This window comes from Streptomyces sp. NPDC057099 (assembly GCF_042671245.1).
Lineage (GTDB): Bacteria > Actinomycetota > Actinomycetes > Streptomycetales > Streptomycetaceae > Streptomyces > Streptomyces purpurascens.
Map to the genome: position 1 here is coordinate 1 of NZ_JBHUTX010000022.1, position 57,671 is coordinate 57,671.

General features: G+C 69.4%; 39 protein-coding genes and 2 pseudogenes (1 of these 41 running past the window's edge). 17 read left to right on the forward strand and 24 right to left on the reverse strand.

Annotated elements, in window-relative coordinates; translation table 11 throughout:
* Positions 1-30 precede the first annotated feature (30 nt).
* Both ACFT4A_RS24870 and ACFT4A_RS24875 read right to left on the reverse strand, forming a co-directional pair.
* On the reverse strand, positions 31-1,305 hold the full coding sequence (locus tag ACFT4A_RS24870; RefSeq protein ID WP_382833534.1) for a helix-turn-helix domain-containing protein: 1,275 nt from the start codon (positions 1,303-1,305) through the stop codon (positions 31-33).
* A gap of 377 nt (positions 1,306-1,682) precedes the next feature.
* Complete coding sequence (locus ACFT4A_RS24875) at positions 1,683-2,015, reverse strand: hypothetical protein (protein ID WP_382833537.1); 333 nt, start codon at positions 2,013-2,015, stop codon at positions 1,683-1,685.
* Positions 2,016-2,320: 305 nt separating this feature from the next.
* Between ACFT4A_RS24875 and ACFT4A_RS24880 the strand changes: the two genes are divergently transcribed.
* Together ACFT4A_RS24880 and ACFT4A_RS24885 are read left to right on the forward strand one after the other, a co-directional pair.
* Entirely contained in the window at positions 2,321-2,848 is a 528-nt protein-coding gene (locus tag ACFT4A_RS24880) for a universal stress protein (RefSeq protein ID WP_382833540.1), read from the forward strand.
* A gap of 126 nt (positions 2,849-2,974) precedes the next feature.
* Positions 2,975-3,538 carry a GPR1/FUN34/YaaH family transporter gene (locus tag ACFT4A_RS24885; protein WP_382833543.1) on the forward strand — a complete coding sequence of 188 codons (564 nt, stop codon included), beginning with the start codon at positions 2,975-2,977 and terminating at the stop codon, positions 3,536-3,538.
* A 156-nt stretch (positions 3,539-3,694) separates the two neighbouring features.
* On the opposite strand, the gene glmS is transcribed toward ACFT4A_RS24885, so the two are convergent.
* Both glmS and ACFT4A_RS24895 read right to left on the reverse strand, forming a co-directional pair.
* Positions 3,695-5,512 carry a glutamine--fructose-6-phosphate transaminase (isomerizing) gene (glmS, locus tag ACFT4A_RS24890; RefSeq protein WP_215121199.1) on the reverse strand — a complete coding sequence of 606 codons (1,818 nt, stop codon included), beginning with the start codon at positions 5,510-5,512 and terminating at the stop codon, positions 3,695-3,697.
* 12 nt (positions 5,513-5,524) lie between these two features.
* Entirely contained in the window at positions 5,525-5,782 is a 258-nt protein-coding gene (locus tag ACFT4A_RS24895) for a hypothetical protein (protein ID WP_184592987.1), read from the reverse strand.
* 165 nt (positions 5,783-5,947) lie between these two features.
* On the opposite strand from ACFT4A_RS24895, the gene ACFT4A_RS24900 reads away from it, so the two are divergent.
* Entirely contained in the window at positions 5,948-7,513 is a 1,566-nt protein-coding gene (locus tag ACFT4A_RS24900) for a fibronectin type III domain-containing protein (RefSeq protein ID WP_382833546.1), read from the forward strand.
* A 21-nt stretch (positions 7,514-7,534) separates the two neighbouring features.
* On the opposite strand, the gene ACFT4A_RS24905 is transcribed toward ACFT4A_RS24900, so the two are convergent.
* Positions 7,535-8,416 carry a DUF4429 domain-containing protein gene (locus tag ACFT4A_RS24905; RefSeq protein WP_382833549.1) on the reverse strand — a complete coding sequence of 294 codons (882 nt, stop codon included), beginning with the start codon at positions 8,414-8,416 and terminating at the stop codon, positions 7,535-7,537.
* Between the two features lie 95 nt (positions 8,417-8,511).
* Here ACFT4A_RS24905 and ACFT4A_RS24910 point away from each other — a divergent pair, with 95 nt between their 5' ends.
* Positions 8,512-10,101, forward strand: coding sequence for a beta-N-acetylhexosaminidase (locus tag ACFT4A_RS24910; RefSeq protein ID WP_382833552.1), 1,590 nt, complete (start codon positions 8,512-8,514; stop codon positions 10,099-10,101).
* A 132-nt stretch (positions 10,102-10,233) separates the two neighbouring features.
* On the opposite strand, the gene ACFT4A_RS24915 is transcribed toward ACFT4A_RS24910, so the two are convergent.
* From ACFT4A_RS24915 to ACFT4A_RS24945, 7 genes are all read right to left on the reverse strand, one after another.
* Complete coding sequence (locus tag ACFT4A_RS24915; RefSeq protein ID WP_382833555.1) at positions 10,234-12,003, reverse strand: IucA/IucC family protein; 1,770 nt, start codon at positions 12,001-12,003, stop codon at positions 10,234-10,236.
* Entirely contained in the window at positions 12,000-12,551 is a 552-nt protein-coding gene (locus ACFT4A_RS24920) for a GNAT family N-acetyltransferase (protein ID WP_382833558.1), read from the reverse strand. Before ACFT4A_RS24920 ends, ACFT4A_RS24915 begins: the two co-directional genes overlap by 4 nt.
* Complete coding sequence (locus tag ACFT4A_RS24925; RefSeq protein WP_382833561.1) at positions 12,548-13,834, reverse strand: lysine N(6)-hydroxylase/L-ornithine N(5)-oxygenase family protein; 1,287 nt, start codon at positions 13,832-13,834, stop codon at positions 12,548-12,550. Before ACFT4A_RS24925 ends, ACFT4A_RS24920 begins: the two co-directional genes overlap by 4 nt.
* Positions 13,818-15,260 carry a lysine decarboxylase DesA gene (gene desA / locus ACFT4A_RS24930; protein ID WP_382833564.1) on the reverse strand — a complete coding sequence of 481 codons (1,443 nt, stop codon included), beginning with the start codon at positions 15,258-15,260 and terminating at the stop codon, positions 13,818-13,820. Before desA ends, ACFT4A_RS24925 begins: the two co-directional genes overlap by 17 nt.
* Before the next feature lie 149 nt (positions 15,261-15,409).
* Complete coding sequence (locus tag ACFT4A_RS24935; protein WP_382833565.1) at positions 15,410-16,288, reverse strand: siderophore-interacting protein; 879 nt, start codon at positions 16,286-16,288, stop codon at positions 15,410-15,412.
* Between the two features lie 155 nt (positions 16,289-16,443).
* Positions 16,444-17,487 carry an ABC transporter substrate-binding protein gene (locus tag ACFT4A_RS24940; protein ID WP_382833567.1) on the reverse strand — a complete coding sequence of 348 codons (1,044 nt, stop codon included), beginning with the start codon at positions 17,485-17,487 and terminating at the stop codon, positions 16,444-16,446.
* Positions 17,488-17,689: 202 nt separating this feature from the next.
* A complete protein-coding gene (locus tag ACFT4A_RS24945; protein ID WP_382833570.1) occupies positions 17,690-19,798 on the reverse strand; it encodes a glycosyltransferase family 2 protein in 2,109 nt (702 codons plus the stop codon).
* A gap of 235 nt (positions 19,799-20,033) precedes the next feature.
* On the opposite strand from ACFT4A_RS24945, the gene ACFT4A_RS24950 reads away from it, so the two are divergent.
* The 3 genes from ACFT4A_RS24950 (at position 20,034) to ACFT4A_RS24960 (ending at position 32,162) form a co-directional block, all read left to right on the forward strand.
* A complete protein-coding gene (locus tag ACFT4A_RS24950; protein ID WP_382833572.1) occupies positions 20,034-21,572 on the forward strand; it encodes an integrin alpha in 1,539 nt (512 codons plus the stop codon).
* 32 nt (positions 21,573-21,604) lie between these two features.
* Positions 21,605-25,210 (forward strand): LamG-like jellyroll fold domain-containing protein, encoded by a 3,606-nt coding sequence (locus tag ACFT4A_RS24955; protein ID WP_382833575.1) that lies wholly within the window; start codon positions 21,605-21,607, stop codon positions 25,208-25,210.
* Positions 25,211-25,310: 100 nt separating this feature from the next.
* Complete coding sequence (locus ACFT4A_RS24960; RefSeq protein ID WP_382833578.1) at positions 25,311-32,162, forward strand: RHS repeat-associated core domain-containing protein; 6,852 nt, start codon at positions 25,311-25,313, stop codon at positions 32,160-32,162.
* A gap of 592 nt (positions 32,163-32,754) precedes the next feature.
* Here ACFT4A_RS24960 and ACFT4A_RS24965 read toward each other — a convergent pair.
* The 4 genes from ACFT4A_RS24965 to ACFT4A_RS24980 are packed head-to-tail and all read right to left on the reverse strand — an operon-like array spanning position 32,755 to position 38,424.
* Positions 32,755-33,915: an acyl-CoA dehydrogenase family protein gene (locus ACFT4A_RS24965; protein WP_382833581.1), complete on the reverse strand. Its 1,161-nt coding sequence runs from the start codon at positions 33,913-33,915 to the stop codon at positions 32,755-32,757.
* Positions 33,916-33,920: 5 nt separating this feature from the next.
* On the reverse strand, positions 33,921-34,880 hold the full coding sequence (locus ACFT4A_RS24970) for a hydroxymethylglutaryl-CoA lyase (protein WP_382833583.1): 960 nt from the start codon (positions 34,878-34,880) through the stop codon (positions 33,921-33,923).
* Positions 34,880-36,793: a biotin carboxylase N-terminal domain-containing protein gene (locus ACFT4A_RS24975; RefSeq protein WP_382833586.1), complete on the reverse strand. Its 1,914-nt coding sequence runs from the start codon at positions 36,791-36,793 to the stop codon at positions 34,880-34,882. The genes ACFT4A_RS24970 and ACFT4A_RS24975 overlap by 1 nt, the downstream gene beginning before the upstream one ends.
* Before the next feature lie 14 nt (positions 36,794-36,807).
* Positions 36,808-38,424: a carboxyl transferase domain-containing protein gene (locus tag ACFT4A_RS24980; protein ID WP_382833589.1), complete on the reverse strand. Its 1,617-nt coding sequence runs from the start codon at positions 38,422-38,424 to the stop codon at positions 36,808-36,810.
* A gap of 87 nt (positions 38,425-38,511) precedes the next feature.
* Between ACFT4A_RS24980 and ACFT4A_RS24985 the strand changes: the two genes are divergently transcribed.
* The 3 genes from ACFT4A_RS24985 to ACFT4A_RS24995 all read left to right on the forward strand — a co-directional run bounded on the left by ACFT4A_RS24985 (position 38,512) and on the right by ACFT4A_RS24995 (position 41,344).
* The gene (locus ACFT4A_RS24985) at positions 38,512-39,114 is read left to right on the forward strand and encodes a TetR/AcrR family transcriptional regulator (protein ID WP_376388238.1); all 603 of its coding nucleotides are present in this window, start codon (positions 38,512-38,514) and stop codon (positions 39,112-39,114) included.
* Positions 39,115-39,260: 146 nt separating this feature from the next.
* Positions 39,261-40,418 carry an acyl-CoA dehydrogenase family protein gene (locus tag ACFT4A_RS24990; protein ID WP_382833592.1) on the forward strand — a complete coding sequence of 386 codons (1,158 nt, stop codon included), beginning with the start codon at positions 39,261-39,263 and terminating at the stop codon, positions 40,416-40,418.
* A 35-nt stretch (positions 40,419-40,453) separates the two neighbouring features.
* The gene (locus ACFT4A_RS24995) at positions 40,454-41,344 is read left to right on the forward strand and encodes an acyl-CoA thioesterase (protein ID WP_382833595.1); all 891 of its coding nucleotides are present in this window, start codon (positions 40,454-40,456) and stop codon (positions 41,342-41,344) included.
* Here ACFT4A_RS24995 and ACFT4A_RS25000 read toward each other — a convergent pair.
* Positions 41,337-42,125, reverse strand: coding sequence for a phosphatase (locus tag ACFT4A_RS25000; RefSeq protein WP_193478221.1), 789 nt, complete (start codon positions 42,123-42,125; stop codon positions 41,337-41,339). The two genes, ACFT4A_RS24995 and ACFT4A_RS25000, sit on opposite strands and share 8 nt — an antisense overlap.
* 93 nt (positions 42,126-42,218) lie before the next feature.
* Positions 42,219-43,844, reverse strand: a complete 1,626-nt coding sequence (locus ACFT4A_RS25005) for a PucR family transcriptional regulator ligand-binding domain-containing protein (protein WP_382833599.1) — start codon at positions 43,842-43,844, stop codon at positions 42,219-42,221.
* 144 nt (positions 43,845-43,988) lie between these two features.
* Between ACFT4A_RS25005 and ACFT4A_RS25010 the strand changes: the two genes are divergently transcribed.
* From ACFT4A_RS25010 to ACFT4A_RS25020, 3 genes are read left to right on the forward strand one after another with little or no spacing between them, the layout of a single operon-like run.
* Positions 43,989-45,473 (forward strand): sodium:solute symporter, encoded by a 1,485-nt coding sequence (locus tag ACFT4A_RS25010; protein ID WP_382833602.1) that lies wholly within the window; start codon positions 43,989-43,991, stop codon positions 45,471-45,473.
* A 56-nt stretch (positions 45,474-45,529) separates the two neighbouring features.
* Entirely contained in the window at positions 45,530-46,513 is a 984-nt protein-coding gene (gene speB / locus ACFT4A_RS25015) for an agmatinase (RefSeq protein ID WP_215121222.1), read from the forward strand.
* Positions 46,510-48,195 carry a thiamine pyrophosphate-binding protein gene (locus ACFT4A_RS25020; RefSeq protein ID WP_382833605.1) on the forward strand — a complete coding sequence of 562 codons (1,686 nt, stop codon included), beginning with the start codon at positions 46,510-46,512 and terminating at the stop codon, positions 48,193-48,195. The genes speB and ACFT4A_RS25020 overlap by 4 nt, the downstream gene beginning before the upstream one ends.
* 24 nt (positions 48,196-48,219) lie before the next feature.
* Here the strand turns inward: ACFT4A_RS25020 and ACFT4A_RS25025 are convergent, their stop codons facing one another.
* From ACFT4A_RS25025 to ACFT4A_RS25050, 6 genes and pseudogenes are all read right to left on the reverse strand, one after another.
* Positions 48,220-48,837, reverse strand: a complete 618-nt coding sequence (locus ACFT4A_RS25025; RefSeq protein WP_382833608.1) for a hypothetical protein — start codon at positions 48,835-48,837, stop codon at positions 48,220-48,222.
* Between the two features lie 193 nt (positions 48,838-49,030).
* The gene (locus tag ACFT4A_RS25030) at positions 49,031-49,633 is read right to left on the reverse strand and encodes a hypothetical protein (protein WP_382833611.1); all 603 of its coding nucleotides are present in this window, start codon (positions 49,631-49,633) and stop codon (positions 49,031-49,033) included.
* A 127-nt stretch (positions 49,634-49,760) separates the two neighbouring features.
* Complete coding sequence (locus tag ACFT4A_RS25035; RefSeq protein WP_382833614.1) at positions 49,761-51,968, reverse strand: ArnT family glycosyltransferase; 2,208 nt, start codon at positions 51,966-51,968, stop codon at positions 49,761-49,763.
* A gap of 81 nt (positions 51,969-52,049) precedes the next feature.
* The gene (locus ACFT4A_RS25040) at positions 52,050-52,658 is read right to left on the reverse strand and encodes a hypothetical protein (protein WP_382833617.1); all 609 of its coding nucleotides are present in this window, start codon (positions 52,656-52,658) and stop codon (positions 52,050-52,052) included.
* 100 nt (positions 52,659-52,758) lie between these two features.
* Positions 52,759-52,947 (reverse strand): annotated as a pseudogene (locus ACFT4A_RS25045) (DUF397 domain-containing protein); the annotation flags it as partial.
* A 7-nt stretch (positions 52,948-52,954) separates the two neighbouring features.
* Positions 52,955-53,121, reverse strand: a pseudogene (locus ACFT4A_RS25050) (Scr1 family TA system antitoxin-like transcriptional regulator); the annotation flags it as partial.
* Between the two features lie 277 nt (positions 53,122-53,398).
* Between ACFT4A_RS25050 and ACFT4A_RS25055 the strand changes: the two are divergent.
* The 4 genes from ACFT4A_RS25055 to ACFT4A_RS25070 form a co-directional block, all read left to right on the forward strand.
* Entirely contained in the window at positions 53,399-53,569 is a 171-nt protein-coding gene (locus ACFT4A_RS25055) for a hypothetical protein (protein WP_382833619.1), read from the forward strand.
* A 115-nt stretch (positions 53,570-53,684) separates the two neighbouring features.
* A complete protein-coding gene (locus tag ACFT4A_RS25060) occupies positions 53,685-54,536 on the forward strand; it encodes a serine hydrolase (protein ID WP_382833621.1) in 852 nt (283 codons plus the stop codon).
* Positions 54,537-54,589: 53 nt separating this feature from the next.
* Positions 54,590-55,597, forward strand: coding sequence for an esterase-like activity of phytase family protein (locus ACFT4A_RS25065; RefSeq protein WP_382833624.1), 1,008 nt, complete (start codon positions 54,590-54,592; stop codon positions 55,595-55,597).
* A 60-nt stretch (positions 55,598-55,657) separates the two neighbouring features.
* Positions 55,658-57,671, forward strand: the 5' portion of a protein-coding gene (locus ACFT4A_RS25070; RefSeq protein ID WP_382833627.1) for an ABC transporter ATP-binding protein. It continues 1,706 nt past the right edge of the window; the window shows 2,014 of its 3,720 coding nt (coding positions 1-2,014); its start codon is at positions 55,658-55,660; its stop codon lies off the right edge, out of view.

Genomic DNA, 57,671 nt, shown 5'->3' on the forward strand with positions numbered 1-57,671 from the left:
GGCTTCCTCCCCGCGGGCCCGGTCACCGGCTCACGTCGCGCTGCGCTGTCCCGGCAGACTCGCCCGGGCCGATATGTAGGCTTCCCGCCCGTTGTCGGACGCGGCCGACGCCGACAGGGCCGGGGACGATCCGACCGCGCTCGCGGCCGCCGTACGGCGGGACTGGAGCGGGACCGGGTGCTCCGGGTGGAGCGGGGCGGGCGACTGGCCGGGATGCCCCGTGTGGCCGGGCATGCCGCCTCCGGGACCGCCCGGTCCGCCGTCGATGTCCTGGGGCCGCTCGGCCTGCGGACGCCGGGCGCGGTACGCCGCCCGGTAGGCGGCCGGGGACGAGCCCAGCTGGCGGCGGAAGTGCCCGCGCAGGGCGACCGGCGACCGGAAGCCGCAGCGTCCCGCCACCTCGTCCACCGAGTAGTCCGACGTCTCCAGCAGGCGCTGCGCCTGGAGGACCCGCTGCGTGATCAGCCACTGCAGCGGGGCACTCCCGGTCAGCGAGCGGAAGCGGCGGTCGAACGTACGACGGCTCATGTACGCGCGTGCCGCCAGCGTCTCCACGTCGAACTGTTCGTGGAGGTGCTCCAGCGCCCAGGCGACGACCTCCGCGAGCGGGTCGGCGCCGATCTCCTCTGGTAAAGACCTGTCGAGGTAGCGCTCCTGGCCGCCCGACCGGCGCGGCGGGACCACCAGGCGGCGGGCCAGCGCGCCGGCCGCCTCGTTGCCGTGGTCCGTCCGCACGATGTGGAGACAGAGATCGATTCCGGCCGCGGTGCCCGCCGACGTCAGCACGTCCCCGTCGTCGACGAACAGCTCGCGCGGATCGACGTGCACCGACGGATAGCGCTTCGCCAGTGTCGGCGCGTACATCCAGTGTGTCGTCGCGGGACGGCCGTCCAGCAGGCCCGCCGCCGCGAGGACGAAGGCGCCGGTGCACAGTCCGACGATGCGGGCACCCTCCTCGTGGGCGCGGCGCAGCGCGTCGAGCGCCTCGTCCGGTGGCGGAGAAGTGATCGAACGCCAGGCCGGTACGACGACCGTGCCCGCCCGTGAGATCGCTTCCAGGCCATGTGGTGCGCTGAGTTCGAGGCCCCCTGTGGTCCGCAGCGGGCCGTCCTCACCCCCGCACACCAGCAGTCGGTAGCGCGGCACGCCGGCGTCCTGGCGGTCGATCCCGAACACCGACAGTGGTATGGAACTCTCGAAGATGGGGCCGCCGCTGAACAGCAGCACCGCGACGATCTCCTTGCGGCGTCGCCCGGAAAGCTTCCGGACGCCGGCTTCCGGCGCGGCAGTGGAGTCGTGGCTCATACTGCTAAGCCCCCCTCGGTGGTCGCGGCTCCTCGGTTGTGTCGCTCCTGCACGTTTCCCCTCGGTCCTGCACGAGTCCCCCGCCGTAGACAGTCAAGATCGAATCTACTGTGTCCCGTCGCGCCGAGGTGGCCGGTTCGGCACTCGGCACATTGTCGACTTGGCAACTTGGCGTGAAGCATTCGATCACGAAGCGTTGCACTCGTGGGGCGTGCAGGGAAGTGCGCCTTGTCGCAGTGGCCAATCCGCGTAGGGTGCGCAGGTCCCCTGAGGCCCTTTCCGCGCAGGTCGAACGGGGGTTGGGGGGTGCTTCGGCAGGGTGATGCACGGGTGTGGGAAGTTGGCTGAAAACCATCGTGCACGTGCACTGAAACCGGTCAGCCGACCGGTGTATCTCCTCCGGTGTGCCGTCCGCCCCGGTGCGACCCCGTTCCGGTGCGGTGGTGCCGGCCCCGGTGGGGTGCCCGGTCCTCGGCCGCCAGCCGGGCCGCGCCGCGCTCCGACTGGCGCAGCAGCACCCGGCAGGCGCCCGTGACGGCGGCGAGCCCGAGGGCGGTGCCGGCGGCACCGGCCAGGGAGCTGCCGTAGCCGAGGAGCACGACCGGGACGAGCAGGCAGCTGAAGGCCGCCCAGCGAACCACATCCGTCGCGGTGTCCCGCGACGGCGGGGCCGCGCGGTCCGCCTCGGAGGCGATGCTGGGTCCGGACATGGGTGCTCCCTGTGGGGTGACTCACGGGGTTCAACGCGCGGCGGCGGCGTCGGTCACTGGGTGATCGGTTCACCCCCACGGGTAAGTGAATCCTGTGCAAACCGCCTGTACAACGCAGCAACCATTGCGTTACGGGCGTCGCCTCGTGCATGCTCCCTGGAACCCGCACGCTCCGTGAGCGGGATCTGGGCTAAGGAGGCGTGCCGCCGTACCCTTGGGGGTATGGGGTTGGGAAGACCATTCCCGGACACAGCTCCGCCGCACACTGTTGTCCCCCATATAAGGATCACAACGCCGAGACAGCCATGGCCGGTCACGAATTCTTCGAACCAGCGGACCGCAAGCGGCCCGTCGCCGATCCCACGGCGGCCGAGCCCCTGGCGGCACAAGAGCCACGCCATTCCTGCGATCCCGCCTTCAAGCACGGCGTCGTCGTCGGATTCGACGGCTCCACGTCCAGTGAGCGCGCCCTGGCCTACGCGATCGGCATGGCCCATCGCTCCGGGTCGGGCCTGATCATCGTCCATGTGGCCAACCGGCTGCCGACCACGGTGTGGGCCGGCTGCGAGCCGCCCGTCTTCGTGGACGTGCCGGACCACCGGACCGAGGTGCTCGGGCTGGAGCTGGCGTGCGCGGAGTATCTCTCCGAGGTGCCCTGGATCCTCGTCGAGCGGGGCGGGGACATCTGCCACGAACTCGAAGAGGTCGGCCGGGAGTACGAGGCCGACGCGATCGTCGTCGGGTCGAGTCACGGCATCGTGGGGCGCATCTTCGGCTCGGTCGCGGGACGGCTCGCCAAGCGGGCGCAGCGGCCGGTCATCGTCATTCCCTGACGCTTCCCCGAGCGGCAACTCCCCTTGTGCAGCGCGTAAAACTACTTGCGCGTAGAGGTGTTTGTGCCCTTGTGAAGGGCATATACGGTGCACCGCACAACTGCACATGCACGAAGGGAGCCCGCCGTGGACAAAGACGTCTCCGCGGGAAGCGGAATCACGACCGTGGTCGGTCGACTCGCCCTCGGAATCACCCTGTTGGCCTTCGGGTTGGGACACACGGCCGTCATCGACGGCGTGTCAGCCGCTGACGCCGCGTCAATCGCCCGGTATGTGGGCGGCATCGCCCTCTTCGTCGCCGGGCTGATGGCCCTCCGGGAGGGGGACTCCGCCGGGGGTACGGCGTTCTCGGTGCTCGGGGCGCTGTGGTTCACGTGGGCGGTGTCGGACGGCGCCGCCGGCAACGAGGCCGGGCTGTTCCTGCTGTTGTTCGCCCTCGTGGCGTTGTCTCTGACGCTCGCGGGTGGGGATCAGCTGGGGCAGGGGATGTACTGGCTGTTCTTCGTCGCCCTGTTGCTCATGGCGATCGCCGAGTTCGCCGGTAACGGCGGGCTCGTGAAGGTGGGTGGGTGGTTCGCCGTCGCCGCGGGGGCGGTGGCCTGGTATGCGGCGACCGCGGCGTTGGCGCACTGGCCTACGGCGGTTCCGCGACGGCGTGCTGCTGGTCGGGGCGTGACGGCCACCGGTTAGCTGCGCAGGCCGGGGGGTTGGGCGGCTTCCCGGCGATGAAAACGGACCCCCTGTGCGCTGGTGGCAGCACCTGGGGGTCCGTCCTCTTTGTTTGGCCTCTGCGGGTGCGTGGGGGCTTGTCGCGCAGTTCCCCGCGCCCCCAAGAAAAAGGGCCAACTACTCCACTGTCACCGACTTGGCGAGGTTCCTCGGCTTGTCGATGTCCCGGCCCAGGGCCAGAGCCGTGTGGTACGCCAGGAGTTGGAGGGGGATGCCCATCAGGATCGGGTCGAGTTCGTCCTCGTTCTTCGGGACGACGATGGTCTCGTCGGCCTTCTCCTGGTGCTGGTGGGCGACCGCGAGGATCTTGCCGCTGCGGGCCTTGATCTCCTCCAGGGCGGCGCGGTTCTTCTCCAGCAGGTCGTCGTCGGGGACGATCGCGACCGTGGGGAGGGCCGGCTCGATCAGGGCCAGCGGGCCGTGCTTGAGCTCGGAGGCGGGGTAGGCCTCGGCGTGGATGTAGGAGACCTCCTTGAGCTTCAGGGAGGCCTCGCGGGCCACCGGGTAGCCCCGGACGCGGCCGATGAAGAGCATCGAGCGGGCCTCGGCGAACTGCAGGGCCAGCTTCTTGACGTCCTCCTCGTGCTCCATGATCTCGGCGATCTGGGCGGGCAGCTTGCGCAGGCCCGCGATGATCCGCTTGCCGTCGCGGACCGAGAGGTCGCGGGTGCGGCCCAGGTGGAGGGCGAGCAGGGCGAAGGCGACCGTGGTGTTGGTGAAGCACTTGGTGGAGACCACGCAGACCTCCGGCCCGGCGTGCACGTAGATGCCGCCGTCGGCCTCGCGGGCGATCGCCGAGCCGACCACGTTCACCACGCCCAGGACGCGTGCGCCCTTGCGCTTGAGCTCCTGCACGGCGGCGAGGACGTCGTAGGTCTCGCCGGACTGGGAGACCGCGACGTAGAGGGTGTCGGGGTCGACGACCGCGTTGCGGTAGCGGAACTCGGAGGCGGGCTCGGCGTCGGCGGGGATGCGGGCCAGTTCCTCGATCATCTGGGCGCCGATCTGGCCCGCGTGGTACGAGGTGCCGCAGCCGAGGATCTTCACGCGGCGGATCCGCCGGGCCTCGCGGGCGTCCAGGTTGAGGCCGCCCAGGTGCACGGTGGAGAAGCGGTCGTCGATGCGGCCGCGCAGCACGCGGTCCACGGCGTCGGCCTGCTCGTGGATCTCCTTGTGCATGTAGGTGTCGTGGCCGCCCATGTCGTAGGAGGCGGCCTCCCACTCCACGGTGGTGGGCTCGGCCGTGGTGCGGGTGCCCTCGGTGGTGTAGGTGCGGAAGTCGTCGGCCTTGAGGGTGGCCATCTCGCCGTCGTCCAGGGTGACGATCTGGCGGGTGTGGGCGACCAGCGCGGCGATGTCCGAGGCGACGAACATCTCCTTCTCGCCGATGCCGAGGACGACCGGGGAGCCGTTGCGGGCGACGACGATCCGGTCGGGGAAGTCGGCGTGCATGACGGCGATGCCGTACGTGCCCTCGATGAGCCGGAGGGTCTCGCGGACCTTGTCCTCCAGCTTGGTGGCCTGCGAGCGGGCGATGAGGTGGGTCAGGACCTCGGTGTCGGTCTCGGAGAGGAACTCGACGCCGTCCGCCTCCAGCTTGCGGCGCAGGTCGGAGGCGTTGTCGATGATGCCGTTGTGGACGACGGCGACCTTGCCCTCGGCGTCCAGGTGCGGGTGGGCGTTGACGTCGGAGGGGGCACCGTGGGTGGCCCAGCGGGTGTGGGCGATGCCGGTCGTGCCCTTGAAGCGGGCCGGGACCTTGGCCTCCAGGTCGCGCACACGGCCCTTGGCCTTGACCATCTTCAGGCCGGAGGTCTTCGGGGACGTGACGACGATGCCCGCGGAGTCGTAGCCGCGGTACTCCAGGCGCTGCAGACCCTCCAACAGGAGGGGAGCGACGTCACGCTTGCCGATGTAACCGACGATTCCGCACATGTATACGTATTCCTAGCCGTAGACGATGCGTCGCAGCTGCCGGAGCGAGAGTTCCGGCGGTGCCACCGCGCGATATTTCAGGTCCGCCTCGATCCGTTCGAAGATCGCCGTGTTCACCAGGCCCTGGGCCTGGAGCTCACGGTGGCGGCGACGGACGTACTCCTCGGTCGTCTCGTCGAAGTACGCGAGCACGTCCTGGATCACCCGCAGTGCCTCGCCCCGGCTGAGGGGACTGGACCGCGTCAGATGATCAACGAGTTCGTCGTGCACTCGCTAGATCCTGAGGCACCGGCGACGCTTGCGCAAGAAATCTGCCCGGTTTCGGGCAGATGAGTGTTGGAACACTTATGGGACGCCCATGGGGGTCTGATGGGTGATTGTTCCCCGGGCGGATGTGTCGGGCGAGCAATTTGTGGCGCCATGGACATTCCTCGTATGGGCGTACCCGAGCGGCTCGCCGAGCGCATGAGCATGGCCGAGCAGCACGAGTACCTGCGCGCCAGGTTCTCCCGGCGCACGATGATCAGAGGCGGGGCCGTCACACTCGGCGCCGTCGCGGGTGGCGCCTTCGTTCCGGGTGCCACCGCCCAGGCGGCCGTACCGACCGCCCGCACCGCTCCCGCGGCCGAGACCGTCGACGGTGCCTTCGTCGCCCCCTTCGGCCGCCACCTCGCCTACGGCGCCGACCCGCGCACGGAGATGACCGTCTCCTGGCAGGTCCCGGTCGCCGTCAAGAAGCCGTTCATCCGGATCGGCGCCCACCCCACGGACCTCTCCCGGAAGATCGACGCCGAGGTCCGCACCCTCTTCACGCCCGCCGGGGTCGGCGCGAGCGGGGACCACACCCAGTACTACGTGCACGCCGAGCTGACGCGTCTGCGCCCGGGCCGGACCTACTACTACGGCGTCGGCCACCAGGGCTTCGACCCGGCCGCACCGCACCTGCTGGGCACCCTCGGCACCTTCACCACCGCCCCCGCGCACAAGGCGCCGTTCACCTTCACGGCCTTCGGCGACGAGGGCGTCAGCTACCACGGCCTCGCCAACAACAGCCTGCTGCTCGGCCAGAACCCGGCCTTCCATCTGCACGCCGGCGACATCGCCTACGCCGACCCGTCCGGCTCGGGCCAGACCTCCGACACCGGCTTCGACTCGCGGATCTGGGACCAGTTCCTCGCCCAGACCGAGTCCGTCGCCAAGTCCGTCCCGTGGATGCCCGCCTACGGCAACCACGACATGGAGGCCTGGTACTCGCCAGGCGGCTACGGCGGCGAGGAGGCCCGCTGGAACCTCCCGGGCAACGGCCCCGACAAGAAGAACCTGCCGGGCGTCTACACCTTCGTCTACGGCAACACGGCGGTCATCTCGCTCGACGCCAACGACATCTCCTTCGAGATCCCGGCCAACCTCGGCATCTCCGGCGGCACCCAGACCAAGTGGCTGGAAGCCCAGCTGAAGAAGTACCGGGCGTCGAAGGACGTCGACTTCATCGTGATCTTCTTCCACCACTGCGCCTACTGCACCTCCACCTCGCACGCCTCGGAGGGGGGCGTGCGCCAGGAGTGGGTGCCGCTGTTCGAGAAGTACACCGTGGACCTGGTCATCAACGGCCACAACCACCAGTACGAGCGCACGGACGTCATCAAGGGGAACAAGGTCGCCAAGAAGCTGCCGATCGGCGGCACGGCCTACCCCGAGACCGACGGCGTCGTGTACGTGACGGCCGGTGCGGCGGGCCGCAGCCTCTACGCGTTCAGCGCCCCGCTGTCCTACGAGGGCAACGAGCAGGACGTGGACTCCGTGGCCTCGTTCGTCAACGTCAAGGGCGGCAAGCAGAACGAGACGGTCGCCTGGTCCCGGGTGCGCTACCTCGACTACTCCTTCCTGCGCGTGGACGTCACCCCGGCACCGAAGGGGCGGACGGCCACGCTGCAGGTGCGCGGTATCGCCGAGAGCGGGGAGCGGGTGGACCACTTCACCATCGCGCGCCGCGCGAAGTAGCGCCCCGGGGTGCCCGGGGCGTTACATCCGCTTGAGGACGGCCTGCTTGGCGAGCGCGAACTCGTCGTCCGTCAGGACGCCCGTGCGGTGCAGTTCGCCGAGTTCGCGCAGGCGGCGCAGCAGGGCGTCGTGGTCGTCCTCCGCGGGCGCGACCGGAAGAGAGGGCATTTCCGGTCGCGCGGCAGGAACGTCGGGGGCGGTCCCGGCCGGGTGCGGAAGCCTGGCCTGGACCGCCGCCGCGACCAGGGCCATCAGCGGGTCCTTCTTGAAGCCCCACAGCTCCACGGCGTTGGGGTCGTACTTGGGCGGGGCCTTGGTGGGCGCGTTGCGCACGGTGAAGCGGACGTAGCCGTTCTCCAGGCCGGCCGCCGGCTGCCACTCCACGCCCGTGATGTCGCCGAGCGCGAGCGTGCGGGCGCCGGCGGCGGCCTTGGCGTCCTCCGTCTTCCAGTTCCACTCCAGGCGTATGCGCTCGCCGTCGAAGCTGGCCGTGCCGTCTCCGGCGGAGACCGACAGGGGGACGGAGGGACCCGGCAGCAGATACGCGGTCACCGGGTCGCTCGGCACCTGGTCAAGGAGCAGCGCGCTCCGCACCTCGTCCGTGACGTACTCGGCGACCCCGTAGCGGTCGGACTCGACGAGCAGTTGGTACGGGTCATGGGGCTCGGTGAGGCGCCCGCCGGTCGCGTGCAGCAGCGGATCGGCACCGTCGCGCAGGCGCAGCCGCAGCCGCCCGCTCTTCTTGCCCTGCTCGAACGATATTCCAGCCAACGCCCCCAGCGGGACGGTCAGTTCACCCAGTTCCCTGCGCAGCAGACTCACGTTCTTGTCCCGCCCGGGGGTCAGCCGCAGGGCGTCGCCGTCGAAGGTCCAGGAGCCGTCTCTCTGGATGATTTCCGCCATGGGGTGGATTGTTCCACCAGTGTCCCGCGATAGTGGTCCAGACCTCTTGGAGCTAGACGGCTCATGGAAGGGACACGCTTGTGAGAGACGGCCGTGTGAGACAGCACCACAGAACGCTCCGCCTTCTCGGTTCCCTGCTGCTGGTCGCGATGGGTGTCTCCGTGACCGGAGCCGCCCCCGCGCCGGCGGCCTCGCCCACCCCGCTCGACCGTGTGATCCCCGCACCCGCCTCGGTCGCCCCGAGCGGGTCCCCCTACCGGATCACCCGCGGCACGCACATCCGCGTCGACGGCTCCGGCGAGGCCCGTCGCGTCGGCGAGTACCTCGCGAGGATCCTCCGGCCCTCCACCGGGTACCGGCTCCCGGTCACCACGCAAGGATCCGGAGGCATCCGACTGCGGCTCGCCCAAGGCCCGTTCGGAGCCGAGGGCTACCGCCTCGACAGCGGCCGCAAGGGCGTCACCATCACCGCGGCCAAGCCCGCCGGGCTCTTCCACGGCGTACAGACCCTGCGCCAGCTGCTCCCTGCGGCCGTCGAGAAGGACTCCGTCCAGCCCGGCCCCTGGCTGGTCGCGGGCGGCACCGTCACGGACACCCCGCGCTACGGCTGGCGCGGCGCCATGCTCGACGTCTCCCGGCACTTCTTCACCGTCGACCAGGTCAAGCGCTACATCGACCAGTTGGCCCTCTACAAGATCAACAAGCTGCATCTGCACCTCAGCGACGACCAGGGCTGGCGCATCGCCATCGACTCCTGGCCTCGACTGGCCGCCTACGGCGGTTCGACGCAGGTCGGCGGCGGACCCGGCGGCTTCTACACCAAGGCCGACTACAAGGAGATCGTGCGGTACGCGTCCTCCCGCTATCTGGAGGTCGTTCCCGAGATAGACCTGCCCGGCCACACCAACGCGGCGCTCGCCTCCTACGCCGAGCTGAACTGCGACGGTGTCGCTCCGCCGCTGTACACCGGAACCGAGGTGGGGTTCAGCTCGCTGTGTGTCGGCAAGGAGATCACGTACGACTTCGTGGACGACGTCGTTCGGGAGCTCGCCGCGCTGACTCCGGGCAGGTACCTGCACATCGGGGGTGACGAGGCGCACTCCACGAGCCATGAGGACTATGTCGCGTTCATGGACCGGGTGCAGCCGGTCGTCGCGAAGTACGGGAAGACGGTCGTCGGGTGGCATCAGCTGACCGGGGCCACGCCGGCGAAGGGGGCTCTTGCGCAGTACTGGGGGCTCGACAGTACGAGTGCGGAGGAGAAGGCGCGGGTGGTGAAGGCCGCGCAGAGTGGGACGGGGCTGATTCTGTCGCCTGCCGACCGGGTGTATCTCGACATGAAGTACACGAAGGAGACGCCGTTGGGGCTGTCGTGGGCGGGGTATGTCGAGGTGCGGCGGTCTTATGACTGGGATCCCGGGGCGTATTTGCCGGGGGTGCCGGGTGGTGCGGTGAAGGGGGTTGAGGCGCCGATGTGGTCGGAGACGCTGTCGAATTCCGAGCACATCGAGTTCATGGCGTTTCCGAGGTTGCCGGGGGTTGCCGAGTTGGGGTGGTCTTCGGCGGCGTCGCATGACTGGTCGCGGTACAAGGTGCGGCTTGCTGCGCAGGCTGAGCGGTGGGATGCGCTGGGGATGGAGTGGTATCGGTCGCCGCAGGTGCCGTGGGGTGATGGCGGGCGGTGATGCGTCTGCGGGTGCGTGGGGGCTGGTCGCGCAGTTCCCCGCGCCCCTGAAAGATGCGCAGTTCCCCGCGCCCCTAAACGATGACGGGCACCCCGGAGGACCGTACTCCGGGGTGCCCGTCTGCTTTGGGGGTCAGAAATCCGTGATGGGGTTCTTGAGGGTGCCGATCAGTTGGAGGGCGCCGGACGGGTCCGAGAGGTCGACCATCTGTTCGTTGTTGCGGAGTTGGAGGCGGTTGAGGCAGGAGAGGGAGAACTCGGGGGCGAACATGTCGTACTGCTTGAACTTGTCGGCGAGTTCGGGCATCGACTCCTGGTAGGCGCGGGTGACCTCGGCGACCGTGCGCCAGAAGTCGTCCTCCTCCAGGATTCCCTCGGTGGCGAGGTTCGCCGCGAGGAAGCGGAAGAAGCAGTCGAAGACGTCCGTGAAGATCGACAGGATCTTCTTGTCCTCCGGGACCTCGACGCGCAGCCGCTCGACCGTCGGCGGCAGTACCGCGTCCGGGTCCATGACGGCGATCTCCTCGGCGATGTCCTTGTAGATCGCGCGCTGCACGACCCCGTCCTCCAGCACGAGGATGACGTTCTCGCCGTGCGGCATGAACACCAGGTCGTAGGCGTAGAAGCTGTGGAGGAGGGGCGTGAAGTAGGCCGTGAGGTAGCGGCGCAGCCACTCCGTGGGGGCGAGGCCCGACTGCTCGATGAGCGCGGCCGCGACCGAGGCACCCTCGTGGTCGACGTGGACCAGGGACGCCATCGTGGCCAGGGACTCCCCCTCCTGGAGCGAGGGCACCGGGCTCTCCCGCCACAGCGCGGCGAGCATCTTGCGGTACGGCGAGTAGCGGTCGGTCGCCTGCTCGTACTCCAGGTGCCGGTAGCCGACCGCCGCGCGCTCCTTGATGATCGACAGGCCCGTGGACTTCAGCACCGGGTCGCCCTCGATGAGCTGGGCCAGCCAGTCGTTGATCGCCGGCGTGGCCTCCATGTAGGCGGCCGACAGACCGCGCATGAAGCCCATGTTGATGACCGACAGCGCGGTTTTGACGTAGTGCTTCTCCGGGCTCGTCTTGTTGAAGAAGGTCCGGATGGACTGCTGGGCCAGGTACTCGTCGCCGCCCTCGCCCAGGCACACCAGGTGCCCGCGGGCGACCTCGGCGGCGAAGGTGACGGCGAGCTTGTTCCACCACTGCCAGGGGTGGACCGGGATGAAGAGGAACTCCTCGGGGTCCTTGCCCTGGTCGCGCAGGACGCCGCGGAAGCGCTCGACGGTCTCCTCGCCCAGCTCCTCGCGCAGGAACGACTCGTACTCGATGCCGACACCGGCCGTGAACGCCGCCCGCGAGCGGTGGGCCGCGAGCCAGACGAGCCGGACCGGGCTCGCCGTCTCCGGCGCGTACGACAGGTACTCGTGGATGCCGAAGCCCAGCCGCCCGTTGTTGGCCACGAAGCAGGGGTGGCCCTCGGTCATGCCGGTCTCGATGGCCTGGAAGTCGCCGCGCGCCAGCTCGGCGGCCGTGATGTTCGGCTTGGTGAGCTTGTAGCAGGTGCCGGAGAGGGTGGAGGAGATCTCCTCCAGGTAGACCGGCAGGATCTGCTCGCTGAGGCCCAGGGTGTCCTTCAGTTCGATGAAGAAGTCCAGGGCCGCGAGCGGAAGCTCGGCGCCGTCCCGGTGCCGGGTGATCGAGCCGGCGTCCACCTGCCAGTGGTCCAGGGCCCGGTGGGCGGCGGAGAAGGCGTACCGGGTGAGGCCGTCGTCGCTGCGGACGACGTAGCGCTCCCCGTCCTCCTCGGGTGCGAGCAGCCGCTCGTGCGTGAACTCGGCGAGCGCTTTGCGGATCAGCAGGCGGTTGGCCTGGTCCCAGCGCTCGGGGGACAGGTGTGCCACGGCGTCGGTCAGGGTCATATCGCCACTCCTCGGGCCGCCAGGTACTGGTCACGCGTGCAGAAGCTCAGCAGCGCGCGCTTCTCCGGCTTGTCGATCTCGCGCTCGGGCACGAAGCCGACGGCCTCGTTGAGCGCGTGTACTGCCTTGTTGCTGACATCGGGCTCCACCACGACCCGGCGGGTGCGCGGGTCGGCGAACAGCTCGTCCATCACGGCGGTGATGACGGCCTTGGTGAAGCCGTGGATCGGCCGGTCGGTCGGCGCGACCAGGAAGTGCATGCCGACATCGCCGGGCTCGGGGTCGTAGAGGCCTTCCAGCTCGACGTACCGGGGGTCGTAGGACTCCATCAGGAACGCCGGGCGGCCCTCGTGCAGGCCGAGGTACGCGTGGTGGTACTCGTGCGCCGCGATGCCGCTGTACTCGCGCTCGACGTCCTGGAGTTTCGCGTCCTGCATCATCCAGTAGGACGCCTTGGGGTGCGTGACCCAGGAGTGCAGCAGCTCGGCGTCCTTCAGGGGGTCGAGCGCGCGGACGGTCAGGGTGCCTATGCCGGTCGGGGCGCTCATACCGCGAACTCCTGGAAGGCGATGGTCTTCTCGACCGGGTAGTACTCGCTGCCCAGCAGCTCCCGGATGATGTACGCGTTCCGGTACGGGCCCATGCCCAGGTCGGGGCTGGTGATGCTGTGGGTGTGGACGCCGGCGTTCTGCAGGAAGACGCCCCGGCCGGTGACGTCGACGGCGTAGTTGCGGGCGACGTCGAAGTTGCCCTGGGAGTCGTAGACCAGGCGGTCCTTGACGGGCGCGAGGAACTCCGGCTCGGCGTACTTGTAGCCGGTGGCCAGCACCAGGCCCTCGGAGTCCAGCGCGAAGTCCTTGCCCTGTTCCTCCTGGCGGAAGCCCAGCGTGTACGTGCCGTTCTCGTACGTCGCGCTGTTCAGCGAGGCGTTGGTGAGCAGCCGCGTGGGCACCGGACCGCCGAGGTTCTTCCGGTAGAGCAGGTCGAAGATCTCGTTGATCAGGTCGCCGTCGATGCCCTTGAACAGGCCCTTCTGCTCGGCCGTGAGGCGGTAGCGGGTGGCCTCGGGCAGCTCGCGGAAGTAGTCGACGTACTCCGGGGACGTCATCTCCAGCGTGAGCTTGGTGTACTCCAGCGGGAAGAAGCGCGGGGAGCGGGTGACCCAGTTCAGCCGGTAGCCGTGGACGTCGATCTCGCTGAGCAGGTCGTAGTAGATCTCGGCGGCCGACTGGCCCGAGCCGACCAGCGTGATCGAGTCCTTCTTCTGCAGCTCCGCCTTGTGGCTCAGATAGCGGGAGTTGTGCAGGAAGTCGCCGCCCAGGTCCTGGCAGGCCTCGGGGATGAAGGGCGGGGTGCCCGTGCCGAGGACGAGCCGGCGGGCGCGGTAGACATCTCCGGCCTCGGTGTGCACGACGTAGACGTCGTCCTCGTAGCGGACCTCGGTCACCGTGGTGTCGAACCGGATGCTGCTCAGCTTGTTCGCGGCCCAGCGGCAGTAGTCGTCGTACTCGACGCGCAGCGGGTAGAAGTTCTCCCGGATGTAGAACGAGTACAGCCGGCCCTTCTCCTTCAGGTAGTTCAGGAAGGAGTACGGGGACGTCGGGTCGGCGAGGGTGACCAGGTCCGACATGAACGGGGTCTGGAGGTGGGCGCCGTCGAGGAACATGCCCGCGTGCCACTCGAAGTCGGGCTTCGACTCCAGGAAGACGCCGTCGAGCGCGTCGATGGGTTCGGTCAGGCAGGCCAGGCCGAGGTTGAAGGGGCCGAGCCCGATGCCCACGAAATCATGAGTCGCAGGAGAAGGGGCCGGGTTTTCAGGACGCGCGGTCAAGGGACTCTCCCAGGTACTGCTCGGCATGGCCGGCGATCAGATCGAGGACGGCGGCGATGTCGGACGCCTGCGTCTCGGGGTTGAGCAGGGTGAACTTCAGGTAGTGGCGGCCGCCGACCTTGGTGCCCGCGACGATGGCGTCACCGGAGGCGAACAGGGCCTTGCGGGCGTAGAGGTTGGCGCGGTCGATCTCGGCCGGGTCGGTCACGGCCGCCGGGATGTAGCGGAAGACCAGGGTGGACAGGCTCGGCTCCACGACCACGTCGTAGCGCGGGTCGGCGGCGAGCAGCTTCCAGCCCTCCCGGGCAAGTTCGCACACCTCGTCGAAGAGCTGCCCGATGCCGTCGGCGCCCATGGTCCGCAGGGTCATCCACAGCTTGAGGGCGTCGAAGCGGCGGGTGGTCTGCAGGGACTTGTCCACCTGGTTGGGGATACGTTCCTGCACCATCCGGCGCGGGTTCAGGTACTCCGCGTGGTAGGTGGCGTGCCGGAGGGTGGCCGCGTCCCGCACGAGCACGGCCGAGGAACTCACCGGCTGGAAGAAGGACTTGTGGTAGTCGACGGTGACGGAGTCGGCGCGCTCGATGCCGTCGATGCGGTCCCGGTGCTTCACGGAGGCGAGCAGACCGCAGCCGTAGGCGGCGTCGACGTGCATCCAGGTGCCGAACTGCCCGCACAGCTCGGCGATCTCGGGCAGCGGGTCGATGGAGCCGAAGTCGGTGGTGCCGGCGGTGGCGACGACGGCCATGGGGACGAGGCCGGCCTCCTTGCAGCGCTCCAGCTCGCGGGCGAGGGCGACGGTCTGCATGCGCTTGTCGTGGTCGACGGGGATGGAGACCACGGCGTCCTGGCCGAGGCCGAGCAGCTTCGCGGACTTCTTCACGCTGAAGTGGCTGACCTCGGAGGCGAAGATGCGCAGTTTGGCGAGGGAGTCGGTCTTCGACTCCTCGCGGGCGAGCAGCAGCGCCTGCAGGTTGGACTGCGAGCCGCCGGAGGTGAACACGCCGTCGGCGGCGGGGCCGAGGCCGATGCGCTCGTTCGTCCAGTCGATCAGTTTCCGCTCGATGAGCGTGCCGCCGGCCGACTGGTCCCAGGTGTCGAGGGAGGAGTTGACGGCGGAGAGGACCGCCTCGCCGAGCACGGCCGGGATGACGACCGGGCAGTTGAGGTGGGCGAGGTAGCGGGGGTGGTGGAAGTAGATCGCGTCCCGGAGGTAGACGTCCTCCAGTTCGTCGAGCACCGCGGTCGTGTCGTGCAGCGGCTGGTCGAGGTCGATCTCGTCGATGCGGGGGGAGAGGGCGTCGACGCTGACGCCGGTGAAGGGCCGGTCGGTGGCGGCGAGTTTGGCGGCCACCCGCTCGACTCCGTCGGTCACGGAGCGGCGGTACTGCTCCGCGGTGGTGTCGTTGAGCAGGTGCGAGCGCATGTGGGGGTCCTCCGGTGGGGACTGTCCGGTCGGGACGTGGGTGGGCTGAGCCGCGGGGTTGAACTTAGGTAAGGCTAACCTAAGTTGCATGGGGGGAGGCCTGGCTCTGCCGTGACTGTGGTCACGCGTGGGTCATCGCTGAACGGCGGTCATCCTTCTGCGCGTAGCTGCTCCTCGCTCACGCCGCGGCGCCAGTAGCCGACGAACGTCACTCGGCGGCGGTCGATCCCGCGCTCCCGTACGAAGTGCCGGCGCAGCTGCTTCACACAGCCGGACTCACCGGCGATCCAGACGTACGGCCGCTCGGCGGGCGGGAGCTGGGCGTTGCGGAGGGTGTCGAGGACCATGGGGGAGCCCTCGACGGTCTCGGGGGTCCGGGGTGTCCGGGGGGTCTGGTTCTTGACGAGCCAGGTGATCTCGACGTCGGCCTCGGTCACCAGGTCCTGGATGTCCTCGGCGTGCGGGACCTCCAGCCAGACCCGGGCGCGGGTGCCGGCCGGCAGTGCCTCGACGATGGCCGAGGCGGCGGGTACGGCGGTCTCGTCGCCCCAGACGACCACGAGGTCGGTGTCCTCGGGCGGCCGGAAGCGGATCGCCCGGTTGTCGGCGATGGCCGGCCCGAGCAGCAGGACCCGGTCCCCGGCGGCGGCCCGGTCGGCCCAGCGGGAGGCGGGACCGGCCTGGACGGAGGCGCCCGGCCCGATGCCGTGCAGGGCGAAGTCGATGTCGATCTCGTCCGGGTCGCGGCGCAGCGCGCGCAGGGTGTACGACCGCATCACGGCGCGTACGTCGTCCGGGAGTTCGCGCCAGCCCTGCCACCAGCCGTCCCCGAGCTCGAGCGGCACGACCGGCTCGGGCTGCCCGGGATGCGGCAGGAACAGCGACAGCGACTGGTCACGCCCGTCGGAATGGAAGGCGTGCAGATCGGGCCCACCGAAGGTGACCCGGACCAGAGACGGACCGAGCCGCCTCGTCCGCACGACCTGGAGGGAAAAGAAACGGAACGGGGCGGCCACGGCGGTGGTCATGGGGGGCTCCTGAGTTGGAGTCAGGGACAAGAGGGGGTGGGTGGCCAACCAAGGGGCGCGGGCCTGCTTCGATATGCGGCTCCGCCGCGTGGGCGCGATCAGCCACGCACGGCCCGCAGCCGCCACTGTTGCTCAAGCACCCCCTTCAGGGGGCGTCAGGCGACCTTCTTCGCCGTCTCGATGGCCTTCGCCAGGTTCTCCACCAACGGCACGCACTTGTCGTACGACAGAATCGGCTCGGCCGACCGCGAGATGACCTGCTTCGCCTTCACCGCCGGCAACTTCTTCCATGTCGCCTCGGTGATGTCCGCCGGCTGGATCGCCGAGGAGCGGTCGTCCATCATGATGATGTCCGCCCCGTACTTGTCGACGTTCTCCCAGCTCAGGGACTCGAACCAGCCGCCGCCCTGCGCCTTGGCCTTCTCCGGCGGCTCGACGAACTTCACGCCGAGGGCCTTGAAGTACTCCAGGTCGACGGAGAGGTTGGTGCCGGAGACGTAGAACAGCTCCTGGCTCGCGGAACCGACCAGCACCTTGATGTCGGGGTGCGCCTTGGCGGCCTTGCGCAGCCGCACGGAGGCCTCCTCGAACCGCTTCTTGGCGTCGGTGGCCTTCGCGGACTTCACGTCGCCGCCGAGGGACTCGGCCAGCTCCCACATGCGCTGCAGGGGCTGGGTGAGCTGACGGTCGTAGACGGATATGCCGACGCTCGGGGCGAGCTTGGCGATCTTGTCCTTCGAGGCCTCCGGGACGTACCAGAGGGTGCCGGCGTCGTCGAACATCGTGCTGATCAGCACGTCGGGGGCGAGGGCGGCGTACTTCTCGATGCTGAACTGGTCCCAGGTGTTGCCGAGGATGGTCACCTTGCTGATGTCCATGTCGCCGGCCTGGACGTCGGGCTTGCCGTCCTGCGTCTTGGTCGGGCCGAAGACGCCCTTGACGGAGACGCCGTAGTCGTGGAGGGCGGCGGCGACGCCGGTGAAGGCGACGATGTTCGCGGGGGTCTTCTTCAGCTGCACGGACTTGCCGCGGTCGTCCTTGAAGGACCACGGGCCGGACTTGCCGCCCGCCGCCGCGTCCGAGTCGCCGTCCTTGGAGTCTCCACTGCCGCAGGCGGTCACGAGGGCGCCGAGTCCGAGGGCACCCCCGGCGGCGAGGACGCCGCGTCGGGAGAGGCGGGCGGTTCTGGCGTTCGACATGGCTGAGTCTGCTTTCGTGCGTACGGAGCCACTGCGGGCACGGCTGACAGCCGCTTGGCTGGAATCAAGCTTAGGCTAGCCTAACCTCACGCAGTGTCCAGGGGTCCCTGGTGTCAGTGCCCGGGGGGAAGGGGCGGGATGCCCGCAGGGCCGGTGATCCGGATCACGAAGGCGTGCATCGAATGTTCGGCAGCGAGTCCGACTACGGCTTGAGACGGCGCGTCGCGGCCCGGATCAGATCGGTACGGGCGACCTGTAAGGCGAATTCCCCGCCCTGGTCCGCCACGGGCTTCGCGTACCAGGGGAGACCGCGGCGACGCCACTTGGCGGGGGCGAGGTTCGCGGGCAGTGGCGGCAGCTCCAACACCCAAGGACCGAGCCGCAGTTGTCCCGTCCAGAGCCCGGCCGGCAGCTCGGTGACCGGAACCCGCACGATGAAATCACCGCCGGGCTGTGAAGTCGTGCGGGCGGGGAAGACAGCGGTGTGGTACCGATCGTCCTCCAGAAGGATGGCGAGGGCGCCGTCCGGGAAGGCGGCGAGTGTGCACCGGCCGGCGAACTCCAGCTCCGTGGGGGAGCCCGGGGCCCAGCGAACGGTGGGAAGGCTCAATTGCGGCAGCACCTCGTGCTTGCGTTCACCGATGTCGAGTGTGAAGTTGCCGTGCGGTTTGGTGGCGTAGAGCGTGACGGCTCGGATCTCCTCTCCGCTGGCGACGATGTGGGTTCTTGTCGCCCCGGAGACGCCAGGGGCCCGCTTGCCGCCGATGCGAACTTCGCGCGAGATGCCCTGAGCGCCGATCGCGAGGAAGATGTCCCAGAGCCCGTCGGGAAGGGGGTCTCCGTCGCAGGCGGTGGTGATGTCTACGGTGGCCTCGAAACCGGCCTCCTCGTAGCCATACCGCCCCTCGTCCTCCTCCTTGCCGAGTCCAGGTGTCGCGGTGTGAGTGACCGGGAACCGGTGCGCCGTGCCGCATTCCCGCTCGCGCAACACGAGCTCCGTCGTCACATCCTCGGTGGCGATCCGGTGCAGGTACCCGTGCCCGGCCAGGTGCAGAGCTGTGCCGCGCAGTTCGGCGCGGGTGACGCGGTGGCGTACCCCGAGCTGCCGGGTGACGTCGTAGCAGGTGTCGGGAATGCCGCGGGCAGGATCGCGGAGGAAGGGATAGCGGGCGTAGGCGCGGCCGCCGTCGACGAGAACAGGGGTGGAGACGCCGGTCCGGCCCAGCGCGCCCTCGAAGCGGAGCAGTTCGAGCAACTCGTTCAGCATGGTGTGGCGTACGAGGTGAAGGCGTAGGCGGGCCATCGCCGACAGTCTGTCGTTCAGTCCCTCGTGCCACAGCGGCGCGATGACTTCGGCGAGCCGGGCCAGGGCCTTCTCCTGCTCAAGGCGAGGCTCGTGTACCAGGTGGTCGAGCAGCTGCTGCACCTCGACTGTCAGGTGGCGGTGCGCCAGGTGGTCACGGCCGGGGCCGGGTGGCACCTGCTCCAGGAGCATGTCGATCACGCGGGGTAGAAATCGCAGCCGGGGCTCTGAACCGCCGGTCCGCAGCGTGATGTTGCCGCTGTCCTCACGCTCGACCCAGAACAGGCAGTCGTGGTCGGCAAGTACGGAGATTCCGTTCGCGTGGAGATAGGCCGGGCCGACGAAGAGCTGGTCTTCGCCGATCTTCAGATCCGTCGGGAATCGCAGCTCCAGCCGCTCCAGCAGGTCACGGCGGAACAGCTTCATGGGGTTGAGGGTCCAGTACACGCGGGACGAGAAGACGTCGGTCCGTGGCTGGTTGCGCCGGAACATCGAGGTGGGTGCCCCGCGTCCGCCGACCCCCACCATCTTGCCGAGCACGATGTCGGTGCCGTTCGTCTCGGCCATGGCGACCATGCGTTCCAGGGCCTCCGGGCCCAGGTAGTCGTCGGCGTCCAGGAAGAAGACGTACTTCCCTCGGGCATGGTCGAGCCCTTTGTTCCGGGGCGCTGAAGGGCCACCGGAATTCGTCTGGTGAAAAACCCGTAACAGCGTTGGGTATTCCTCCGTGAGCCGGTCGAGTTCCGTACCCGTCCCGTCGGTCGAACCGTCGTCGACCGCGAGTACTTCCAATGCGTTCTCGCCGATGCTCTGCTCGGCTACGGAGGTGATGCAACGCGTGAGATAAGGCATCGCGTTGTACGCAGCGATAATCACCGAAACGGCAGGGCCGGCCATCGTAACGCTCCCCCAGAGAAACGAGGCACGCCCCGTTCTCCGGCGTTCGGAATGCGCCGATGGTCTATTTGTGCGCGGGGAAAGGTGCCATATGGCATGTGAAGATACCATGAAGTGGGAGTGCCTGCGAAGTGAGCTTGCGAAGAAGTGCCAGCTCAGGGCAACTTCCGGCCAGTTGGCCTGATGGGTGATATGTCCGCCTCTTGGTTGGGATTGCGCTCCTGAGTCGCGGGGGTGCAGGGGTTGACATTCTTTACCGGCGCCATATTTAGTCTGCGCTTACAACTTTCATAGCGGGTGGGGGGTCTGCCCGGGTGAGCCCAAGGGGTGGGGTGTGCGTACGCGTATGCGTCAGGGCTGGATATTGGCTGCGGCAGCAGGTGCCTTTGCCTTGGCCATAGGCAGTTTGTCGGTGAGCTCTCCACAGGCGGCGGCAGCCACCTGTGCGGCCGGAACGGTGAGTGACTTCAATGGTGAAGGTGTCGCCGACACGGTGATTGCCGACCCGAACGCCGCGGTGAACGGTGCCAAGGCCGCCGGGCTGGTACGTGTCGTGCTGGGCGGGGGCAAGGGCGTCTCGGAGATCACCCAGGCGATGAACGGCATGGGTGCATCCCCTGAAGCCGGTGATCAGTTCGGCTTCTCCCGCACGTCGTACGACGTCAATGAAGACGGATGCACCGACCTGGTCGTCGGTGCCCCGTACGAAGACGTTGCCAAGGGCGGAACGCAACTGGTCGACGCGGGAGCCGTGTACGTCATCCACGGCACACCGGCCGGCATAGGCCCGGGCTCGAAGGTGGAGGGGTACACCCAGTCGGAACTCGACCCCAGCACGTCCACCGAGGCATACGACTGGTTCGGTCACGCGGTGAGGGCCGGGGGCACAGCGAGCGGCTCGCCCTACCTCGTCGTCGGCGTGCCGGGCGAGAACGTCACCGCGGGCGGGACGACTTATACCGACGCCGGATGTGTCGCGTACGTTCAGGGAGCGACGAAGGTTTCAGTGAGCCAGAAGGACCCGGGTGTTCCCGGGGACGTCGAGGCGCATGATCGCTTCGGATACTCATTGGCGGGAACGAACCGCTTTTTCGCCGTGGGCGCTCCGGGGGAAGCGATCGGCAACGCCAAGTTCGCCGGCGGTGTGAGTGTCTTCAGCCACACGATGGCCGCTGGTCTCCCCACACCTCTCGTCGGGCTCGACCAGGACGGCGCCGGGGTCGCGGGTGCCGCCGAGGCGGGTGACGGGTTCGGCAGCTCGCTCTCCATGACGAGCTACCGGCCCGGTGACCAGACCTACAACTCGGACGTACTCCTGGCCGTTGGCACACCGGGAGAGGACATCGACAGGACCGGTGACGCCGGCGGTGCCGCGGTGTTCCGTGTCCAGCCGTCCGGCACCTACACGGAGGTCGCGGCGATCGATGCCGTGGACCTCGGGGAGGCCCCGGCCGCCGGAGACTTCATGGGGCAACGCGTGACGATCGCCAACACCGATACCGCCGTCGTCACGACGACCGCGACGGTCCGGCTTGCCGTCGGTGTGCCCGGCAGGGATACCGCCTCGGCCAAGGACGCGGGGGCAGTACGCATTCTCCGCCCGCTGGACACGGCCGTCGGCTCGGCCGACAAGATCCTCGTCCGCGGTTCGGGGCTGCCCGGCACGGCTACCGCGCGCGACTACAACGGCACGGCCCTGACGTCCGGGTCTGACTACCTCTACCTCGGTGTGCCCCACAGCAAGGCTTCCGACTCCCCCAAGGGAGTGCTCTACGTCCTGCCTTGGACGGACATCGACGGCGCGACCAAGCTCGGCACCACAACCTACCTGCCCGGCTCGGACGGGCTGCCCAACGAGGGTGTGGCGTTCGGAACGGTCGGATGAGCAGCGGACCGGAAAGAAGGAAACGCGTCACGATGGGCACCCGACCCCGTACGGTCACGGTCGCCACCACGCTTGTGGCCCTGCTCGCGGCCGGCTTGAACGTGGTGCCTGCCGCCGAGGAGGCAGCCGCCTCCGGCGTGGCCACGGCCAAGGGCTCCGAAGTCCCGGCACTCAGCATGGCCGACGCCCGGACCGAGGCCGCGAAGTCCGGCAAGCCGGTCGAGATCCTCAGCCTGCGGGATGAGCGCAGCGCCACGGTCGCCAACCCGGACGGGACCTTCACCAGCACCGAGTACGTGCAGCCGGTCCGTGTGCGGAAGAACGGCGCGTGGACGGACATAGACACCACGCTGGTCGAGCAGAAGAACGGCACTTTCGCCCCGAAGGCTGCACTGACCGCGATGTCCTTCTCCGGCGGGGGCGACACCACCTTCGCCGAGATCGAGAAGGACGGACGTTTGCTCGCCCTGAACTGGCCGGACGAGCTGCCCAAGCCCAAGACGGACGGCCCGACCGCCACGTACACCAACGTGCTGCCGGGCGTCGACCTCAAGGTGACGGCCGGCGCCGAGGGCTTCTCGCACGTACTGGTCGTCAAGGACGCCGAGGCCGCGGCCAACCCGGAGCTGGCCAGGCTGGAGCTGCCGGTCGACACGTCCTCGCTCAAGCTGTCCAAGACAGCGGGCGGCGGGCTCGCCGCCACCGACAGCGGAGCCGGGGGAGACGTCTTCGAGGCGCCACAGCCTGTGATGTGGGACTCCAGCACGGGTGCGGCCCCGGAGCCCTCGGCTCCTGGCACGGCCGATGACGAAACGATTACCCCGCCGGACGGCGCTCAGGTGTCAGACGTCGCCGTGGATCTCGAGCCCGGCACCATGACGCTCACTCCTGACGCCGACATGCTCGCCGACGCGGACACCGTCTACCCGGTCTACATAGACCCCGTCGTCAAGACGGCGAACCGCAGCGGCTGGACCATGGTGTCCTCGCACTACTCGACCGCCGAGTTTTGGAAGTTCGGAGACGACGAGGGTCTGGGCCGGTGCCCCTCCGACGTGTCGTATCGCTGTTCTAGCAACAGCGACGTAAAGCGCCAGTTCTTCGCGATACCGACCGGCACTTTCAAGGGCAAGGACATCGTCAGCGCAGAGTTCGCCGTGACGATGGTGCACACGTACAGCGACTCCGGGCGCGAGGTGCAGCTCGCCCGGGTCAACAGCACGGGCGCGAGTGCCATCAACTCGTCGACGAACTGGTCCAACCAGCCCTCCTCCAAGGAGACGGTCGCTTCCAAGTCTCCGACCAACCCCGCCGGATCGTGCACCTCGACCAACCAGAACGTGCGCTTCGGCGTGACGGGCACCATTCAGAAGGCCGCCGACAACGGCTGGGACACCACGACGTTTCGCTTGAAGGCAGGAAGCGAATCCGACACCTCGTACTGGAAGCGCTTCTGCGGCAACGCGCATGTCTCGGTGACCTACAACCGGCCACCGCTCCGGCCCGATCAGGACGACCTGAGCATGACGCCCGGCGACACCTGCGAGTACGGGCGCGCCACCGAGCACTACGTGACCAAGGCTCCGACCCTGTACGCCGTTGTCAAGGACTACGACCACGGTGACCTGGGATCCAATTCGGAGGATCTGCAGGCCGAGTTCAAGGTGTGGTGGACCAACAGCTCCGGCTCGGAAGTCGTCCGCTATGCGAAGACGGGCAAGAAGAGCACCGTCGACGCCAGCAAGGACGGCCAGACCGGCCAGGCGACATTCAAGTACACCGTCGGTTCCGACCTGTCGACCGATGAGCACGCAGGGTTCTCCCTGCCCAAGAACACCGTCATCGGCTGGGCGGTCCGTGGCTATGACCAGAAGGCATCCGGGCCCTGGTCCAGCGACGGTGACCAGACGCGTTGTGAGTTCATCTTCGACGACACCAAGCCCCAGGCAGCCGCGGTCACGTCGCCCCAGTACCCGAGCGACGACGACTGGCACGCTGGTGTAGGTGACTACGGAGACTTCACGATGGACTCGCCGGCCGCGGACGTGACGCAGTACAGGTACTACTTCACGGGCTCCCAGGCAGACTCCACACGGAAGACAGTGAATCCTCGGACCGCCGGTGGCCCGGCCACCATCCGCTGGATGCCACCTGCCGAGGGCTCGTACACCCTGCACGTCACCGCGGTGGACGGTGCGGGCAACCCGCAGAAGACGCCGACGAGTCACGTCTTCCTGGTCAGCGACGGGCGGGCTCCGGTAGCGGCATGGACACTCGGTGACGCCAAGAACTCCTCGAAGGCCGCGGGCAGCAGTGGAGCGCCGGACGCCACCCCCGGCTCAGGAGTGACGTTCGAAGCGGACGGTCCTCTGGGCTCCACCGATACCGCGGCCTCGCTGGACGGAACCGAAAACGCGTACCTCGACTCCGGGGCAGCCGCTGTCGACACCAGTGGCACCTTCTCCGTGAGCGCCTGGGTGATGCTGCCCTCGCTGCCCACCGAGAACGTCACCGTCGTCAGCCAGGACGGTACCGCCCAGCCGGGTTTCGAGCTGGGGTACGACGTCGATGCCTCCTCGTGGGCCTTCCGCATTCCGGTGAGCGACATCGAGTCGCTCGGTTCGTGGAAGGTCTCCGGCGCCGCGGCCGTGGCCGGCAGCTGGACCCATCTCATCGGTGTGTACGACGCCGAACTCGGCAAGATGATGCTGTACGTCAACGGAGTACTGGTCGCCGACGACGTCCAGGCGCGCCACACGGCATGGAACGCGGCAGGAGCGCTCCAGATGGGCCGCAAGATCGATCTCGGCGGATACACCAACCACCTCAAGGGCAGCGTGGCCGACGTCAAGCTGCACGACCGCGTCATCCCGCCTACCGAGGGACAGCAGCTCGGCGGTATCCAGCCCCACCAACTCGCCTACTGGCAGCTGGACGAGGCGGCGGGCAGCCTGTCCCCGGAAGCGGCGGGCGGTACCGGCCTGGCCCTCGGCGGCGGTGCCTCCGTCTACGTGCCGGACGATTCCTGTGACCCCGCGGCCGATCCGGAGTGCATGCCACCCGCCGCACCGCTGTGGGGTGACGGCCACCTGGCCCTGAACGGCACCGGCGCCTACGCGACGCGATCCGCCGGGCTGCTGTCCCGGGAGGACAGCTTCACCCTCACCGCTCGTGCCCGGCTCGCCTCGGCGAAGCCGATGACGGACCAGACAGTGCTGGCCCTGTCCGGAAGCGGCGGCAACGCGATCAGGGTCAAGTACAGTGCCGCAGCAGCCCGGTGGCAGCTTGTGGCGACCGACGCCGGCACCACCACTCCGGTGACGGTGCTCGACCCCAATCGCGTGCCGAGTTCACAGGGAGCCGGAGACCACCTCGCGCTGGTCTATAACGCGGTCTTCGGCGAAGTGGTCCTCTATGTCAACGGCATGGCGGTGGGCAAAGCGGCCTGGGACAACACCTGGGACTTCAGCACGACGAGTCTCCAGGTCGGCCGGGCACTGACCGGAGCCACGGCCGGCGAGTACCTCTCCGGCGCCGTCGATGAAGTCCGCATGTACCAGGGGCCACTCGATGCCGCGCTGATGGCGATGGTCTCGGTCCTGCCGGCCGGCGCCAGCATCGAGGAATCCCCGGCCTGACGCGCCTCCCCCCAGGGAGCGGGCGGCCAAGCGGCCGCTCGCTCCATTCCCCCCTGCGCTCTTGCTCCCCCTGCATCCCCCGATCACTCATGGAGATGTCATGTCCTCGCCCCCATGGTTCCGGTCCGCGAGACCGGCCTGGCGCAGCGGCCGTCGCGGTGCGGCGGTGCTGCTCGGCCTGGCGTTGTCGATAGGCCTGCTTCCGCCGAACGCCCCCGAAGCCGTGGCCGACGAGGGCATGAAGAGGCCCAAGGCGCAGACGGACCTGGACGATCCGGTTCGCGGCAAGAATTCCAAGCCGAAGGCATTCAGGAAGACCGATTCGGCTGAGAAGGCGGCGGTCAGGCGGCCCGGCGAGGTTCGCTGGCCCAAGGCCGCAAGCGCCGAGATCGAGCTGTCTGACCGGGCCGCCAAGGCCGCTGGGCTGCCTTTGAAGGCTCAGGCTGCCGGGGGCAGGAAGGCCGCAGAAGCTGTCCGCGTCGAGGTGCTCGACCGCAAGGCCGCCAAGGCTGCCGGTATTGATGGCGTCCTGTTCACCGTGTCCCGCACCGACGGTGAAGCAGCCAGGGGCGGCGCTCGGGTCACGCTGGACTACTCCGGCTTCGCCGAAGCCTACGGAGGCGGCTACGGCTCCCGTCTCCGTCTCGTCCAGTACCCGGCTTGCGTGCTGACGACCCCGAAGCAGAAAAGCTGCTCGACACCGATCCCTCTGGAGAGCAACAACAACGCGGCGAAGGAGACGCTGACGGCGACTGTGAGTGCCGCCGGCGATACCTCCGGGGCAGCCCCCCAGCTTCTCGAGGCGCAGTCGGCCACTACCTCCGCCACCGTACTGGCGGCCACCGCGAGCAGCGGAGGCGACGGCGGCGACTACAAGGCGACCGGTCTCTCCGCGTCGTCCGAGTGGGGTGTCGACACCAGGTCGGGTGCTTTCACCTGGACGTACCCGCTGACGATGCCTCCTGTGCCCGGCGGGCTGCGGCCCAGTGTCGGTCTGGGATACAACTCCCAGTCCATCGACGGGCAGACGGCGACGACCAACAACCAGGGTTCGTGGGTCGGACAGGGCTTCTCCTACGAGCCCGGTTACATCGAGCGCCGGTACAAGCCCTGCGCCGACGACGGTCGTGACGACACCTACGGCGACCAGTGCTGGGCGTTCGACAACGCCACCCTCGCCCTGGCAGGCGGCACGTCCGGTGAGCTCGTGAAGGACGATGCCACAGGCCAGTGGCGACTCACCAACGACGACAACTCCAAGATCGAGCGCCTGACCGACACCAACAACGGTGACGACAACGGCGAGTATTGGAAGCTCACCACCACTGACGGCACCCAGTACTTCTTCGGCCAGAACCGGCTGCCGGGTTACGCGGCCGGCAACGAGGAGACCGACTCCACCTGGACCGTCCCGGTGTACGGCGACGACTCCGGGGAGCCCTGCCACAAGGCCACGTTCGCCGATGCCTACTGCTCCCAGGCCTGGCGCTGGAACCTCGACCACGTCATCGATCCGCACGGCAACGTCATGTCGTACTTCTACGGAAAGGAGACGAACCACTACACGCAGGGCCTCAAGACGGGCGAGAACGGCAAGCCGTACATCCGCGGCGGCTACCTCAAGCGCGTCGACTACGGCCAGCGCAAGGACAAGGTGTACTCGACCAAGCCCGCGGCTCAGGTCGTCTTCACCCCCGCGGAACGCTGCGTCGGCGCGCCGACAGACTGCGAGCCCGGGGACCTCACGGACGCCACGGCCACCCGGTGGCCGGACGTGCCCTGGGACCAGAATTGCAAGGCGAGCACCAAATGCGCGGGCCAGAACTCGCCCACCTTCTGGACCCGTAAGAAGCTGACGAAGGTCACCACGCAGATCCGCACAGGTGACGCCACCTACAGCCCGGTCGACGAGTGGAGCTTCGCCCACATCTTCACCGACAACGGTGACGGCTCCAAGTCGCTGTGGCTCGACGGCATCGACCACACCGGCAAGGTCGGCACGGACGCGTCCGTCCCGTCCGTGAAGCTCTACGGCAAGCAACTCCCCAACCGGGTCGACAAGCTCGGCGACAACATCCAACCCTTTCATCGCTTCCGCCTGTCAGGAGTGGAGAACGAGACGGGCGGCGCACTGAGCGTCAACTACGCGCCCAACGAGTGCACGACGACGAACCTGCCCGCCGAGGACTCCTCGACCAGGCGCTGCTTCCCGGTGAAATGGAATCCGCCGGGCGAAGAGGACCCGATCCTCGACTGGTTCCACAAGTACGTCGTCGAGTCCGTGACCGAGACCGACCTGACCGGCGGTAACGACGATCGGATCACGTCGTACACCTACGTCGGAGACGCGGGCTGGCGCAAGAGCAAGGCCGACGGTCTTACCAAGGCGGAATACCGTACCTGGGGTGATTGGCGCGGCTACGGCAAGGTGCGCGTCGTCACCTCGAACGGCACCAACTCCCCGTCCAACACGAAGACCGAGCACGTCTTCTTCCGCGGGCTTCACGGTGACGTCAACGCCAGCGGTGCCACGCGCTCCGCATCGGTGACCGACTCGAACGGGACCTCGTACGAGGACACGGAGTGGAAGGCCGGTCAGGAACTCGAGACCCTCACCTACGACGGCGCCGCTGTCACGGAGAAGTCGGTGGCGGTGCCGTGGACCGCGGTGACGGCCACGAGTACCAAGGACTGGGGCACGCGCAGGGCTCGCTACGTCGCGAACGGCGCGACCGACACCTACGCGACGCTCGCGATCGGCGGCTGGCGTCGCACGAGGGCCACCACGCAGTACGACTCGAAGACCGGCCGGGTCCGCCAGGTCGACGACTACGGCGAGGTCGGTGTCGCCGACAACCAGTGTGTTCGCACCGAGTACGCGGACAGCGAGAGCCGGCACATGTACGCGTACGTGTCGCGTGTGGAGAAGGTCAGTGTCGAGTGCGGCGTGACCCCCGACCGCCGCACCCAGGTCATCTCCGACGACCTGACCTTCTACGACGACTCCACCACGCTGGGCGCGGCCCCCACCAAGGGCGACGCCACCACGACCAAGCGCCTGGAATCGCACAGCGGGACGACTGCCACCTACCAGACGACCGCCGTTTCGACATACGACGACTTCGGTCGTCCGCTGGTGGTGAAGGACGCCGAGACGGCCTCGTCCCCTACGGAGTACGCCACGTCGACGACGTACGCCGAAACGTACGGACTGGCCACGAAGTCGGTGGTGACCAACAGGGCGGGCTGGACGGCAACCACCGAGTACGCGCCGCAGTGGGGCGTGCCGACCGCCAAGGTCGACCAGAACAACCGGCGCACCGAACTCGCCTACGACGGGCTGGGCCGCCTGACGTCGGTCTGGCTTCCGGACCGCATCGGCGCGAGCGCGTCGATCAAGTACCAGTACCTGGTGCGCGGAAGCGCCGGCCCGACCGCTGTGCACACCCAGAAGATCGAGAAGGGCGGTCAGTCGTACGGCAGTGAATGGACGCTGTACGACGGTCTGCTGCGGCCCCGGCAGGAGCAGACCGAGGGACCGGGAGGCGGCCGCATGGTCGCCGACACCCTCTATGACGGCTCCAACCGAGTGGTACAGGTCAACGACACCTATTACGCGGCCGGTGCCCCGTCGTCCCAGCTCTTCAATCCGGTCAACGCCGACCTCACGGGTCAGACAGTGACCGAGTACGACGGGGCCGGAAGGGTCATCGCCTCCATCTTCAACGTGCAGGGAGAGGAGAAATACCGCACCTCGTACGTCCACGGCGGTGACCGGGTCACCACGACCCCGCCGACGGGTGGCACGAAGACGACGGTGGTGAAGGACGCCCGGGACCACACCACGACCCAGATCCAGTACCCCCGAGGCGGGGACGCAGTCACCACGTCCTACGGCTACACCCCGGCCGGTCAGCTGCAGAAGGTGACGGACGACGCCGGGAACGCGTGGACCTACACCTACGACCAGCTGGGTCGTAAGAAGAAGGCGGTCGACCCGGACACGGGCACGGCGGAGTTCACCTACGACGCCCTGGACCGCCAGAAGTCGGTGACCGTAAACGGCAACAAGACGTCCACCAAGTACGACAACCTGGGGCGTCCGGAATCCACCTGGCAGGGTGAGCCGGATACGGGTACGAAGCTGTCGGTGACGAAGTACGACACCGCCGCCAAGGGTGAGCTGTACGGCGTCTACAGCTACAAGGACGGCGCGGTCCACTCGTCGGTCACCTATCCGACCCTCGACGCGAACAACGACTACAAGCCGGTGTCGACGAAGTACTTCCTGTCGAAGACGGCCGAGCCGCAGCTGGGAGGGACCTACGAGTTCACCGCCCAGTACAACGACGACGGGACGGTGCTGGGGCAGGGTCTGCCGGCGGCGGGTGACCTGCCTGCGGAAGCCCTCGGCTACTCGTACGACGAGCTGCAGCGGCCGACGGGTCTCAACACCTCGCTGGGCGGTCTCAAGTACGTGACCGACGTCTCGTACTCGCCGACGTCCGACCTGGAACAGGTGGAACTGTCCACGGGGGAGTCCACCGCCAAGAAGACCTGGCTCAACAACACGTTCGAGGCGGGTACGCACCGCCTGGCCAACGCGAGCGTCAGGGTGGAGGGCGCGGCGAGCGCCGCATACGACGCGGACTTCACCTACAACTCCGTCGGCGACGTCCTCTCGATCGCGGACACGCCCAGCAGTGGCACGAGCGACGTGCAGTGCTTCCGGTACGACGGCCTGCGGCGTCTGACCGACGCGTGGACCTCGTCGGTGTCGCCCAACGGGTCCAGGGGCACCGGCAGTGCGGATGCGGCCTGTACGCCGGAGGCGTCGTCCTCGACGGTCGGCGGAGTGTCGCCGTACTGGACCGAGTACGGCTACGACGCGATCGGCAACAGGAAGAGCGAGACGCGGCACGGCCTGAACGGGGCCCCGACCTCGACCCGGACTTACACGTACGGCGAGAAGTCCGGTCCCAATGGCACGAACTCCGGTCCGCACACGGTGTCGTCGGTTGTGGAGAAGACGGCGGCAACGAGCACGACGCCCGAGGTCACGTCCCAAGACACCTATACCTACGACGTAACCGGCAACACCAAGACCCGAGTTCTCAACGGGGACACCCAGTCTCTGGACTGGGACAAGCAGGGTGAGCTCACCAAGGTCACCAACGCCGACGGCACGGTGACGCAGTACAGGTACGACGCGTCGGGCGAGCGGATTCTCCGGGACACCTCCAAGGAGAAGACGTTCTACCTGCCGGGCATGGAGCTACACCTGGACAAGTCGACGTCCAAGGTGACGACGACCCGCTACTACGCGTTCGGCGCCATGCAGATAGCCATGCGCGATGCGTCCGGTGTCCACTTCCTGGCGTCGGACCACCAGGGAACGGCCCAACTGGCGATCAACGCCAAGACCGGTGAGACGACGCGCCGCCGCACGGACCCCTTCGGGAACGCCCGTGACGAGTCCACGTCGTCGTCCTCGTCTCCGGCCTGGGTGAACGACAAGGGCTTCGTCGGCGGCACGGTCCAGAAGTCCACGGGCCTGACCACCCTCGGGGCGCGTGAATACGACTCCGACACGGGCCGCTTCATCTCGGCGGACCCGATCATCGACTACACCGATCCGCAGCAGATCAACGGCTACTCGTACAGCAACAACAACCCGGTCACCTTCTCCGACCCGAGCGGCCTGAAGCCCGACGACTGCGTGAACGTCGGCATCACCTGCACCCTGGAGCGTGACGGCGGGTGGGAAGTCAAGGCGACCGACACCTACTACACGTACTACGGCGTCAAGAAGCCGAAGGAGTCGCCGGCGCAGCACCGGGCGCGCCAGCAGAAGGCGCGGGTGGACGCGGCCAAGCAGCGGGCGATCGCCGTCGCCAAGGAACTGGCGAAGATCGTCGCGGACGAGCTGGGCATCACGGACGCGCTGGACTGCTTCACCACGGGGGCGTTGGGCTCCTGCGGGGCCACGGCCCTCAACGTGGTGTCGTCACTCGTGGCCGGCGGACCGCTGGCACGGCTGGCCGCGAAGTACTGGAACAAGATGGACAAGGCCTGGGCCTTGATCAAACGGATCGGGGGCCTGAGCCGCAGACTGTGGGACAGCTTCCAGGACTGGCGCAAGAGCAGCAAGGCGGCCGACGAGGCGACGGAGGCCGTGGGCTGCAACAGCTTCACGCCCGATACCAAGGTGTTGATGGCCGACGGCTCCGCCAAGAAGATCAAGGACGTCGACATCGGCGACAAGGTCCTGGCGACCGACCCGAAGACGGGCGAGACCAAGGTCGAGACGGTCACAGCCGAGATCAAGGGCAAGGGCCTCAAACACCTCGTCGAGATCACGGTGGACGTCGACGGCAAGAGGGGCGCGAAGACGCCTTCGCTCACGGCGACTGGTGGCCATCCGTTCTGGGTGCCTGAGCTGGGGGAGTGGGTCGACGCCACTGATCTGAAGGCGGGGGAAGGGCTGCGGACCGGCGCGGGGATGCGTGTCCAGGTCACTTCCGTGGAGCGGTGGACCGCCGGTTCGGCCACGGTTCACAACCTCACCGTCAGCGACTTGCACACGTACTATGTGCTGGCGGGCGAGACGCCGGTTCTCGCTCACAATGCAACGCCAGGTCAGAAGTGCGATCTGACGCTGGGCGCTGGCCCAAATGCCCGAGAGGGAGTAGGTCTGGAGAACGGTGACATTGAAGCCGATGGCGTTCGAGATCTGATCAATGAATCCGGAAATAAGCACGGCTGTCACACTTGCGATGCCGCGACCCCCGGCACCAAGGACGGGGACTGGATTCCAGATCACCAGCCGCCGTCTAGTCTCGTCGATCCAGGATCTCCTCAGACGGCGTATCCTCACTGCCTGCCCTGCGCTAGGCGGCAGGGCGGGGTCGTCTCACAACTTTCACAAGGAAAGAGCAAGAAGGAATGGTAGCTAATAGCCCTGTGGTTGCATTCCTGGCAAAAATCGAGCACGGATGCCTGATCTTGCGGGATGCGGGAAGTGACGATGACGTCAGCGACTGGGACCCGGTGTCGAGCAGCTGGTATCGAGAGGGCAGTTCACTCATCTTCGGCGTTCAGGCCGGTGTCGACGGTCCTGTCGAATGCGAGGTATGGAAGTCGGATCCGTCTGCGGTACTCCCTGCGAACCTCTTTGAGGTGACACTCCCATGCCCGTCCGGGTGGCTCGTATTGCACGACCCGAACGAATATGCCCGAATGCAATTCGCGGGATTCCGTGGGTCCGTGATCTGTTCGGTAATGGTGGATGATTCGCAATTTCCGTCAAAGGTTCAGATCTTGCTGAAGGGGGAAGGTAAGTAGCTTCTTGACGCCCGCATGAACGGGCGAGGCTATATTCGGGGGTTCGCCAGTTTCTCGCATGCGGCGTGAGGGCGTCGTTCCCCTAGGGGATGCCGACCTTCCCGCGCCATTCCGAACTGCAAAGTTGAAGCCCCGTCAGGTGTGTCCTGACGGGGCTTCTGCATGGGGTGACAGCAGTAGTTGACGCCAACCGGCTGGTGTCAGCCAACCAACCCCAACTCCCGGGCGATCAGCATCCGCTGGACCTCGCTCGTGCCCTCGCCGATCTCCAGGATCTTGGAGTCGCGCCACATGCGGGCGACCGGGTACTCGTTCATGAAGCCGTAGCCGCCGTGGATCTGGGTGGCTTCGCGGGCGTTGTCCACCGCAGCCGTCGAGGAGTGGAGCTTCGCGAGGGCGGCTTCCTTCTTGAAGGGGTCGCCGGACACCAGGCGGGCTGCCGCGTCGCGCCAGGCGAGGCGGGACGTGTGGGCCTTCATCTCCATGTCGGCGATCTTGAACTGGATGGCCTGGTTGGCGGCGATGGGCTTGCCGAAGGCGTGGCGTTCCTTGGCGTACTTGACCGACTCGTCCACGCAGCCCTGCGCCAGACCCGTCGCCAGGGCCGCGATGGCGATGCGGCCCTCGTCGAGGATGCGGAGGAACTGGGCGTAGCCGCGGCCCTCCTCGCCCAGGAGGTTGGCGGCCGGGACGCGGACGTCCGAGAAGGACAGCTCGCGGGTGTCCGAGGCGTTCCAGCCGACCTTGGAGTACGGGGCCGCGACCGTGAAGCCGGGGGTGCCCGACGGGACGATGATCGAGGAGATGTGCGGTTTGCCGTCCGGGGAGCGGCCGGTGACCGCCGTGACCGTCACCAGGCCCGTGATGTCGGTGCCCGAGTTGGTGATGAAGCACTTCGTGCCGTTGATCACCCACTCGTTCGTGGAAGAGTCCAGGCGGGCCGTCGTCCGGGTCGCGCCCGCGTCGCTGCCGCCGTCCGGTTCCGTCAGGCCGAACGCGCCCAGGAGTTCGCCCGAGCAGAGGCGGGGGAGCCACTCGCGCTTCTGGGCTTCCGTGCCGTAGCGGTAGACCGGCATCGCGCCGAGCGAGACTCCGGCTTCGAGCGTGATCGCGACCGAGGAGTCGACCCTCGCCAGTTCCTCCAGGGCCACGCCCAGCGCGAGGTAGTCGCCGCCCATGCCGCCGTACTCCTCGGGGAACGGCAGGCCGAACAGGCCCATGCGGCCCATCTCGCGCACGATCTCGTACGGGAACTCGTGCCGCTCGTAGAAGTCGCCGATCTTCGGCGCCACCACCTCGTGCGCGAACTCCTCGACCGTGCGGCGGAGTTCCTCCAGCTCGGGGGAGAGACGGTAATCCATCGTGATCAGTGCTCCTCGATGTCCACGAGGTCCTCGTGGGACAGGGCTCGGACGGTGCGGGACGGGCTGGGTCGGCCCAGGTGGGTGGCCATCCACGCGCTCGTGGCGACGAGGCGGCCGAGGTCGATTCCGGTGTCGATGCCGAGGCCCCGCAGCATCCATACGAGGTCTTCGGTGGCGAGGTTGCCGGTCGCCGACTTCGCGTAGGGGCAGCCGCCCAGGCCGCCCGCGGAGGCGTCGATGGTCGTCACGCCCTGCTGGAGCGCCGCGAGGGTATTGGAGAGGGCCTGGCCGTAGGTGTCGTGGAAGTGGACGGCGAGGGCGGTGGGCGGGATGCCCGCCTCGTCCAGCGCCGCGAGGAGGGCGACCACGTGGCCGGGGGTCGCCACTCCGATGGTGTCGCCCAGGCTCAGCTCGTCGCAGCCCATGTCCGTCAGGGCCTTGCAGACCTTCACCACCTGGGGGATCGGGACCGCGCCCTCCCAGGGGTCGCCGAAGCACATGGAGAGGTAGCCGCGGACCTGGGCCCCCTCCGCCTTGGCGCGGGTGACGACCGGGTCGAACATCGCCAGGGCCTCGTCCACCGTGCGGTTGAGGTTGGCCTTGGCGAAGGACTCCGTGGCGCTGGCGAAGACCGCGATCCGGCGGGCGCCCAGGGCCAGGGCGCGGTCCAGGCCGCGTTCGTTCGGGACCAGGACCGGGAGGGCGGCGTCGAGATCGCCGAGCAGAGGGAACAGCTGTTCCGCGTCCGCCAGTTGGGGCACCCACTTGGGGTGGACGAAGCTCGTCGCCTCGATCGTCGACAGGCCCGCGTCGGCCAGGCGGTGGATGAACTCCGCCTTGATCTCCGTGGGGACCGTCGCCTTCTCGTTCTGCAGGCCGTCGCGGGCGCCCACCTCGTGGATGCGGACGCGGGAGGGGAGGTCCTCGGCGGGGACCGCCATGGGGAGACCGTGGGCTGTCATCACTCCGCCTCCTCGTGGGGTGCGATGACCGCCAGGACCTGGTCCATGGCGACCGTCGAGCCCGGCGCCACGTCCAGCTCCGTGACCTTGCCGGCGTGCGGGGCGGAGATGACGTGCTCCATCTTCATCGCCTCCACGACCAGCAGGCTCTGGCCCGCCGTCACCTCGTCGCCGACGGCGACCTTCACCACCGTCACCGTGCCGGGCATGGGCGCGGTGAGGGAGTCGGCGCCCGCGTGGGCCGCGCGGCTGAGCGACGCCGCCACCGGGTCGTGGTCGCGCACGTGCCAGGCGTCGCCGTCGCGGCCGAGCCAGTCGGCGGCACGGTGGAAGGTGTGGCGGACGCCGTCCAGGGTGACCGCGACGTGGTCGCCGGTGACCGCGGCGGTGCCGCGTGGGGTGTACTCCAGCTCCTCCTGCACCCTCAGGTGGAAGGCCGGTGGCTTCGGCTTGCCGCCCAGGCGCCAGCCGGACGGGACCGAGAAGGGGTCCGTCCAGCCGCCGGGTTCGGGTGTCAGCGCCTCCAGGCGTACGGCCGCCGCCGCCTCGTAGACCTCCTCCGGTACGTCCGTGGGGATCAGCCCCTCGACCTCGCGCTCGACCAGGCCCGTGTCCAGGTCGCCCGCGATGACCGCCGGGTGGGCGAGCAGGCGGCGCAGGAACCCGGCGTTCGTCTGCACGCCGAGCGTGACCGTCTCCGCCAGGGCCGAGCGGAGCTTGCGCAGGGCGGTCGCGCGGTCGGGGCCGTACGCGATGACCTTGGAGAGCATCGGGTCGTAGAGGCTGCCGACCTCCGTGCCCTCGGTGAGGCCCGAGTCGGTGCGGATGCCGTCGCCCTGTGGTTCGCGCAGGCGCAGGACCGTGCCGCCGGAGGGGAGGAAGCCGCGGGCCGGGTCCTCGGCGCAGATACGGGCCTCCACCGCGTGACCGGTCAGGGTCACGTCCTCCTGGGCGAAACCGAGAGGCTCGCCGGCCGCCACCCGCAGCTGCCACTCGACCAGGTCCAGGCCGGTGATCAGCTCGGTGACCGGGTGTTCCACCTGGAGGCGGGTGTTCATCTCCATGAAGTAGTACGACGAGGGGTCGCCGCCGTTGACGATGAACTCCACCGTGCCCGCGCCCCGGTAGCCGCAGGAGCGGGCCGCCTGGACCGCCGCCTCGCCCATCGCGGCCCGCGTCTCCTCGTCGAGGAGGACGCTCGGGGCCTCCTCGATGATCTTCTGGTGGCGGCGCTGGAGGGAGCACTCGCGCTCGCCCAGGTGCACGACATGGCCGTGTCCGTCGGCCAGGACCTGGATCTCGATGTGGCGGGGGCGGTCGATCCAGCGTTCGACCAGGAGGGTGTCGTCGCCGAAGGAGGCGCGGGCCTCGCGGCGGGCCGAGGCGATCTCCTCCTCCAGTCGGGTCAGGTCCCGCACCAGGCGCATGCCCTTGCCGCCGCCGCCCGCGCTCGGCTTCAGCAGCACGGGCGCGCCCAGCTCGCGGGCCGCCTCGGCCAGGTCCGGGTCGCGTCCGCCGGGGACCACGGGGACCCCGGCGGCCATGACCGTCTCCTTGGCGCGGATCTTGTCGCCCATGAGGGAGATCGCGTCCGCCGGAGGGCCGATGAAGACCAGACCGGCCTCGGTGCACGCCCGCGCGAAGGCGGCGTTCTCGGCGAGGAAGCCGTAGCCGGGGTGGACCGCCTGGGCGCCCGTGCGGGCGGCGGCCTCCAGGAGGCGCTCCGCCGACAGATAGCTCTCCGACGCCGGGGCCGGGCCGATCCGGACCGCCGTGTCCGCCTCGCGGACGTGCCGGGCGTCGGCGTCCGCGTCGGAGAAGACGGCCACCGAGCGCACGCCCATCGACCGCAGCGTACGGATGACGCGTACGGCGATCTCGCCCCGGTTGGCCACAAGTACTGTCTCGAACATCGTCGTCCGTCCCCTCACATCCGGAAGACGCCGAACTGGGGGTCACCCAGGGGCGCGTTGGCGCACGCGGTCAGGGCCAGGCCCAGGACCTGACGGGTGTCCAGCGGGTCGATCACTCCGTCGTCCCAGAGGCGGGCCGTCGCGTAGTAGGCGCTGCCCTGCCGCTCGTACTGGGCGCGGATCGGGGCCTTGAAGGCGTCCTCGTCCGCCGCCGGCCAGGACTCGCCGCGCGCCTCCAGCTGGTCGCGCTTGACGGTCGCGAGGACCGAGGCGGCCTGCTCGCCGCCCATGACGGAGATCTTGGCGTTGGGCCACATCCACAGGAAGCGGGGGGAGTACGCCCTGCCGCACATGGAGTAGTTGCCCGCGCCGTAGGAGCCGCCGACCACGACCGTCAGCTTCGGTACGCGCGTGCACGCCACCGCCGTGACCATCTTGGCGCCGTGCTTGGCGATGCCGCCCGCCTCGTAGTCCTTGCCGACCATGAAGCCGGAGATGTTCTGGAGGAAGACCAGGGGGATGCCGCGCTGGTCGCACAGCTCGATGAAGTGGGCGCCCTTCTGGGCGGACTCGGAGAACAGGATGCCGTTGTTGGCGACGATGCCCACCGGGTGGCCGTGGATCCGGGCGAAGCCGGTGACCAGGGTCTGGCCGAACTCGGACTTGAACTCGGCGAACCGGGAGCCGTCGACGACCCGGGCGATGATCTCGCGGACGTCGTAGGGGGTGCGGGAGTCGACCGGGACGGCGCCGTAGAGGCTGTGCGGGTCGACCTTGGGTTCCGTCGCCTCCGTCACCTCCCAGGGGAGCGTCCCGCGCGCGGGGAGGGTGGAGACGATGGTGCGGACGATGCGCAGGGCGTGCGCGTCGTTCTCCGCGAGGTGGTCGGTGACGCCCGAGACACGGGAGTGGACCTCGCCGCCGCCCAGCTCCTCCGCCGTGACGACCTCGCCGGTGGCCGCCTTCACCAGGGGCGGGCCGCCCAGGAAGATCGTGCCCTGCTCGCGGACGATCACCGCCTCGTCGCTCATCGCCGGGACGTACGCCCCGCCGGCCGTGCAGGAGCCGAGGACGGCGGCGATCTGGGGGATGCCGGCGCCGGACATGCGGGCCTGGTTGTAGAAGATCCGGCCGAAGTGGTCGCGATCCGGGAAGACCTCGTCCTGCATGGGGAGGAAGGCGCCGCCGGAGTCCACGAGGTAGACACAGGGGAGGCGGTTGTCGAGGGCGACCTCCTGGGCGCGGAGGTGCTTCTTCACCGTCATCGGGTAATACGTGCCGCCCTTGACCGTGGCGTCGTTGGCGATGATCACGGTCTCGCGGCCGCTGACCCGGCCGATGCCCGCGATGACGCCGGCGGCCGGGGCCTGGTCCTCGTACATCCCGTCGGCCGCGAGCGGGGCCAGCTCCAGGAAGGGCGAGCCCGCGTCGAGGAGGGTGTCGACGCGGTCGCGGGGGAGCAGCTTGCCGCGCGCGGTGTGGCGGGCGCGGGACTTCTCGCCGCCGCCCTGGGCCGCTCGGGCGAGCTTGGCGCGCAGCTCGTCGACGAGGGTGCGGTGCGCCTCCTCGTTGGCCCGAAAGGGCTCCGACGCGGGGTCCGCCGCGGTCGTGAGCTCCGGTGCCTCGTACATCCTGCGGGTCCCCTCACCTTGTTAATGAGCGTTAACGCATTTCCTTCAGGTTAACGACCGCTAACCTCCCTGTCTAGAATTGTTTTCATGGCAACCAGGACCGACGCACCCACCCGCCGCGAGCAGATCCTCAAGGAGGCCGCCCGGCTCTTCGCCGAGCGGGGCTTCCATGGGGTCGGGGTCGATGAGATAGGCGCCGCGGTGGGGATCAGCGGGCCCGGGCTGTACCGCCACTTCGCGGGCAAGGACGCGATGCTCGCGGAGTTGCTGGTGGGGATCAGCGGGCAGTTGCTGACCGGGGCGAAGCGGCGGTTGTCGGAGGCGGAGGCGGACGGGGGTGTGGGGGCCGGGGTGGTCCTCGACTCGCTGATCGAGGGGCATATCGACTTCGCGCTCGACGACCGTCCACTGATCACCCTGCACGACCGGGAGCTGGACCGCCTCCGGGACAGCGACCGCAAGATGGTCCGGCAGCTTCAGCGGCAGTATGTGGAGCTCTGGGTGGGTGTGGTCCGCGAGGTCTACCCGGGGCTGGCGGAGCCCGCCGCGCGGTCGGCCGTGCATTCGGTGTTCGGGCTGCTGAACTCGACGCCGCACCTGGGCAGGGCCGGTGCGCTGGCCGGGCGGGGGGCTGTGGCGGAGCTGCTGCACCGGATGGCGCGGGGGGCGTTCGCGGCGGCCGGCGAGTAACGGCCCGCACTTGCCCAGGCTCCCGTGCCCGGGCTCCCGTCGGCGTGACGAGCGTTACCACCCCCACCCTGGACGCTGGTTGATACTCGCCGGTATCTTGGGGTGAGCAAGCGCTTAGACATACCGAGGTCCGTGGAGGTGGCGGCGTGCGCCGTACGGTGTTCAACGAGGATCACGAGGCGTTCCGGGAGACCATCCGCGCCTTCATCGAGGCCGAGGTCGTGCCGGTGTACGACGAGTGGTTCGCCGCCGGCCAGGCGCCGCGCGACTTCTACCACCAGCTCGGTGAGCTCGGCATCTTCGGCATCAACGTCCCCGAGGAGTTCGGCGGCGCGGGCCTGGAGAGCCACAAGTTCGAGGCCGTGCTGTACGAGGAGACCGCTCGCGCGGGCGTCGCCTTCGGCGGCTCCGGCGTGCACGTGCTGCTCGCCCTGCCGTACATCAAGATGCTCGCCACCGACGAGCAGAAGAAGCGGTTCCTGCCCAGGTTCGTCTCCGGTGAGGAGATGTGGGCCATCGCGATGACCGAGCCGGGCACCGGCTCCGACCTCGCGGGCATGAAGTCCACCGCCAAGCTGAGCGAGGACGGCACCCACTACGTCCTCAACGGCGCCAAGACCTTCATCACCGGCGGCGTCCACGCCGACCGCATGATCGTCTGCGCCCGCACCGCCGCGCCCACGGCCGACGACCGCCGCCACGGCATCTCCCTCTTCGCCGTGGACACCAAGTCCGAGGGCTACTCCGTCGGCCGCAAGCTGGACAAGCTCGGCCTGAAGACCTCCGACACCGCCGAGCTGGCGTTCGTCGACGTCAAGGTGCCCGTCGAGGACCTCCTCGGCGAGGAGAACAAGGGCTTCTACTACCTCGGCCACAACCTGGCCTCCGAGCGCTGGGGCATCGCCTTCGGCGCCTACGCCCAGGCCAAGGCCGCCGTGCGGTTCGCCAAGCAGTACGTCCAGGACCGCACCGTCTTTGGCAAGACGGTCGCGTCCTTCCAGAACACCAAGTTCGAGCTGGCCGCCTGCCAGGCCGAGGTGGACGCCGCCGAGGCCGTCGCCGACCGCGCCACCGAAGCCCTGGACGCCGGTGAGCTGACGCCCGCCGAGGCCGCCTCCGCCAAGCTGTTCTGCACCGAGGTCGCCCACCGCGTCATCGACCGCTGCCTCCAGCTGCACGGCGGCTACGGCTTCATGAACGAGTACCCGATCGCCCGCCTGTACGCGGACAACCGCGTCAACCGCATCTACGGCGGCACCAGCGAGATCATGAAGTCGATCATCGCGAAGGACATGGGCCTGTAAACCGACTGTCGTCATCGGCCGGTACAACAGATCTCATGAGCCAGGCACTTCAGGATCTCCTCGATCTGCTCGACCTCGAGCAGATCGAGGAGAACATCTTCCGCGGCCGGTCCCGGTCCGCCGTCGTCCCCCGGGTCTTCGGCGGGCAGGTCGCGGCACAGGCGCTCGTCGCCGCCGGGCGTACGGTCCCCGAGGACCGGCCCGCGCACTCCCTGCACGCGTACTTCCTGCGCGCCGGGGACCCCGGCGCGCCCATCGTCTACACCGTCGACCGGATCCGCGACGGCCGCTCCTTCACCACCCGCCGGGTGGTCGCCGTCCAGCACGGCAAGCCGATCTTCCATCTCTCGGCGTCGTTCCAGGTGTACGAGGACGGGCTGGACCACCAGGAGCCGATGCCGGCCGCGCCCGACCCCGCCACGCTGCCCACCGGCGAGGAACGGCTGCGCGGGTACGACCACATCGACCCGGCCGTCGTGGAGAAGTTCGCGGAGGCCCGGGCGGCCGTCGATCTGCGGTACGTCGAGGAGCCGCCGTACGGGAAGTTCGGCGAGCCGCGCGAACCGCACTCGCAGGTGTGGTTCCGCACCAACGGCAAGCTGGGCGGCGCGGTCGACGAGCCGCTGCTGCACGTCGTCCTCGCCACCTACGTCTCCGACATGACGCTGCTCGACTCCGTGCTGCTCGCGCACGGGCGGGGCGGCTGGGCCGTCGGTGACGTGGTCGGGGCCTCGCTGGACCACGCGATGTGGTTCCACCGGCCGTTCCGGGCGGACGAGTGGCTGCTGTACGACCAGGAGTCCCCGTCCGCGTACGGCGGCCGGGGACTGGGGCAGGCTCGTATCTACACGCAGGACGGGCGTCTCGCCATCTCCGTGATCCAGGAGGGCGTGGTCCGCGTCCCGCGCGACGAGAGCGCTAGCTGAGGCCCGCCTCCGCCAGCAGGTACGCCGTCATCGGGTCGTAGTGGCGCGGGCTGACCACGTGGTCGTCGAGGGGCACCGTCACCTGGACGGTGCCCTCGGCCTCGGCGATGAAGAGGGCCGGGTCGTTGCAGTCGGCGTAGCCGACGGAGTCGACGCCGTGCTGTCCCGCGTATCCCGCCCAGCCGTGGTCGGCTACGACCAGGTCGGGCAGGGGGCGGCCCTCGCGCTCCATGGCGGTCAGGATCGCCTTCATCGGTTCGCCCGAGTGGGTGTGCCAGAGGGTGGCGCCGTGCTCCAGCACCGCCACGTCCGCGAACTGCATGACGTAGCCCTCCTCGGTCGTCAGGCCCTCCGGGATGACGACGATCTCGCAGCCCGCCGCGCGCAGCGCCGACGCGGTCGCGCGGTGCACGTCCAGCAGGCCGCCGGGATGGCCGGTGGCGAACAGCACCCGCTGCTGCCCGTCCGCCGCCTTGCGCAGCCGCCCGGCCATGCGCTCGAGCCCGGCGACGGTCAGCTCCGGGTCGATGGTGTCCTGGCCGTACCGGTGCTCGGGATCGTCGTTCACGCCCACCCGTTCCGCCATCACCGCGAGGACGTCCTGCTCGTCGGTCCAGCGGGCGCCGAGTTCCAGGCCGAGCCAGTAGTGGCGGTCGTTGTTCGCCAGCTTGCGGTAGTGGGAGAGGTTGTTCTCGCGGGGGGTGGCGACGTCGCCCGCGATGCGCGTCCTGACGAGGTGGTCGACGAGTTCGGCGCGGCTGGGTGTCCCGGGTATCGGCATGACAACCATTGTGGAGCAGCCGCCTGTGGGCGTCCCTGGCGTATCGCACGCTGGGACGTGCGTCACGTACTCAGAAGGGCCCCGCTCACGTACTCAGATGTGCCGCAGCGCGAACCACAGTTCCATCCGTACGTCCGGGTCCTCCAGGTCCGTCTCCAGCAGGGTCGCGCAGCGGGTGATGCGCTGGCGCACGGTGTTGCGGTGCACGGACAGGGCGACGGCCGTGCGGTCCCAACTGCCGTGCAGGGACAGCCAGGTGCGCAGCGTCTCGGTGAGCGCGGGGTGTGCCGTGACGGGGGCGAGGAGGGTACGGGCGTGGGCCGCCGCCTCGTCGGGCGGGACCAGGTCGGCGAGGGCGGGGCGCGGGGCGTGCCGCAGCAGCGGGGTCCGGGTGGCGCGGGCCCGGGCCAGGGCGCGGGCCGCCTGGGTGTCGGCGGCGGGCCAGTCGTGCGGGGCGACGGCGGCGCTGACGCCCAGGGTCCAGCCGGGCAGCGGGGCCGGTGCCCGGTCGGCCGGGACCAGGACCCGTACGACATCGCCCGCCGGGTCGACCAGGGCGGAACCGAGCGCGGCACCCAGCGCGGAGGCCGCGACGGCGTCCGCCGGGCCCGTACCGTCCGGCCGGGCCTGCACGACCACCCACCGCTCACCGCCGAGCAGCGGCGCGACCTCCTCGGGCGCCGCGCCCAGCAGCAGCCGCACCAGCGCGGACGAACGAGCGGCACCGGTGCCGCTCTGCTGCTCGCCGGTGAGCAGGGAGAGCAGCACGGCGGCAACGGACACGACGGTGTGATCCCCCGGCGCCCGCTGCGGCGTCGCGACCCCGAGCACGAACCCGCGCCCGGCACCGAGCGCGTAGGCGGCGAGGTGCGTGCCGGCGACGGTGTCGGTGGCGGAGGTGGGGGAGGGGGAGGGGCGGCCGGGGTCGGTGGGTGGCTGACGGCCAGCCGGCAAGGCGGGGCCGTGGGCCGAGCGGGAGGGTGCCGCCTCCGGCTCACTCGCCTGGGCCCCGGTCGAGTGCGTACGCGGTGTGGAGCCGGTCTGCGATGCCGCACCCACCGGAGGCGTGGGGCGGTCCGGCCGTACGACCTCAGCCAGCCCCGCCAACGCCTCGCGCACCTCATCCCCGGGCCTCCGCCCCGCCCCCGCGATCTCCGCTCCCTCCGGCCCGTACAGCACCGCCCATCCGCCCAGCCGCTGGGCGAGCTGGCGGAGGACCGAGGGGACCGGGTCGGGGCGGGAGGCGGCGGAGGTGAGGCTCTGCTGGGCCTCGGTGACGCGGCGGAGTTCGGCCAGGCGGGACTGGGACATGAGCTGCCAGACCGCGCGGGCCACGCCCGAGAACGTGGTCTGCGGCGGCACCTCAAGCAGCGGCAGGCCGTGGGTCTCGCAGGCCGCGACCAGCGCCCTCGGCACCGTGTCGTGCACCGGCGCCACCCCGAAGCCGAGGGCCGCGCCGCCCGCCGCCACGATCCGGGACACGTAGTCGTCGAAGTACGTACCCGACCCCGCCGCCTCCGGGATGTGCACGCCCGCCGTGAGCAGCAGCTCCCCGCCCAGCAGATACGGGTACGGGTCCGCCATCTCCGAGGTGTGCACCCAGTGGACGACCGTCCCGGCGTCCTCCGGACCGGCGATCCGGCGCAGGGAGAGGTCCTCCCTGGCCAGCAGGGACGTGAGGAGGACGGGAGGTGTCGGGGGGACCGCCGGATCCGGCATGGTGTGCGTTCCCTCCAGTCAAGGCCGCTCGAATAGATGAAACGTACACTTCGCAGTCGCTTTCCGGCCACCTAGTGTCAGTCCTCGTCAACCTCGTCCCCCGCGACCGAGCCCTGCGCCCTGTGCGTGCGCGAAGGAGGCCCCATGGCCGTCGACTACCTCGTGATCGTCGTCTACCTGGCCGGAATGCTGGCCATGGGCTGGTGGGGCATGCGCCGCGCCCGCTCCAAGAGCGAGTTCCTGGTGGCGGGCCGCAGGCTCGGCCCGGCCATGTACTCCGGCACCATGGCGGCCATCGTCCTCGGCGGCGCCTCCACCATCGGCGGTGTGGGCCTCGGCTACCAGTACGGCCTCTCCGGCGCCTGGATGGTCTTCACCATCGGTCTCGGCCTGCTCGCCCTGTCCGTCTTCTTCTCCGCCCGCATCGCCCGGCTGAAGGTCTACACCGTCTCCGAGATGCTCGACCTGCGCTATGGCGGCCGGGCCGGAGTGATCTCCGGTCTCGTCATGTGGGCGTACACCCTCATGCTCGCGGTGACCTCGACCATCGCGTACGCCACGATCTTCGACGTCCTGTTCGACATGAACCGCACGCTCGCGATCGTCCTCGGCGGCTCGATCGTCGTCGCGTACTCCACCCTCGGCGGCATGTGGTCGATCACCCTCACGGACATGGTGCAGTTCGTCGTGAAGACCATCGGCGTGCTGCTCCTGCTGCTGCCGATCGCCGTGGTGAAGGCCGGCGGCTTCAGCGAGATGAAGGCCAAGCTGCCCACCGAGTACTTCGACCCGCTCGGCATCGGCGGCGAGACGATCTTCACCTACGTGCTGATCTACACCTTCGGCATGCTCATCGGGCAGGACATCTGGCAGCGCGTCTTCACCGCTCGCAGCGACACCACCGCCAAGTGGGGCGGCACCGTCGCCGGTACCTACTGCCTCGCGTACGCCCTCGCCGGCGCCGTCATCGGCACCGCCGCCAAGGTGCTCTACCCGAAGCTCGCCAGCCCCGACGACGCCTTCGCGACCATCGTCAAGGAGGAGCTGCCCGTCGGAGTGCGAGGGCTGGTGCTCGCCGCCGCCCTGGCCGCCGTGATGTCGACGTCCTCCGGCGCGCTGATCGCCTGCGCCACCGTCGCCAACAACGACATCTGGTCCCGGGTGCGGGGCGTCGTCAAGGCACCGGCCGCCGAGAACGCGGAGGACCACGACGAGGTGAAGGGCAACCGGGCCTTCATCCTGATCATGGGGCTCGCGGTCATCTGCACGGCCATCGCCATCGACAACGTCGTGGAGGCGCTGACCGTCGCCTACAACCTCCTCGTCGGCGGCCTGCTCGTGCCGATCCTCGGCGGACTGGTCTGGAAGCGGGGCACGGTCCACGGCGCCCTCGCCTCCGTCATCGTCGGCGGACTCGCGGTCGTCGGCCTGATGGCGATCTACGGCATCCTCGCCAACGAGCCCGTCTACTACGGTCTGCTCGCCTCGCTCGCCGCCTATCTGGTCGTCTCCTTCGCCACCCCGGCCACCGACGCCGCCGTCCTCACCGCCTGGCGCGAGCGGCTCGCGGGACGGGCACCCGAACCCGAGTCCGAACTCGCGTCCGAACCGGCCGCGACTCCCCGGTAAGGTCATAAGGCAAGCAGTACATACGCGATGAAGCGTAGGAAAGAAGGCATTTCTTCATGAGCAGCAACGAGACTCCCCGCGGGCCCGTCGACTCCTCCCGCGTTCCGCGGTACGCGGGCCCCGCGACCTTCGCCCGGCTGCCGCGGCTGGACGAGGTCGGCGGACGGGCCGATGTCGCCGTGGTGGGCGTGCCCTTCGACTCGGGCGTCTCGTACCGGCCGGGCGCCCGCTTCGGCGGCAACGCGATCCGCGAGGCGTCCCGGCTGCTGCGCCCCTACAACCCGGCGCAGGACGCCTCCCCGTTCGCCCTCGCGCAGGTCGCGGACGGTGGCGACATCGCCGTCAACCCGTTCAACATCAACGAGGCCGTGGAGACCGTCGAGGCCGCCGCCGACGACCTGCTCGGCACCGGCGCCCGCATGATGACCCTCGGCGGCGACCACACCATCGCGCTGCCCCTGCTGCGCTCGGTCGCGAAGAAGCACGGCCCGGTCGCCCTGCTCCACTTCGACGCCCACCTCGACACCTGGGACACCTACTTCGGCGCCGAGTACACGCACGGAACCCCCTTCCGACGCGCGGTCGAGGAGGGCATCCTCGACACCTCCGCCCTGTCCCACGTCGGCACCCGCGGCCCGCTCTACGGCAAGCAGGACCTCACCGACGACGAGAAGATGGGCTTCGGCATCGTCACCTCGGCGGACGTCTACCGCCGCGGCGCCGACGAGGTCGCCGACCAGCTCCGCCAGCGCATCGGCGACCGGCCGCTGTACATCTCCATCGACATCGACTGCCTCGACCCGGCCCACGCGCCCGGCACGGGCACACCCGAGGCCGGCGGCATGACCTCGCGCGAACTGCTGGAGATCCTGCGCGGGCTGTCGTCCTGCAACCTGGTCTCCGCCGACGTCGTCGAGGTGGCCCCCGCGTACGATCACGCCGAGATCACGTCGGTCGCCGCCTCCCACACGGCCTACGAACTGACCACGATCATGTCCCGCCAGATCGCCGCGGCCCGGAAGGACTCGGAAGCCAAGTGACTCACGACCACGACCTGGTACTCCGCCCGACGCCCGCACAGACGGAGGCCGCCCTCAACCCGCCACCGGGCCGCAACGGCGGGGACCTGGTCGTGGAGACGCTGGCCGGGCTGGGCGCGACGACCGTCTTCGGTCTGCCCGGCCAGCACGCGCTCGGCATGTTCGACGCCCTGCGCCGCTCGGACCTCAGGTACATCGGCCTGCGGGTGGAGAACAACGCCGGGTTCGCCGCCGACGCCTACGGCCGGATCACCGGCGAGGCCGCGCCCCTGCTGCTGTCGACCGGGCCGGGAGCCCTCACCTCCCTCGCCGCGCTCCAGGAGGCGGCGGCCGCCTCCGCGCCCGTACTCGCGATCGGCAGCCAGATCCCCAGCGCCGGCCTCGGCGGCGGCCGGCACGGCTACCTGCACGAACTGCCCGACCAGGCGGCCTCGTTCCGGGGCGTCGTCAAGTCGGTCCACACCGTCCGCACCCAGTCGCAGATCCCGTCCGCCATCGAGGCGGCCTGGAAATCGGCCCTGACCGCCCCGCACGGCCCGGTGTGGGTGGAGATCCCGCAGGACGTGCTGCTCGCCGAGACCGCGATCCCGGTGGTGACGGGCGGCGACGCCTTCCCCGAGGAGCTGCCGCCGCGCCCCGAACTGACCGCCGTAGCGGCCCACTTGCTGTCCCAGGCCGAACGCCCGGCGATCATCGCGGGCGGGGGAGTCGTACGGGCGGACGCCTCCGGCAAGCTGAAGCAGCTGGCCGACCTGCTCCAGGCGCCGGTCGTCACCACCCCCGGCGGCAAGGGCGCCTTCCCCTGGAAGCACCCGCTGTCCCTCCAGTCCTGGATCGAGGACCGGCACACCACGGACTTCCTGGAGGACGCGGACGTCCTCCTCGTGGTCGGCTCGGGGCTCGGCGAACTCTCCTCGAACTACCACACGTTCAAGCCGCGCGGCCGAGTCATCCAGATCGAGGCCGACCTCGGCAAGCTGGAGTCCAACCACCCGGCCCTGGGCATCCACGCGGACGCCCGCCTCGCGCTGCAGGCACTGCTGGAGACGGTGTCCGAACGCCGTGACCCGGACGCTCCGGGGCGCGTACACGAGGTGCTCGGGAAGGTCGCCGAGCGCATCGCCTCCCAGGAACTCACCCTGGAGCAGGACGTGCTGGCGTCCGTCCGCAGGGCGCTGCCCGCCGACTCCCCGTCCTTCTGGGACATGACGATCCTCGCGTACTGGGCCTGGTCGGCCTTCGACGCCAAGGGCCCCAACCACATGCACTCCGCCCAGGGCGCGGGCGGCCTCGGCTACGGCTTCCCCGCGGCACTCGGCGCCGCGGCCGCCGACCCGACCCGGCCGGTCCTCGCGGTCTCCGGCGACGGCGGCGCCCTGTACTCGATCGCCGAGCTGGCGACGGCCCGCCAGTACGACCTGAACGTCACCTGGCTGATCGTCGACGACGGCGGCTACGGCATCCTGCGCGAGTACATGAGCGACGCGTTCGGCGAGGCGACCGCGACGGAACTGACCCGGCCGGACTATGTGGCCCTGGCGGAGTCCTTCGGCGTCCCCGGGGTCCGTACGACCCCTCAGACCCTGGAACAGGACCTCGCGAAGGCACTCGCCTCGCCCGGTCCCTCGGTGGTCCTGCTCCCGGCCGTGCTGCGGATGTTCGCGCCGACGCATCTGGACTGAGCGCCGGCTGCGAACAAGCCGGGCCTACAGGCCGTCGCGGACCATCGCGGCGACGATGTGGACGTGCCGGTCGGCCGCCGTGGCCGACCACTCGTTGTCGTAGTTCAGGCCGTAGGGCCAGAAGTGCCCGCCGCCGGTGGAGATCTTGGCCCCGGAGCCGTCGTACTGCCTGACGAGGGCGGTGGCCTGTCCGCCCGTCCAGGTGCCGCTGCCGCCGAGGCGGGACCAGCCCGAGCTGGTGCCCACGCCGATGGTGTGGGAGATCTCGTGCAGGGCCGTCCGTTCGTTCATGTAGCTGCGGTTGCTGCCGAAGCGGATCGTCCCGTTGATGTTGCCGTCGGCGGTGGGGACGCCCGGCTCGTAGCGGACGGTGAGGGTCTTGCCCAGGTCGCTGAGGTTGTTGTAGCGGGCCACGGCCGCGTTCATGGCCCTGGTGATCAGGTCGTAGGCCGAGCGCTGGTCCTCGGTGGGGTTGCTCGCGCGGACCAGGGACCAGGTGATGGTGGCCGCCGCGGCGCGGTCGCGGGCCGGGGCGGGGGCCGCGGTGGTCTGCGTCTGCGGGGTGGCGGCCTGGGCGGCGACGCCGGGGCCGGCCAGCAGTGCGGCGGCCAAGGCGGCGACGACTGCCTTGCGTGGGCTCATGGGGGATCCTCCTGTGGGGGTGGCCGTGACGCGTGGGGCGAAACCTCGTACGGCGTTCGGGATCTCGGACATGCGGAACCGTTGGCGGTATCAGATCGGAAGAGACGAACTCGGCCCGCTGACACGGCAGTTGGCGCGCTGTCGACCGCAAGTATCCCGATGGGAAAGGCGGCGTCAAGAGTTCCCGCAGTGGTCAGTGGAACCAGAAGAGGATCGTGTCCGGGTTCGTCCCGAGCTTCCGCGCACTCTCCCACTCCTCCGCCTCGAACCGCATGACCTCGGCGAACCGGCGGGCCGCGTCGCGGTACTCGGGATCGAGACGGTCGAGCACGGACCCGTAGGCGTCGGCGAGGGCCCCGGCCCGCTGGGCCGGCAGGGTCCCGATGGCGGGCACCGCGTCGCCGGGGTGGGGGAGGCGCAGCGGCGGGCCGCCGAACAGGAACGTGCCGGGGAGCAGGTCGGACGGCACGCCGTGCCGGGCCAGTTCGTCGTCCATGGCGTGGAACCACGTAGGCCGCCGCCACTGTCCGAGGTCGGTCGGGTCGGAGAAGTGCGCCGCGACCGCCTGGTAGAAGGCGTAGCTGTACGAGGGGCAGAGGTCGGTGCTCGGGGTGCCCTCGATCAGCTCCTCCAGGGCCCGGGCGATGGAGACGTCGAGGTCGATGCCCTGCTCCTGGAACCGGATGTCGGTCCGCTCGCACTCCGTACGCACCCGGGCGAGCGTGTGCTCCTGCCGCTCGGTCCGCTCCACCGCGGTGAGCAGCCGCACCACCGTCCGCATGTCGCCGGTGCTCATCTCCAGGCAGTAGCCCACGCCTGCGTTTCCCTTCACCCGTTCGCCGGACACCGGTGTCCATGATCGGGGACAGGGGAACGGCCCCTGACCGAGGGGTCGGGGGCCGTTCATTCGGAGTTGTGTGCGATCAGCTGACGTCGGACGGGTCCAGGCGGTAGATCGCCGACTGGCTCGACTGCGACGAGGAGTCGGAGCCGGAGGTCGCGGTCTTGCTGTACGCGCTCTCCTTCACCGCCGTGCCGTGCTTCTGCACCCACGCGGTGACCTCGGAGCCGACACTGCTGCCGCCACCGGGGCCGCCGCCCATGCGGCCGCCGAGCTGGATGTAGTGCAGCTCGCCGCTCTTCACCAGCTCCTTGAGCTTGGCCAGGGTCATCGCCTTGTCGGAGCCGGACCAGCCCCACATGGAGATGACGGGCTCCCCGCTGCTCACGATCAGCTGGGCGGCGCCCTGCGAACTGGACACGGCCAGCAGCCACTTCGCGCCGTCCTGGTGCTTCTTCAGATACGAGATGAGCTCGCTGCTCGCGCCGCCCATGCCGCCGGGCTGACCGCTCGAGCCGCTCTCGGCCGTACCGCTGCCGCTGCCGTCGCCGGTGCCGTTCGGGGGCGTGCCTCCCGCACCGCCGCTGCCGCCGGGGGCCTGCCCGCCGGACGGCATCTCGCCACCCGGGAATCCCCCACCGGCCTGCGCGTTGCCGCCACCCGCCTGGGCATTCCCGCCCTGCTGGCCACCGCCACCGCCATTGCCGCCCGGCATGCCGTCACCGGAACCGCCCGGGAATCCCCGGCCGCCACCGCCACCGCCGCCGCCCCCGGGCCCGCCGAAGCCACTGCCCGTCGACGGGCCCGCGGTCGGGTTCGTACCGCCCATGCCGCCGCCCGAACCGGACGGCACCGACCAGGCGTACGCCGCCGGACCCGCCACGGCGGCGACGACCGCCGCCACCACGGATACCGCCAGCAGCCGTACCCGGGTCCCGGACGCGGACCGGAAGACGAGCAGTCCCACGATCGCCAGCGCCATGACCACGGCGATCGCCGGCCACAGCCAGGTGTTCCAGCCCGAGGCCCGCCGCAGGAGTACGACAGCCCAGACGGCCGTGATGCCCAGCCCGGCCGGCAGCACCCACGCCCACCGCTTGTCGGCGCGGAACGCGCGCAGCAGCATCACACCGCCGCCTCCGCACAGCGCTGCGATGCCGGGGGCGAGCGCGGTCGTGTAGTACGGGTGCATCGTGCCCTCGGCCATGGCGAAGGTGAGGTAGTGCAGGGCGGTCCAGCCGCCCCACAGCAGCAGTGCGGCGCGGGTGAGGTCGGTGCGCGGGGCGCGGCCGCACAGCACCAGTCCGCCGACGCAGGCGATGGCCGCGAACGGGATCAGCCAGGAGATCTGGCCGCCGAGGATGTCGTTGAAGAGGCGGCCGACCCCCGCGGTACCGGAGAAGCCGCCGCCTCCGCCTCCGCCACCGCCGCCTCCGCCGTTGCCCTCGCCGCCCAGGATCCGGCCCAGGCCGTTGTAGCCCATGATCAGGTCCCAGGCCGTGCCGTCCGTCGAACCGCCGATGTAGGGGCGGTCGTCGGCCGGGACGAGAGAGACCGCCGCCGCCCACCAGAAGCTGGACACGGCCAGCGCGACACCCGCGACGAGGAGGTTGACGACGCGCCTCACGAGCTTCGGCTTCGCCGCGTACAGGTAGACCGCGAAGACGGCGGGCAGCGCGATGTACCCCTGCAGCATCTTCGTGTTGAAGGCGAGGCCGAAGCAGACCGCGGAGCCGACCAACGGCGACAACTTGCCGTTGCGGACGGCCCGCAGGGCGAGCGCCGCCCCTCCGGCCATCAGGAACACCAGCAGGGTGTCGGGGTTGTTGTCACGGTTGATGGCGACCGTGATCGGGGTCAGGGCCAGGACCAGCGCGGCCACCGTCGCCGCGCCGTGGCCCCACACCCGCTTCACCGAGGCGTGCACGATCCAGATCGTCGCCAGCGCGACCAGGACCATCGGCAGCATCATCTGCCAGGTGCCGTAACCGAAGACCCGGCACGACAGGCCCATGATCATCAGGGCGAACGGCGGCTTGTCGACGGTGAGGAAGTTACCCGCGTCCAGCGAGCCGAAGAACCACGCCTTCCAGCTCTGCGTGCCGCTCAGCACGGCCGCGCTGTAGAAGCTGTTGAGGCTGGAGCCGGACAGGTTCCAGGAGTAGAGCACCGCGGCCAGGGCGAGGATCGCGAGCAGCGCGGGCAGCGACCAGCGCGGGGCGGCGGTGCCCCCGGGCGGGGGCGCGGCGGGCTCGGCGGTGCGGATCTGGGGTTCGGTGGCAGATGTCACCCTTGCACGATGCACACCGCCGATGGGGGCGGACTGTGTCCTGTCTGGGAGCAGGCTGTGGATGATCCTCCGGCCGGAGCGTTACGGGGATGTGCTCCAAGGGGCGAGCAGGTCTTGCAGCAGCTGGGCGAAGACGCTGTCCAGCGTCTCCTCCCAGGCCTGGTTGCCGGCGGCTTCGGGGCAGAGGGCGGTGGGGCGGCCGATCCAGAGGATCTTCCAGGGCCTGGTGTTCAGCGCGGCGTCGCCCCAGACCCCGCCGTGCGGGGAGAGCGGGTGGAGCAGATCGCTGATCCGTTCCGTCGCGATCTGTACCAGTGGGCCCTCGATCACGCTGTGCGCGGTCGTGAACGCACCTGGGGAGGAGCGGGCGACGGCGGCCGTGGTCGGATGGCGACGGATGGTGCGCGCCACTTCGGTCAGATGGTGGGTGATTCCTGTGACGGTGCCGTCGCTGGGACAGGCGCGCCGAGCTGTGTCGAAGGCGTGCGCCAGTTCCGTCCTGAGCGCGAGCAGGTGCAGCGCGGTGGCCGACTTCCAGTTGGAATAGAGGAAGTTGCGTGACGTGCCGCAGCTACGGGCGATGGCCGCCAGAGAAACATTCAGGCCGTCGGTGCGCATGAGAGTGCGCACTGTGGCGATCACGTGCCCCGTGCTGTGAGGGTCGTGCAGGTACGAGAATCCCGGGCTCATGCCACCCATCCTTCTTAAAGCGTGAGCACGTGGGAGGCAGTTGCCATTGATGCGCTCGAATGAGCGACATGTGAACGAGAGAGGGGAGAGTGCTCAGGGTTTAGTAGAGGTGCTGTTTGATGGCGGCGACAAACGACGACCAACCATCAGAGCCAAAGACCAACGCCGGGCCCTTCGGGTTCTTGGAGTCCCGGACCGGAAGGCCTGATCCGTAGTCGTCCAGCACCTCGACGCAGCTGCCTCCGTCGTTCCCGCTGTACGACGACTTGCGCCAGCCGCTGAGACTCGAACCACATCACACGCTCGGCCTCGACCAAGCGGACGATGTGCACGAGCTGTTCCGCCATGACCTCCTGGACACCGACCGGGCGGCGCAGCACTGCCTCGTCCAGCCGCGCCCACACCACGGGGGGAAGGCGGTGCTCAGGACCGCACGTACGTACCTCTCCGTCTGCAGGATGCCGTCGCCTCGCGCTGCCGCTTGAGCCAGTCACCGTACGTGCTGGTCATGGCCACTCCCTTGCGACAAATGCCTGGACTCTGCGTGGCCATCAACGACCCTACGGAGTTGAAGACATGAGTCACCGTATCGCCCGTCTCGTCGAGCCGCTGCTGCGGTTGCTGCTACCCGGCCTGGGCCGTCATCGCCTTGCGGTGGGTAACCGACCTCCGACGGAAGCCCGGCGGGTCATCCGCAGCGTGGGGATGACCGCGTGACCGGCGGCGGCCAGGCCGACACCATGAGACTGCTCCCCTGGTCCGGTCAGGGAGGCAAGCCCTGTTACCTCGTCGGCGACGGGACCTGCTACCTCTCCCGCGTGGCCGACGACATCGAGTGCGTGCAACTGGATATGGCCGCCCGACTCCTGGACCACGCCACCGACATGCTCGCCGATCACGGCGCTGCGTGACGTTCACCGCATCGCGGAGAGCAGGGGCGCCAGACTTTCCGCCTCCCGATAACGACTCGTACAAGCCTTCACCAAGGCCTACAACCTTTGCCCCTGGTCCGCGAGTCAAGGGTGCATGACTTCTGGGATATCCCGCCGCGCGAGAGTGCTGGCGGCGGCCGTGGGTACGGGTGTGCTCGTGCCGCTCATCGCCGCCGCCACGCCCGCCGCCGCTGCCACGCCGACCGTGACCTGCAGTTCGGCCAAGGCAGGCCTGGCCGCCAAGCTGAAGAAGGACATCACCGCCGCGCTGGCCGGCCGCAAGGGCACGGTCGCCGTCGGCCTCTACGACCGCAGTACCAACACCACCTGCACGCTGCGCGCCAGTTCCGCCTACGACTCGGCCAGCGTCGTCAAGGTGACTGTTCTGGCCGCCCTGCTCTGGGACGCGAAGAAGACGAACCGGTATCTCACCGACCGCGAGAACTCCCTCGCCAAGGCGATGATCACCAAGTCGGACAACGCGGCGACCTCCACGCTGTGGAAGCAGCTCGGCATGACGAAGATCAAGGGCTTCCTCAGTGCCGCCGGTATGACCCAGACCAAGCCCGGCGCGAACGGCTACTGGGGCCTGACCCAGATCACCGTCACCGACGAGCAGAAGCTGCTGAAGCTCCTCACCGCCAAGAACGCGGTCCTGAGCGACAACTCCCGTTCCTACATCGTGAAGTTGATGGGCCAGGTGGTCTCGTCCCAGCGCTGGGGAACGCCGTACGGGGTGCCCTCGGGCGTCACCGTGGCCGTCAAGAACGGCTGGCTGCAGCGCTCCACGAACGGCTGGCGGGTGCACAGCGTCGGCGCGTTCAAGGGCGGCGGCCACGACTACGTGATGACGGTGCTCACCCACGGCAACAGCACGATGAACTACGGCATCACCACCATCCAGGCCGTGGCCAAGGTCATCCACAAGGACCTCGCGGCGAGCTGACCCTTCACCCCGCGGCCTACCCGGCGTCACCGGCCCGTCCTACGGTGACGCCCATGCCCCTGAGAACCCGTCTCGCCCTTCTCACCGCAGGCCTGACGGCGGCCACCTGCCTGACCGCCGCCGGCCCCGCCCAGGCACACACCTCGCAGGCCTCGAAGGCCTCGCACGCCTGCTCTCCGTCCGTCTCCATCGACCGCTTCTCCGACGCGCTCGACAAGACGGCGTACGAGGACACCTTCGTCGGCAACATCTCCGCGCTCGCGGTCGGCGGCGACGGCTCACTGGCCGCCCTCTCCGACCGCTCGTCGCTCTTCCGCCTGGACGCGAGGACGCTGAAGCCCCGCTCCGTCCTCCCGCTCACCGACGAGACCGGGGCCGCGCTCGACTCCGAGGGCCTGGTCGTCGACCGGGACGGCACCCGCCTGGTCACCTCGGAGACCGAGCCCTCCATCCGCCGCCACTCCCGCACCGGCACGATCCTCGACCGTCTCCCGGTCCCGGACGACCTGCGCGTGACCCCCGCGGGCCGTGCCCGGCCCAACGGCACCTTCGAGGGCCTGACCCTGCTGCCCGGCGGTCGCACCCTGGTCGCCTCCATGGAGTATCCGCTCTCCGGCGACAGCGCCGACACGGTCCGCTTCCAGACCTGGGACCGCCACCGGGGCCACTTCCGGCTCGGACGCCAGTACGCCTACCGCACCGACCCCGGCCTCGGCGTCTCCGAGATCCAGGCCACCCCCGACGGCCGCCTCCTGGTCCTGGAACGCGGCTTCACCTCCGGCGTGGGCAACACGGTCCGCCTCTACCTGGCCGATCCCCGTCACGCCATGAAGAAGACCCTGCTCACCGACCTCGCCACCTGCCCCACCCTGGGCGCCACGGCCAAGCAGCCCCAGCCGAACCCCCTCCTCGACAACATCGAGGCCATGGCGATCACGGGCCGCACGAAGAACACCCTGAAGGTCCTGCTCGCCAGCGACGACAACGAAAACCCAGCTCAGACGACCCGCTTCTACTACTTGCGCGTACGGGCATCCGCCCAGGGGCGCACGGCGGGATGAAATCCGCCCCCAACCGCGTTGGTGTCTTCCGGCAGCTCAGGACGACTGGAAGGCACTGGTGTGACACCGAAACGGGGATGGGCACGACGACTGTGGGCCTACGCATGGCGCCACCCGAAGGACGTCGTACTCGCCCTCGGCTCCTCCCTGGCGGGCATGGCCGTCATGGCCCTCGTCCCCCTGATCACCAAGGTGATCATCGACGACGTCATCAGCGACCACACCAGGGACATGACCACCTGGGCCGGCCTCCTGATCGCCGCCGCCCTGGTCGTCTACGTCCTCACCTACATCCGCCGCTACTACGGCGGCCGCCTCGCCCTGGACGTCCAGCACGACCTGCGCACGGAGATGTACGGCACGATCACCCGGCTCGACGGCCGCCGCCAGGACGAGCTGTCCACCGGCCAGGTCGTCGGCCGGGCCACCAGTGACCTCCAGCTGATCCAGGGCCTGCTGTTCATGCTCCCGATGACCATCGGGAACTTCCTGCTCTTCCTGATCTCCCTGGTGATCATGGCCTGGCTGTCCTGGCCGCTCACCCTCGTCGCCCTGGCCGTCGCCCCCGCCCTCGCCTACATCGCGAAGCGCAGCCGCACCCGGCTGCACCCCTCCACCTGGTACGCCCAGGCCCAGGCCGCCGCCGTCGCGGGCGTGGTCGACGGCGCCGTCAGCGGCGTCCGCGTGGTGAAGGGCTTCGGGCAGGAGGAGCAGGAGACCGGCAAGCTCAGGGAGGTCGGCCGCAGGCTCTTCGCGGGCCGGTTGCGCACCGTCCGTCTGAACTCGGTCTACACCCCGGCCCTCCAGGCCGTCCCCGCCCTCGGCCAGGTCGCGATGCTGGCGCTCGGCGGCTGGCTGGCGGTACGCGGGCACATCACGCTCGGCACGTTCGTCGCTTTCTCGACCTACCTCGCCCAGCTGGTCGGCCCGGTCCGCATGCTCGCCGTGGTCCTCACCGTCGGCCAGCAGGCCCGGGCCGGTACCGAACGGGTCCTGGAGCTGATCGACACCGAGCCCTCCCTCCAAGACGGCTCCAAAGAGCTCCCCGCCGACGCCCCGGCGACCGTCGAGTTCGACGACGTCTCCTTCGGTTATGAAGCCGACCGCCCCGTCCTCGACGGGCTCTCCTTCGAGATCCGCCCCGGCGAGACCCTCGCCGTCGTCGGCTCCTCCGGCTCCGGCAAGTCCACCGTCTCCCTCCTCCTGCCGCGCTTCTACGACGTCACGCGCGGTGCCGTCCTGGTCGGCGGGCACGATGTGCGCGAGCTGTCCCTCGAGTCGCTGCGGGCCGCGATCGGGCTGGTCCCAGAGGACTCGTTCCTCTTCTCGGACACGGTCCGCGACAACATCGCCTACGGCCGCCCGGACGCCACCCAGGAGGAGATCGAGAAGGCCGCCCGAGCCGCCCAGGCGGACCGTTTCATCAGGGAACTCCCCGACGGCTACGACACCACCGTCGGCGAACACGGCCTCACCCTCTCCGGCGGCCAGCGCCAGCGCGTCGCCCTCGCCCGCGCGATCCTCACCGACCCGCGTCTGCTCGTCCTGGACGACGCCACCTCCGCCGTGGACGCCCGGGTCGAGCACGAGATCCACGAGGCGCTGAAGGGCGTCATGCGGGGCCGTACGACCCTGCTGATCGCCCACCGCCGCTCCACCCTGAACCTCGCCGACCGCATCGCCGTCCTGGACGGCGGCCGGCTCGCGGACATCGGCACCCACGACGAGCTCCAGCGCCGCTCCGCCCTCTACCGGCGGCTGCTCACCGACCCCGACGAGCTGGGCGCGGTCTCCCCGGGCCACACCCCGCCGGCCTGCCCCCAGGAGGACACCTCCGTCCGGGACGAACTGGACGCGGAGTTCGACGCCGAGCGCGGGGTCACGCCACGGCTGTGGACCGGCGACCGCGAGCGCAAGGACCTCGCCCTCGCCGAGAGCCCCGCCACCCCCGAGCTGCTCGCCCAGGTCGAGGCGCTGCCCCCGGCCACCGGCGTCCCCGACATCGACGAGTCGCGTGCCGTCCAGCCCGAGGAGTCCTACGGCCTGCGCCGGCTGCTGCGCGGCTTCGGGCTGC

What these genes read in the sequence shown, in the direction of transcription:
- ACFT4A_RS24870 (WP_382833534.1), bottom strand. Translation starts at nt 1,305, where the DNA reads ATGAGCCACGACTCCACTGCCGCGCCGGAAGCCGGCGTCCGGAAGCTT.
- ACFT4A_RS24875 (WP_382833537.1), bottom strand. Translation starts at nt 2,015, where the DNA reads ATGTCCGGACCCAGCATCGCCTCCGAGGCGGACCGCGCGGCCCCGCCG.
- ACFT4A_RS24880 (WP_382833540.1), top strand. Translation starts at nt 2,321, where the DNA reads ATGGCCGGTCACGAATTCTTCGAACCAGCGGACCGCAAGCGGCCCGTC.
- glmS (WP_215121199.1), bottom strand. Translation starts at nt 5,512, where the DNA reads ATGTGCGGAATCGTCGGTTACATCGGCAAGCGTGACGTCGCTCCCCTC.
- ACFT4A_RS24900 (WP_382833546.1), top strand. Translation starts at nt 5,948, where the DNA reads ATGGGCGTACCCGAGCGGCTCGCCGAGCGCATGAGCATGGCCGAGCAG.
- ACFT4A_RS24905 (WP_382833549.1), bottom strand. Translation starts at nt 8,416, where the DNA reads ATGGCGGAAATCATCCAGAGAGACGGCTCCTGGACCTTCGACGGCGAC.
- ACFT4A_RS24915 (WP_382833555.1), bottom strand. Translation starts at nt 12,003, where the DNA reads ATGACCCTGACCGACGCCGTGGCACACCTGTCCCCCGAGCGCTGGGAC.
- ACFT4A_RS24920 (WP_382833558.1), bottom strand. Translation starts at nt 12,551, where the DNA reads ATGAGCGCCCCGACCGGCATAGGCACCCTGACCGTCCGCGCGCTCGAC.
- desA (WP_382833564.1), bottom strand. Translation starts at nt 15,260, where the DNA reads ATGCGCTCGCACCTGCTCAACGACACCACCGCGGAGCAGTACCGCCGC.
- ACFT4A_RS24935 (WP_382833565.1), bottom strand. Translation starts at nt 16,288, where the DNA reads ATGACCACCGCCGTGGCCGCCCCGTTCCGTTTCTTTTCCCTCCAGGTC.
- ACFT4A_RS24940 (WP_382833567.1), bottom strand. Translation starts at nt 17,487, where the DNA reads ATGTCGAACGCCAGAACCGCCCGCCTCTCCCGACGCGGCGTCCTCGCC.
- ACFT4A_RS24945 (WP_382833570.1), bottom strand. Translation starts at nt 19,798, where the DNA reads ATGGTATCTTCACATGCCATATGGCACCTTTCCCCGCGCACAAATAGA.
- ACFT4A_RS24950 (WP_382833572.1), top strand. Translation starts at nt 20,034, where the DNA reads ATGCGTCAGGGCTGGATATTGGCTGCGGCAGCAGGTGCCTTTGCCTTG.
- ACFT4A_RS24955 (WP_382833575.1), top strand. Translation starts at nt 21,605, where the DNA reads ATGGGCACCCGACCCCGTACGGTCACGGTCGCCACCACGCTTGTGGCC.
- ACFT4A_RS24960 (WP_382833578.1), top strand. Translation starts at nt 25,311, where the DNA reads ATGTCCTCGCCCCCATGGTTCCGGTCCGCGAGACCGGCCTGGCGCAGC.
- ACFT4A_RS24965 (WP_382833581.1), bottom strand. Translation starts at nt 33,915, where the DNA reads ATGGATTACCGTCTCTCCCCCGAGCTGGAGGAACTCCGCCGCACGGTC.
- ACFT4A_RS24970 (WP_382833583.1), bottom strand. Translation starts at nt 34,880, where the DNA reads ATGACAGCCCACGGTCTCCCCATGGCGGTCCCCGCCGAGGACCTCCCC.
- ACFT4A_RS24975 (WP_382833586.1), bottom strand. Translation starts at nt 36,793, where the DNA reads ATGTTCGAGACAGTACTTGTGGCCAACCGGGGCGAGATCGCCGTACGC.
- ACFT4A_RS24980 (WP_382833589.1), bottom strand. Translation starts at nt 38,424, where the DNA reads ATGTACGAGGCACCGGAGCTCACGACCGCGGCGGACCCCGCGTCGGAG.
- ACFT4A_RS24985 (WP_376388238.1), top strand. Translation starts at nt 38,512, where the DNA reads ATGGCAACCAGGACCGACGCACCCACCCGCCGCGAGCAGATCCTCAAG.
- ACFT4A_RS24995 (WP_382833595.1), top strand. Translation starts at nt 40,454, where the DNA reads ATGAGCCAGGCACTTCAGGATCTCCTCGATCTGCTCGACCTCGAGCAG.
- ACFT4A_RS25000 (WP_193478221.1), bottom strand. Translation starts at nt 42,125, where the DNA reads ATGCCGATACCCGGGACACCCAGCCGCGCCGAACTCGTCGACCACCTC.
- ACFT4A_RS25005 (WP_382833599.1), bottom strand. Translation starts at nt 43,844, where the DNA reads ATGCCGGATCCGGCGGTCCCCCCGACACCTCCCGTCCTCCTCACGTCC.
- ACFT4A_RS25010 (WP_382833602.1), top strand. Translation starts at nt 43,989, where the DNA reads ATGGCCGTCGACTACCTCGTGATCGTCGTCTACCTGGCCGGAATGCTG.
- speB (WP_215121222.1), top strand. Translation starts at nt 45,530, where the DNA reads ATGAGCAGCAACGAGACTCCCCGCGGGCCCGTCGACTCCTCCCGCGTT.
- ACFT4A_RS25025 (WP_382833608.1), bottom strand. Translation starts at nt 48,837, where the DNA reads ATGAGCCCACGCAAGGCAGTCGTCGCCGCCTTGGCCGCCGCACTGCTG.
- ACFT4A_RS25030 (WP_382833611.1), bottom strand. Translation starts at nt 49,633, where the DNA reads ATGAGCACCGGCGACATGCGGACGGTGGTGCGGCTGCTCACCGCGGTG.
- ACFT4A_RS25040 (WP_382833617.1), bottom strand. Translation starts at nt 52,658, where the DNA reads ATGAGCCCGGGATTCTCGTACCTGCACGACCCTCACAGCACGGGGCAC.
- ACFT4A_RS25055 (WP_382833619.1), top strand. Translation starts at nt 53,399, where the DNA reads ATGAGACTGCTCCCCTGGTCCGGTCAGGGAGGCAAGCCCTGTTACCTC.
- ACFT4A_RS25060 (WP_382833621.1), top strand. Translation starts at nt 53,685, where the DNA reads ATGACTTCTGGGATATCCCGCCGCGCGAGAGTGCTGGCGGCGGCCGTG.
- ACFT4A_RS25065 (WP_382833624.1), top strand. Translation starts at nt 54,590, where the DNA reads ATGCCCCTGAGAACCCGTCTCGCCCTTCTCACCGCAGGCCTGACGGCG.